The sequence below is a fragment of the Aliikangiella maris genome (genome assembly GCF_040719265.1).
GTDB classification, from domain to species: Bacteria; Pseudomonadota; Gammaproteobacteria; order Enterobacterales; family Kangiellaceae; genus Aliikangiella; species Aliikangiella maris.
Map to the genome: position 1 here is coordinate 150,704 of NZ_JBFDAH010000003.1, position 57,671 is coordinate 208,374.

Sequence of the window (57,671 nt, forward strand, 5' to 3'; positions counted from 1 at the left end):
CCCGATGTACTCACCGTTGCCTGAATCTTGCTATGGCCAATTTGGTTAATGCGTGCAGCTCTTTCTTCGCGCATTTTTTTCAACGCACGAACTCGTCCTTCATTACGGGTACGCCGAGCCTTAATACCTTGTCGAATCCAGACCTCTTCCGCGGCCAGCTTTTTATCGAATTCTGAATTAACTTTATCTTCGTCTTTTAACTGTTGTTCTTTTAACTGGGTGTATTGCAGATAATCTCCCGGATAAAAACGCAGTATCCCTCTATCAAGCTCCATAATGGTATTGGCAACTTTATTAACAAATTGACGATCATGGGAAACGAATAGCAAAGCCCCTTTGAAAAGATTTAGCTGCTCCTCAAGCCATTCGATACTCGTTAAATCTAAATGGTTAGTAGGCTCATCCAAAATCAGCAAGTCAGGTTCTTGTACTAGCGCTTTTGCCAAAGCTGCACGGCGACGCCAACCACCGGATAACTGATTCATGGTGACTTCGCCATCCAAGCCTAGTCGAGAAAGTGTTTGAGTCACTTTAGTGGGAATGCTCCAACCATCATGAGCATTAATCTTTTCTTCTAATTCATGGAGTTTTGGCGAATTAATATCTTCCGTAATCAATTGTTGATAATCGTCAACCCATTGTTTTACCTGACTTAATCCAGACTCAACAAAATCCTTAACTGACATATCTGACTTTTCTGGGAGCGCCTGCGGTAAAAAGCCAATCTTGTGTGTTGTTGAGCGAATAAGATGCCCATCGTCGGCACTGATATCACCTATAATCAGTTTTAACAATGTCGACTTACCTGTACCATTTCGTCCAACCAAACAAATCTTTTGTTTTTCTTCAATGGCAAATTGAGCGTTATTAAGAATTATTTGTGGTCCAAAAGCCAGTGATAACTTATCACCCCGGATTAATGACATGAAATTTCCAAATGCTGAATGAATTATTGGCAGGCATTCTATCAAATATTATTGAAAATTAAATCCAATTAAAGCGTGCACCATTGACTGGTCACAATTAAGCGACAAGCCAATGGTGAATGGTAATATTTTAAAATAGTGTTATTTACTGTTAGCTCCGAAACACCAGTTCACCCTGGTAAGCGTCGATAACCACCGGATTACCATGTTCAACCTTACCTGCCAAAATCTGCTCAGCTAAAGGGTTTTCGACCCATTGCTGAATCGCCCGCTTCAGTGGTCTAGCACCATACACTGGATCGAAGCCTTTATCTGATATATTCGATAAAGCCGCTTCGGAGTACTCCAATTGTATACCACTTTCAAGCAGTCGCTGCGCCAAACGTTTGAGTTGAATTGCAGCAATTTGTTTGACATGCTCTTTTTCCAGTGAGTGAAATATGACCGTCTCATCAATTCGATTAATAAATTCTGGCCTGAAATAGTTACCAATGACGTTGGTAATTTTTTGCTTTAACTCACTGTAATGTTCTTTTCCAGCAGACTCCATAATTAGGTCAGATCCTAGGTTAGAAGTCATAATAATAACTGTATTACGGAAATCAACAGTTCGCCCTTGCCCGTCAGTTAATCGACCATCCTCTAATACCTGTAATAATATATTAAAAACATCAGGATGTGCTTTTTCAACTTCGTCAAGCAAAATAACGGAATAAGGTTTTCGTCTCACCAGCTCAGTTAGATAGCCCCCTTCATCATAGCCAACATAACCCGGCGGTGCGCCAATCAATCTGGCAACCGAGTGTTTCTCCATAAACTCGGACATATCCACTCGAACCATGGCATCTTCCGAGTCAAATAAAAAGTTAGCTAGAGCTTTACTCAACTCTGTTTTACCAACCCCTGTTGGTCCTAAAAATAAGAAAGAACCGTTTGGTCTATTCGGATCGGATAAACCTGCTCGTGAACGTCTCACAGCATTAGAAACCGCAGCAACGGCTTCTTCTTGTCCTATCACGCGCGTATGTAAATGACTTTCAATTTGGAGTAATTTCTCTCTTTCTCCTTGTAACATTTTTTCAACCGGGATGCCTGTCCATTTTGAAACAATGTGCGCAATTTCATTTTCACTAACTTTATTTCGCAACAAAGTCATATCTTGCATTTCAACCTGGCTTGCCATATCTAACTGCTGTTCCAGTTCAGGAATCCGTCCATATTGCAGTTCCGACATTCGAGCAAGATCGCCAGCTCGCTTAGCTGCATCTAAATCAATTCGAGCCCGCTCTAAATCGCTTTTGATTGCTTGTGTACCATGTAGTGCAGCTTTTTCTGCAGTCCAGATTTCATTAAGTTCAGCAAACTCACGCTCCATTTCAACAATGCTCTCCTCCAGATCAGCCAGTCGTTTTTTAGAGCTTTCATCACTTTCTTTTTTCAAGGCTTCACGCTGGATTTTTTGCTGGATTAATTTTCTTTCCAGTCGATCCATTTGTTCGGGTTTTGAATCTATTTCCATTCGAATTAAACTAGCCGCCTCATCAACCAAATCAATTGCCTTATCTGGCAATTTGCGGTCTGAAATATATCGATGTGATAAAGTCGCCGCAGAAACTATTGCCGGATCGGTAATTTCTACTCCGTGGTGAACTTCATAGCGCTCTTTTAATCCACGTAAAATAGCAATAGTATCTTCAACCGTTGGTTCATCTACCTGAACTTTTTGAAAGCGTCTTTCAAGTGCTGCATCTTTTTCAACATACTTACGATATTCATCTAATGTAGTCGCACCGACACAGTGCAGTTCACCTCTGGCCAGCGCTGGTTTCAACATATTTCCAGCATCCATTGAGCCTTCAGATTTTCCTGCACCAACCATTGTGTGTAATTCATCGATAAATAAAATAACCTGACCTTCATGTTTTGCTAAGTCATTTAATACCGCTTTTAGCCGCTCTTCAAATTCTCCACGAAACTTGGCACCGGCAATCAAAGCGCCCATGTCTAGCGACAATACTCTTTTATTTTTTAAACCTTCAGGAACTTCACCATTAATAATTCGTTGCGCCAATCCTTCAACGATTGCAGTTTTTCCTACACCCGGTTCACCAATCAACACCGGATTATTTTTAGAACGACGTTGTAAAACTTGTATAGTCCGACGAATTTCATCATCCCGCCCAATTACTGGATCTAATTTTCCTTGTTCGGCCCGCTCAGTTAAATCAATGGTGAATTTCTCTAATGCCTGGCGTTGCTCTTCGGCATTTGGATCATTGACAGCTTGGCCACCACGAGCATTTTCAATCGCTTTTTCCATACTCTTTTTATCGGCACCAAGGGATTTTAAAATCCGGCCTAGCTCACCTTTATCTTCTAATGCTGCCAAAATAAAAAGTTCACTTGAAATATACTGATCTTTGTGTTGTTGGGCCAACTTGTCACAATGATTTAGCAATCGGGCTAAATCATTTGAAATGTGAACTTCACCCGGAACACCTTGAACTTGTGGTAAATGATCCAGCGCTTCGCCTAATTGACTGCGTAAACTATGTAAGTTAATACCGGTTTGTGAGAACAAGTGTCTCACACTGCCACCTTCTTGATTTAATAAAGCCGTCATTAAGTGGACAGGCTCAATAAACTGATGATCGCGGCCTAATGCTAGCGATTGAGCATCTGCAATTGCCAGTTGAAACTTACTGGTAAATTTATCCATTCGCATAAGTGCCCCTTATAAAATATTTTAAAATCTAAAATTAACGATACCTACAAAATGGGGGTGTTTGCTAATAAATCAAGTAATGCAAGCAGCGCAAATGCTGATTTGGATCAAGCTTTGTTAAGACAAGAAATTTATACCAATAAAACTCAATTTGCAATTAATCAAGACGAATTTGATGAGTTGAAAAGATTAACCATTGTGACATTTCACCAGCAAAGTCTGGATGAGCCACTTGGTCAGCCGAAATAGCGCAATGAGTTTCAAATTCTACCTGACTTCGCTGAATTGCAGCTTGCGTAATTGTGCCAGGCGCTACAATCCCCCATATTCTGATAGGAATGATTGGTGTTAAGGTCAATAAACTCAACTTTATTATACCGGGTTTAATTTTTTCTCGAGGTGTCGTAGTATGGTGGATTCCACCTTGCGGAAAAATTGCAACAACTTCGCCAGCTTGAATGGCTCGAATAACACTGCGAAACGCCTTTTCAACCCGTCCCGCACGATCAACCGGAATACATCCGGCGGCTCGAAACATCCAGTTTAAAATTGGTTTTTGATATTCTTCTTGCGCAATCATAAATCGAATGGGTCGATTGGTTGCGGTAATAATAATAAATGGATCGATACCTGAAATGTGGTTGCTAGCCAGTATGACCGGCCCGGATTGAGGAATCTTGATTTTTTGATCATTTTGACGATGATATCGGCGACAATAAACTCGTATTAATCCATCTAAAATATTGGTCAGCCAATGTCCCCAATCAGCTTGATTGTTCTTTTTTCCAATATAAAGCACTGCACCGATTCCACCGAGTAAAACGGCAAGTACTGCAAAACTAATCATGCTAACTATTCCCAGGTTTTCATATTATTGATATTTTTACTCAACAAAGAAACACCACCAATAAAAAATAGAATTTAATCATAAACTTGTCTTAACTCTGTCTTGTCTTAACTCTGTCTTGACTCAATTCAGCAATAACCCGATGTAATTGTCAATTAAATGAGCTTCGACTCACCCCAGAAAATCATTCGATTAAAATAATCATTCAATCCAGATTAAACTCGCCATGCGCCCGGTTTGTCCATCTCGCCGATATGAGTAAAAGCGTTGCTCATCATTGAAACTACACCATTCGCCGCCAAAAACTTCAATCCCCATTTGCTGCATGATAAATCGTGCTAGCCCTACAAAATCAAAGTCATATTTTTGCGCAGAAAATTGATTGTGAGCTGGACGAAAAAACGACGTATATTGCTTATTTTTGCTCACAAATTGCGTAAAAACTTCACTGCCAACTTCAAAATGCCGTTGGGAAATCGCGGGACCAATAAAAGCGATTAAATCATTAGTTGATGACTGTAATTGGGGCTTATTATTACTTGCTATATTACTTGCTATATTAATTGTACTTGATTGGTCTTTAACAAATTGAGTGTTTATTGAGTCTTTTTGTTTAATATGTTGTTCAACATTTATGTACTGGTTAACTGTATTCTCAATGACACCAGCCAGTAAACCGCGCCAACCAGCATGGCAAGCTGCCACCCAGCTACCCTGACGGTTGGCAAATAATACAGGCAAACAATCAGCCGTCATTACATTGCAAATGATATTTTTTTTAGTGGTAAATGCGGCATCGGCAGTTTGGTTTTGTGGTGTACTTTGCGAAACTTCAATACACTGATTTCCATGAACTTGATTTAGCCAGGCAATAGTATATTTTAAGCCAGATTGAGTTGGCAAATTATCCAGTAATTGCTGCCGATTTTGTGCCACAGATTGAGGATTGTCATCAACATGTGTGGCCACATTCAATGAAGCATAACGACCAATACTTACACCACCCATTCGCGTAGTAACCACTGCTCTCACATTGGCGGGTGCAGGCCACTGTGGGAAAATCAATGATTGACCATTATTTTTCATCATACGCTTTTATTAATTGGGATCATAAATTTGCATACATCGAATAGAGAGCATCAGTAAGTATGCGACTCATCTATACTTGCTCATCATGTTGACGAACAGCTTCAATGAGCTGTTGCATATCATCAGGTAATGACGACGACCAATTCATCCATTCTTTACTCTCTGGATGGGTTAATGCTAACTGTTTTGCATGAAGTGCCTGTCGATTAAAATTATCAAATAACTCAGTAAATGAATCATCCATACCTTTAGGTCGTAAGTTACGAATACAATAAACCGGATCTCCAACCAAAGGATGTTTTAAATGAGACAAATGAACACGGATTTGATGTGTTCTTCCCGTTTCAAGTTTGACATTAAGTAAGGTAAAAGCCTTAAATTTTTCTGCAATTCTAAAGTGTGTTATTGCTTCTTTACCATGAGCATTAACAGCCATCTTTTTGCGACTGACTGGGTGTCTTCCAATCGGTAAATCAATCGTATCACCAGCAACAATTTCACCATGAACTAATGCCATGTATTCACGTTCGAAAGCACGATTTTGCAATTCCTCAACCAAATGATTATGTGCCTGCGCAGTTTTTGCAACGACTAATAAACCTGTTGTATCTCGGTCTAACCGGTGCACAATGCCAGCACGAGGTAATTTACGCAGTTCGGGAAATTCAAATAACAATCCGTTAACCAATGTATCGGTATAATGCCCAGGAGCTGGATGGACGACCAATCCAGCCGGTTTATTGATGATAATCAGACTATCATCCTGATAATGAATATTTAACGGTATTTGTGTTGCAACCCACTCGCCTTGATCGGCCAAAGTAGTAATAACTTCTAATGTTTCACCACCTAATAATTTATGCTTGGGTTTAATGACTACTTTTTCATCAATACAGACTTGTTCATTTTTAATCCAGGCTTGAATACGCGAGCGAGACAGTTCTGGAAAAAAATCAGCCAGTACTAAATCGAGCCTTTGCCCGGCGTATTGTGAGTCGACTTCAATAATCTGCTGTTCATCGGCGGAACTTTTTAACACGAATCTAGCCTTATAAGAGTTGTAAATGTAGCGAATGATAACCCCGTGGGGTAAAATGTCGCGTTAACACTGCCAATTATGTTAAGTTAGATAATAGTTAGCAGCACCAATTTAGTTGCACCAATAAACCTACCAAGCTTATTTTTGCTACTAAATAAAATTAGTTGAATGCTGGTGTGAGTTCAATATCAGCTTCAGTAATTGGTAAACTGTCCATTTTAACGGCTTTGAGAATCAATGAGAATAGTAAGAATTATATCTGTATTAGTATTAATCGCCATCGTCGCCGGTTGTCAGAGCAATAGAGCGACTACCACCGAAGCACAACGTATCAATAATGCATTCAAGTTATTCGAGCGGGCCCAGCAATCAATGCTTTCGGGAAATTATCGCAGTGCCGTTCAGTATTTAGAGCGACTTGATAGTCTTTATCCTTTTGGTGCCTATTCTCACCGTGCACAGCTAAACCTGATTTTTTCCTATTATAAACTTAATGATTATGCATCGGGGATTGCTGCCGCTGATCGCTTTATTCGCCAAAATCCACGCCACAAAGACTTGGAATACGCCTATTATATGAAGGGTTTGATTAACTATTCATCAGAAAAAGGCTTCGGTAAAGAGTTATTTTCTGCACCGCTTTCCGAACGCGATGCTAGTACCGCTCGTCAGGCATTTGACGATTTCGCTGAGCTGGTTCGTCTTTTCCCGAATAGCCACTATGCAAAAGATGCAAGGCAACGCATGATTTATTTGCGCAACCGGTTAGCGGAATATGAACTTCATGTAGCTAATTACTATATGCGTCGAGAAGCCTATCAAGCTGCGGTATCACGAGCCAAGTATGTGGTCGATCATTATCCCAAAACACCTTCAGTCCCTTATGCGCTTAAAATGATGGAAATAGCCTATAATTTGCTGGAACTACCTGATCTGGCCGAAAACGCACGGCAAGTATTGTTATTAAACTATCCAGGCTTTAAAGAATAATAAAAAGATAAGAGCACTAGATTTGGCCAGTTAAACTGGCCAATTCCAATTAGTTAGTAAATATCAATAAGTGATTTAGATAAGATATTTTCAAGATTAGACATTACGCTTTAAATTGCGCTTTCATTCTCTTCTCCAGTTCGAATACGAATCACCTTTTCTACTGAAGTCACAAAAATTTTGCCATCACCAATTTTGCCGGTACGCGCGGTATCCATAATAGTTTCGACACATAAATCAAGCAGGTCGTCAGGAATAATGACTTCGATTTTAGTTTTAGGTAAAAAATCAACCATATATTCGGCACCACGATATAGTTCGGTATGCCCTTTTTGACGGCCAAACCCTTTGACTTCAGTGACAGTCATACCCTCGATTCCTGCATCACTCAGGGCTTCGCGGACATCATCCAATTTAAATGGCTTTATTATGGCTTCTATCTTTTTCATGGTGAACAACCGGTTTTTATTCTCTAAAGATGATTTAAACCGTCAGGTTAATGTCTCGCCAATTACAGATATTCGATTAATCTAGGCAAAATAACAACCAAACTCAGGTTTATTTCAAATCACAACCTGTTAATTTTTTCAATAATAGACCAAATCAACAGGAACTTATAACTATTCAAAGAGTTATCTATTATCAACGATATCGTGCCTTTTTTTCAATTGCGATTTCGGTATTGATACACGAAAAATAATTTTTCTAGTAAAACAGTAATCTTTAATCGCGATTTTTGAGCCAAGCTTCATTAAATTTAACCTATGTTTAAGGGAATTAAAATTTACGATTATTCATTGAGTGGTGATGAATCATATCTAAATTCATGACTGAGTATGCTAATATTGCAAGTTAACTAACTAACCCAATTAATTAACTCAATTAATTCTTTTAACTGACGAGTAGACAACCTTGACTAGTGCCCAACAAATCATTGAAGCGATGAAAGTCCAACCAACCATAAATATTGAGTTTGAAATCAGACGTCGAATTGATTTTATTAAAAACACCTTGGTTAATTCTGGTCTAAAAAATCTGGTTTTAGGCATTAGCGGTGGGATCGATTCTTCCACGCTAGGAAAACTGGCACAACTAGCAATTAATGAATTGAATGAATTTTCTGATCCTGATATTTCTGACATAGAGCATTGTCCCTATCAGTTTTTTGCGGTTAGGCTTCCTTATGCAACACAAGCAGATGAAAGAGATGCTCAAAATTCAATCACTTTTATCAATCCATCTGTCACCCTTGAAATCAATGTCAAAGATAGCACCGATAGTCTATTCAATCAGGTAGAATCGCAGCTTGCCGAATATTCGCAATTGACTGATTCACATTTTCTCAAAGATTTTACCAAAGGAAATACCAAAGCCCGAATGCGAATGGCCGCACAATATCATATTGCCGGGCTAGTAGGCGGGCTGGTTTTAGGTACCGATCATTCAGCCGAAAACATTACCGGCTTTTTTACCAAATGGGGTGACGGAGCCTGCGATTTGATTCCTTTATTTGGCCTCAATAAACGCCAAATCAAACAAATAGCCGCTCATTTAGGCGCACCTATTGCTATGGTTAATAAAACACCAACCGCTGATCTGGAGTGTCTTGATCCGGGCAAAACAGATGAAACTGCGCTGGGTTTAACTTATGAGCAGATTGATGACTTTCTTGAAGGCAAACCTGTTGATGATTTTGTTACAGACAAGCTGGTCAACACTTATCTTAAAACCCAGCATAAGCGACGACCAATTCCAACCATATATGATTAATTCGTTAAGGGCATATTATCAAGGATTGAATACATGACGCTGGCAGTGGAAAGCGCTCTTCCCTTTTCCTCTTCTTGGCGCGCCTTACAAATATTTTCTACCTATCGAGTTATCCTTGCGGTATTGCTTTACTCGATAGGTATGGTTGATCTGAATTTTAGTCTGCTAGGCTCGCGAAATCCTGAGTTGTACTACGTCTGTTCGCTCAGTTTCATGTTTTACTCAATAATTACCTTTATTTTGAGCCTGTTTTACCAACGCTTTTTCTACCTTCAATTAGAAATTCAGGTACTCATCGATATAGGACTCATTGTTTTACTGATGCATGCCAGCGGCGGTACAGCCAGCGGTCTTGGTGTATTAATTGCGGTAAGCACTTCAGCCGCAAGTATTTTAACCGGACATCCTGGTGCATTGGGTTTTTCAATTCTTGCGTCATGTGCAATCTTTGGCGAAGAACTGTATTCTGGGCTAATCGACACTGGAGATAAAAATGGTATGGCTCATGTTGGTATTTTATCACTGACTCTCATGGCAACCAGTCTACTTTCATTTTATTTATCACGCAAAGTGACCCAATATGAATCGGTTGCCAAAGAGTCAATTAAGGGCTTAGAAAATATGGAAAGACTGAATGAAGAAATCATTCAGTTTATGTCAACAGGCGTTATTGTCGTCGATGGACAAAATGCTATTTTATTAATTAATCGCGCAGCCTGGATCCATCTTGGAATGCCTGAATCGACTAAATCCAGAACCCTTGAGCAGGTATCTTCCCCCTTAGCCAGACAACTCAATCTTTGGCGCAGAAATCACAGCTATCGTTCAAAATCTTTTCGCAATACAGCAACAGGTCCCACTTTACTACCAAATTTTTCGCCAATTGCGGAGAGTAAAGAAAATGCCATTATTTTCATTGAAGACAATAGTCGCCTTAACCAACAGGCACAAAGCCTAAAACTTGCATCACTTGGGCGCTTAACTGCATCGATTGCTCATGAGATCAGAAACCCTTTAGGAGCGCTTAGTCATGCGGCGCAATTAATGAGTGAATCGAATGAAATCAGTCCAGAAAATTCTGACTTATTGGAAATAATTGAAAAAAATACACGGCGGGTAAACGATATTATTGAAAATATTATGTGCCTGTCACAGCGAAAAGTTTTACAGATTAAAGAGATAAATCTATCAAAATATATTCCTATCATGTTACAGGAATATATTAATGGCAAAGAAGAAAAGCCAGAAATTTCAACTCAGTATCATTCAAATAATTTGGTAATTCATTTTGATGTGTCGCAGTTAACACAAATATTGACCAACCTTATCGACAATGCAGCCCGGTATAGCAAAGAAAATACGGGCATCCCATATGTCCAAATCATGATTGGCATCGAGCCACATAGCCACACTATCTTTTTAGATGTCATTGATCGCGGTATGGGTATTTCACCAGAAATAGCAGAAAAAATATTTGAACCTTTTTTCACCACTTCGCGTACCGGTTCTGGATTAGGTCTATATCTTTCTAAAGAACTTTGCGAAGCTAATCATGCTCGACTTGACCATATTCCGCTCACCAAAGGCGGATCGTGTTTTCGAATCAGCTTTTCAGCCGTCAATTTAACTCAGCGATAAATCAGCACATGCTCAATTAAACAGTTAAATGATGTAATGACTGGTAGTAGCGGATAATTTATTAGATAATTAATTCGATACCATATGAAAAAGCGATTAAAATCAATCAGCTAACGATTAAAATGATTGGAAATTATTCATGAGTAAAACACCCGTTGCATTAATTGTCGATGACGAACCAGATATTTTGCAGTTGCTAAGCATTACACTGGTACGGATGGGTATTGACACGTTTAAGGCTGAAAATCTGGCTCAGGCATATCAACACCTTGAAAATCAGGAATTTGATGTTTGTCTCACAGATATGCGACTACCTGATGGCGATGGGATTGAATTAATTCAGTTTATACAAACCAATTACCCTAATCTCCCTGTGGCCTTAATTACAGCTCACGGTAATATGGAAATTGCCATTGAGGCAATGAAAGCGGGTGCCTTTGACTTTTTATCTAAGCCAGTTGACTTACACGCATTGAAAAACCTGATTGGTTCAGCAATCAAGCTTAATTTACCAAATAAATCGGCCAAAGAAATTCCTGCGCGCCCTAAAAAGCAGCTTATTGGCGATACTTCTGTCATGAAGCAGCTCAAACAAACAATTCTTAAACTTTCCCGCAGTCAGGCTCCCGTATTTATTAACGGCGAATCTGGTACAGGCAAAGAGCTAGTTGCCAGGCTTATTCACTTTAAGGGACCGCGTAGCGACGCGCCTTTTGTGCCAGTCAATTGTGGCGCTATACCTTCTGAATTGATGGAAAGTGAGTTTTTTGGACATAAAAAAGGCAGCTTTACCGGTGCAATCAATGATAAAAAAGGACTGTTTCAATCGGCTAACGGTGGTACTTTGTTTCTCGATGAAATAGCTGAACTTCCGCTGCCCATGCAGGTAAAGTTATTACGAGCAATTCAGGAGAAAACGGTTAGACCAATAGGCAGCGAAACAGAAGTCCCCACCAATGTCCGCATTTTAAGTGCCAGCCATAAAAATTTGTTAAAGTTAGTTGAAACCGATGAGTTTCGACAAGATCTGTTTTATCGTATCAATGTAATAGAATTAACCGTTCCCGCCTTGCGCGACAGAGTCGAAGATATTCCTAAAATTGCGGAATATTTACTCAACCAATTAGCGCAAGTTCATGGTGTTGGACACCTCAGACTATCGCAAGACGCACTTAACCGACTGTGTCATTATGAGTTTCCGGGTAACATTAGAGAACTAGAGAACCTGCTAGAACGCGCAATTACACTATGTAATGACGAAGAAATTTGTGCAGAGGATTTAAATTTACCCCAATCATCAAGCAGTATGCTACCACTTAAATCCAATATACCCATTGGCGAACGAGGTCATCTAAGTCTCGATGAATATTTAGAAAAAATAGAGACCTTTGAGATCAATCAGGCACTGCAAGCTGCCGACGGCAACAAAACTCAAGCAGCAAAATTGTTAGGAATCAGTTTTAGAGCCATGCGTTACAAACTCAAAAAACTTGCAATTGACTGACATAAGTAGATTTCTTACGCACCAAAACGTCAGAATCTGATAACTGATTAAGAATTACTCTGATTGAAGTGTTATCGAGTTAACTTATAATTTATTGCCAATTTATCAATAATAATAAGTTAAGGATAACAACATGTTAATCAAGCTTCTCAATTCATTACCAAGTAACAATATTAATACCATTACGCGAACAAACGCTAATCGCTTAGTAAAACGAACAAAATGCGCTGTTATCGTCGTGCCTCAATGTTTACCATTAAAACCTAATAAATTAGAGGGGTCGTTGTTGATAAATAAACCAATATCGCAACAACAAAGGACATTTATTTCGCAGCATAATGGATTTACCTTTATCGATTTAATATTTACCCTTGCCATACTCACTTTACTCTTTGGTTTTGCTCTTCCATCATTTAATCAATTTATTGATCGACAAAAAATAGCAACACAAGTCAGTCAATTTAAATATCTGTTACAAAACGCGCGCAAACAAGCAATTCTAGAAAAATCAAAAATTACGGTGTGTCCAACGGACGACCAACTTAAGTGCAATAATAATTGGTCTGATGGTTTTATGGCATTTATTGATTTGAATGAAAACCGACAAAAAGACAAAAGTGAATCAATGATTTATGTACAAAACTTAAATCATCCTCAACTTTCTTTAAAGTTTAAAGCCTTTGGATATCGAAACTCTTTTCAATGGCATCAAACAGGCATCACAAACCATCAAAATGGTACTTTTTTATTCTGTTGGAAAAATAAACCTGAATTAGCTCGAGCATTAATTATTAGTAAAGCGGGCAGAATGCGTCATTCACAAGATAGCAATCAAGATGGGATTCAAGAAGATGCCAATGATAAAAATTTGCATTGTAAATAATTCAAATAATCAGATACTCAGTGACAATTTGATATTGAATAATAATCACGTTTAAAAGTTACGGTTGTCGATAACCAATACTGATGGTGAGCTTGGTGAGTGAAAAATTTACTCGGTATCAAACTGCGTTATATGCCAAAGTTCACCTGATGGCCCCCACAAATAAATAACACTCCCCCACGCCTTAACCTTTGGCGGTTTAAAGCGAATATTAAATCCGCAAAGTGACTGGAGTTTTTGGTAAACCTCATCAATATTCAAAACAGAGAGTTGAATATTTAAATTTTTTGCTAAACCTTCATGGTAATGGTTGTGCAGCAAGAACGAACATTCGTTTCTTACAAACTCACAAATTTCGGTTGATTCAAATGTTAAATTGAACCCAAGAGCCTGATAAAAAGCTTTTGATAGCTCATAATTTTTACACGGAATAAAAACTCGGATACCATCAACTTTCATTCGATAATCTCTCCCTTTTTATTCATTAAAAAACTATTTGGCATGTAATTAATTCATGCTATGGTTGGTATACTTTAACTTGATAACCACGCTGTTGAAGTTCTTCAGCTTGAAGCTGACTCATAATCCCCTTATCACAATATAGTAAATATTGTGCGTCTTGATTAAGATTTTCTGCTGATTGCAGTTTAAAGAAGGGAATTTCAATCACTTGATTATTGGTTAATATCATCGGTTTAGCAACTACTTCCTGTGGGTGACGAATGTCAATAATCACATCATCTTTTGCCGGCATTGATACTACTTCAATATCATCAATATTAGATTTTGACTGATAAAGTTCGTCAATATTTTCTACTCGGCGAGCAGCAAATGCTTGCTCCAATACTGCAAAATCAAATCGCGATTCTTCATGCTCAACTCTTTCAAGTTTTGCGCAAGTTGTCGGCTTATCAGAAATTACTCCACAATACTCAGGCATAGATGCAGCAAATTCTTCAGTGCCAGTTTCGCGAGAAATACTGATAATTTCTTGTTTATCCATCGCAATAAGTGGTCGTAATGTAATCGCTTGTGTTGCCTTGTCAATGACCGATAAATTAGTCAATGTTTGGCTAGAAACCTGACCAATACATTCTCCGGTTACAATAGCTGGCGCATTAAATTCCAATGCGACCTTTTCTGCAACTCGCATCATCATTCGCTTAAGAATAACGCCCATTTGAGAATGATGAACATTTTGCAATATTTCACTTACCACCTGTTCAAATGGTATCGTGATGAATAACACTCGGTGAGAGGAAGAATATTTCTGCCAGATATAATGAGCAACTTGTTTTACGCCGACTTCATGGGCCATCCCTCCCAGATTGAAAAAACAAAAATGCGTACGAACTCCGCGTTTGATCATTAAATAACTGGCCACTGATGAGTCAAATCCGCCCGAGATTAAACTGATACATGATTCCTGTTGGCCAAGAGGAAAGCCCCCCAAACCAGGAGTTCTCGACTCAATTGTATAAAGTTTATTTTGACGAATTTCCAGCTGCACCTTTACTTCAGGTGATTTCAACTCCACGCCTTTTGCTTCACTGTTATGCAAAAGTGCGCCACCAGCTTTTTGCTCTATCTGGGTAGAGTTAAAAGGATGTTGTCCGCTACGTTTAACACGAACACAAAATGTTTTTCCTTTCACTTCTTCAGCATAAGTTTGAACGGTTATATCCGCTATTTCATCTAAAGATTCAAAGGGATGGGTATTTACTTTAAGAATGAAATCGATACCAGGCGTTTGTTTTAAACGAGTTAAAATATCTTCTGCCAACTGTGCCACTGCAGACTTTTCAACTGAGTCACTTTCAGTGATTAAGTTAGTATCAGATGAAATCATTCTAACTTCGAGATAATCCCAAGAACCAACCACTTCGATATTTTCATTAAGTGGCGTAAGAATTTTCCGCAAATTCTTCTTCAACTGCGAGATTAAACGTTTTCTAACAGGCTTACTCTTAACAATTATTTCGGGGAATAACTTGATAATAAATTTCATTCAGATTGAGTCTTTAAAGCTGATTGACAAAAGGAATCTATTTTAGCGGAAAATCCCCGAAAATACACGTACTTATATAGACCTGAAAGTGTTAGACCAAATGCCTACATCACTTGCAATACCTAGGATTATAAAGTTTTTAATCATAGAATTATGGCTAATCACATCCTGAATGATAATGCCCTGATTTGAGATGATAACAAACATTAACTCATTGCTTTACATAACTATTATGTATTACCTAGTACATTTAATACCTGAATTTTTCAACAATAAACGATAAAATATTTTTAAACACAGAAAGTTATATATAGAGTAGTTTTTTATTAGGTATCTAAATATAATTTTTATTCAAAACACTAATACCCAATAATAACCACTTATTAAATTTGTCTAAAATAGTCGTGATTAACCTGATTTTGACATTATAAAATTATAAAAATAACGAATTGCCAGCGAATATTTTTCAATCTAATACGCTTGGATTTTCTATATCGAGAGATAAAACAACGGTCTATTGACCATTAATTCAAACCGCATGCTATTGCTGAACAAACACTCTTGTTAAATAACCACTTTTTCTAGTAAAAGACTAACTCTGCCAAATAGGCTGTTTCTGGTATGTAGAGTGTTTATCTGATATAGGCTGTTTTTGCAATATGCGATGGCAAGACGGACTGTCTTTTAATATTGACTGTATTCTAATATAGACTGTCTTCTAAAATGAACTGTCTTTGTAAAGCGAGAGCTTAGCTATTGATACTGGTTTAGAATTGCCTGTTAATAACAATTAAAGCATGTAAACTGCGTTTAATAAGTCTATATCGCGACAGGCAGATGCAGTTTACGGCAAAAGTCTAATAATATATTCAAGCGCGAATTAAACCGACAAATTTGCCTTCTATGGCAAGATCTTCAGCGGGTAAGATTATCGGTTGATAGTGCTCATTAGCTGGTTGCAATACCGCGTTGGCGCCTTGTCGCTCTAATCGCTTTACGGTGACTTCATCATCAATTCGTGCAACAACAATTTGTCCAACTTCAGCGGTATTAGTTTTACGAACGGCAATCAAATCACCATCCAAAATACCGGCATCTATCATGCTATCACCTCTAACACGCAGTAAAAATGTGGGCTTATTGCGTTTTAAAACCTCAGGGATAGTAATATAAGCTTCAACGTTTTCAATTGCTTCAATGGGTAAGCCTGCAGCGACAGAGCCGATTAGTGGTAACTCATTTTCGTCAATTGGCGTTAGTATCTGAATACCACGAGGCTTATCAGGATATATTTTGATAACGTTTTTCTTTTCCAACGCCTTTAAATGGTCTGCCGCAGCTTTAGAAGAACTCACACCAATTAATTTGGCTAATTCTACATGGGTCGGCGCAATACCATAGTCTTCGACATATTCTTTGAGTATTTCAAAGACTTCATTTTGTCTGGCAGTTAAATCTTTCACTCAGTTATCTCCCAATTTGGCTAGAAGCCCGTTCCATTGTTATAGCATTCAGGCAATCACCATTCAAACAAGTAGTACTTTAGTCCTATTTAATTGAAATGTAAAGTATTTGCTGAGTAATTATTAATAACTGCCAAACACCTCCGACCTATTCTGTTAAAGGGTATCTAGGGCCGCTTCGAGATTTTCAAACTGCACTTGTAACTTTTTGGCTGAAATTCCGCCGACAACTTTAACGCCTGGTGAGAAAAGACTGATTCGAAACTCTTGTAACATCCAGAAAATCTCATCAAAGGTTACCTGTAAGGTTTCACGATTTTTATGCTGTATTAAATCGCGCCACCATGAAGACCACTCTTGCCATATTTCCATCGACTGACTTTCTTTTGGGTAATTAGTGGTTATGCGTTTTAATCTGACTTCAATCGCAGTCATATAACGTGAATAATTCTCTGCCATTTTTGTATCGGCAATCATCAAACTCTCTATTTGCCATAATGCTTTTAGTTGATTGCGAATATCATCAATCGAATCCTGGTATGCTAGAGTATTCATTGATGCCAGTGTGGTATAAATTTTTTCTCGTTGCTTTAGTAAAGGCATAATTTCAGTTAATTTCGCAGCAAGATTTTTACGAAAAGCATTGGCAAATTGTTGGCTAACTTTATCGAAAACTGATTTTTGGGTAATTGGGTGAATATCGAATATCAATTGCTTTGCAGTAATCAGTGCAAGCATTTCAAACAATTCTTTAAAGCCACCAAATCTTAAGTTTAAACGCTCAAGCTGTTGATAATCGGGCCAGCTTTTATAAAATTGATTGAGTGGCGTTTTATGTGTCAATAATAAAAGCCTGGCAACACCAAATAAGTGTGCTCTGCGCGCAATGACCAAAGAGGGGTAGTCGCAAATTTCAACAAACTGCTGACAGTCTTTCATCCCTTGAAAAATTCGAATAGTTTGTTGTTGTTCAATGGTTTTCTCTAAAAGAAAATCACCATCTGGCCAATTAAACAGTTGTTTTTGTTTCTGACTAATCGATGTAACTTGTTTTTTTTGTGATATCTGTTGTTTTAATTCATTAAGAGAACTTTGCAATACTGAAGTTTGTTTTAGCGGCACTTTATACTTCATCGATAAATGAGGTTCGACAGCACTCATGTCAAAATCAGTAACTTGAATCTGGATACCGGTAATTCTTTGTAAAACGCTTGCGAGTTCATCTAAAAATCGTTTGCCGGTTTGATCAATCTTAATAAGTTGTGCGTAACAGTGTTCAGCAGTTTCAGATAAAGGTATTAAAGTTCTGCGAATCGATTTTGGTAACGTCTTAATCGTCGCTAATATTTTTTCAGGCAAGTAACCCGGCACTAACCAATCAAAATCGCGCTCACTAAACTGATTTAACATGTTGGCGGGGATTTCTACACTAACCCCATCTTCAGGCGTTCCAGGCGCAAAGCAATAACTTAAATTCAACATGACACCTTTAACTTTTAATTGGCTTGGGTAAGATTCTGGGTCTTGAGTTGCATTATCAGTCAATTGTTCTAGAGTAAACGATAACAAGCGATTCCGTGCCTTGAAATCTTTTTTTAACCAACGCTTTAAACTAATCACACTCAAGATATGTGTAGGTAATACTTGAGCATAACGCTCTGCCAGTTTGTCGGCGTCTATACGAATATTATTTAGCCGTTGCTTTTGCTCTTGTGCTTCAAGGTAAGCCAGCTTCTCCCGATTAGCTTTAATAAACGGAAACGCTTCTGCTAATTGATCTTCAGCCAATCCCTCTTTTAAAAATATTTCTCGACTGATTTTTTCATCAACACTGGCATAGTTAACCAAGCGATTAGAAACTATCGGCAATCCGAGCAACGTTTGATTAACATAAGCAACAACCTGACCACGCTTTTTACGCCAGTGAGCCTGATGATATTGACTCTTCAGTAAATGAGGTGCTGCCTCTTCAACCCACTCAGGTTTGATTTCGGCGTTCATACGCGCATAAAATTTGTCAGTTTCAATCATTTCCGCTGAAACCATCCAGGCTTTCTTTTGCTTAAAACTAAGAGAAGAAGGATGCAGCCAGACTTTTAAACCTCTCACACCTTGATAGTAGATATCTTGACTACGATAAAAAATATGGGTGATAAATCCTGGCAACAAAGCGCGATGAACTTCCTCAAGTGTTGCCGCTTTTTGATTAATCATTTGTCCCAACTGGGTAACGGACTCCTTTAATTGAAAATAAACACGGCGCCACTCTAATAATCCTAAAAAATTTATTAAGTTATCAGTACACCACTTTTTAAATTGGCTCGAACTCAATGCCACTCTTTGCTCTTCTAATTGTGACCAAAGTGAAATAGCTGTCATCACATCAGAGTCTTGTTGGTGGTATTTTTGGTGTAACTGATCTGCTTTTTGTTGTTTGTCGTGTGGTCTTTCACGTACTTCTCTCACGCTCATTAATGCACAAAATATCAGCATTTCATTTACGGCGGTTAATTTGTTATCCACCAAAATTCTAGCCAGCTGCGGATCAACTGGAATCGTGGCCATAGACTTTCCAATTTGAGTAATGACATCCTGGTTATCAAGCGCACCTAATTCGTACAAACTACTATGCGCTATTTTCCAGGCTCGCTCATCAGGCACTTCAATGAAAGGAAAATTTTCAATATTGGCAACACTCATTGCTTTTAGTCGCAATAAAACAGCAGATAAATTGGTTCGCTTTATTTCTGGTAAAGTGAACTCATCACGTTGCAAGTAATCTTCTTCGCTGTATAAGCGGATGCAAATACCAGGCGCAATACGTCCACAACGCCCTTTTCTTTGATCAGCGCTAGCTCTGGCAATTTTTTCTACAGGTAGCTGCTGAATTTTATTACGCTGGCTAAATCGACTGATTCTTGCATTTCCAATATCAATAACAAAAATAATTCCTGGCACAGTTAAAGATGTTTCGGCAACATTAGTTGAAACAATAATTTTTCGCTTATTTGAGGGAGCAAATATCTTTTGCTGTTCATTGACACTCAAGCGAGCATATAACGGCATAATATCCCATTGATGGCTTAGCGATTGATTATTGGCCGCATGTTTGAGCTTTTTGATGATAGATTTGATCTGCCCTTCTCCATCAGCAAAGATCAAAATGTCACCTGTTGATTCTGCGCAACACTCATCTACCGCATCAACAATACTATTGATTAATGGATCATCTTGTCCTTCATCATTGTCAGCCAGTGGTCGATATCTTACTTCAACCGGATAGCTACGCCCTTCAACAGTAACAACTGGTGCATCGTTAAAATGTTTAGAGAATCTTTGATGATCAATTGTTGCAGAAGTGATAATGACTTTGAGTTCTTTACGTTTGGGTAATATTCGTTTAATAAATCCCATTAAGAAGTCGATATTTAAACTTCTTTCATGCGCCTCATCGATAATAATGACTTCATACTGAGATAACAACGGATCGTGTTCAACCTCAGTTAGCATAACACCATCTGTCATAATCTTTACGCGAGTATTTTCCGAATATTTATTCGCAAAACGAATAGCATAACCGACTTTTTCTCCCAACGGAGTTTCAATTTCTTCCGCAATTCGCTTTGCAACACTAGTTGCCGCAACACGGCGCGGTTGTGTGTGGCCAATGACTCCTCGGCTCCCTAATCCTGCCAATAAACAAATTTTAGGTAACTGAGTTGTTTTACCACAGCCCGTTTCACCAGCCACGATGATAACTTGATGATGCTGTAATAATTCAATAATTTCAGACGAGTGTTCTGCGATTGGTAAGTCAGGGGCAATGATTATATCCCCTAAGGTTTGCTGATAACTTTGTGTTTTAGCCACAGACGTTTCTATTAGCTGTGCTAATTTCTGTTCCATTTTTTCGGTCGGCTGGTTACGATTTTTGCGTTTTTGTATATCTCTTTGTAAAGATAAGATTCGACCAATATCTCGAGTTTGCACTTGTTGAGAGAGCATAATTACCAATTGTTTTTATTTTATGCACGTCACTCATTCGTCGATTAGCAAACACAAAAAAGCCCGCAACAAGCAGGCTTTTATCAGCAGGATGAAATCCTTGAATAACCTTGCTAGAACTAACTTTGCCAGAATGAATGCGGTGCTCTTAATTCACCAATAAAGTCAGCAACTGGGCGATAGAAATCTTTATCTTCCCAATATCCGGTATGGCAAGCCGGATTCCAAGAAGTTGCTGCACTTCCTACATTTATTTCAAAATCACCATTAACATGTTTATCAAATTCTTCGGACAAACCTTTCAATGGATATGCAATAATATCGTCTTTGTCATAAAAATTATACCAACGAGCACGCTTTTTCATATCATCATCCAACGCATCACCGACAATTGAGCATGGTTTGCCCAAAATTGAATTGGCACCACTTAACGCATAAACTCCCATAGGATTACCAAAAGTAACGTAACCTACTAATGTTTTCATCGATTCAAAATTGTTAATGCTCGAAGTCGATGCATGCATTTCGCGGATATAGTGTGACATCATAACGCCACCATAAGAATGTGCCAAAATAACTAACGGCGTACTCTCTACATCAATTCGACGGTGCGATGCAAACTTCCTGAAACCATCTTTAATTCGATTATTAATCGACTCATAAATTTCAGTTCCCGGATTATAAAGTAATGCTAATGCTTGCGTATCAGTCATTATCTGACGCAAATTCTGATAAGCTAAATCGCCTTTGTAGTTTGCCCGTTGTTGAAAGTTATTCAGCTCTTCTTTGACAATATCGCCCCAATATATTTCATGAAAAAGCAGGTCATCTTCAAGCCGGCCTTGAGCTCCTTTAACATATTCTTCAGTAATTCGATGCTTTAATTCAACAGAATAAAATTCCTCTTCACTGCCTAGGCCATGAATAACTGCAATTGCGAGTCTTTTCATCTTTACCCCTCTTCTGTGGACGCTCTAATTGTTATATGACTTTGATAATCATAAATTATAACAACCAATTTAGCTAGTCAGAGTATGTAATTCCACGCTGGCGATATGGTTTAATAAGGTTAATTTTGTTCCATATCACTAAAAATATGAAATTCTCAATAACTGGCTACCATTAGTGATCCCTTGGGTTATGCTTTGAATCAACACCCAAAATTCTTAGTAATGATGAAAAACGCTTACTTAGTCGAGTTTCAAGCAGGGAAATACAGAAAAGCGTAGAAAGGAAATATTAAATGTATAGACAGTGATTATTAAAAAACTCAGATAAAAAAAAGGCTACATAAAGTAGCCTTTTTTTTATATAAATATGGCGGAGTGGACGGGACTCGAACCCGCGACCCCCGGCGTGACAGGCCGGTATTCTAACCAGCTGAACTACCACTCCGCACCGGTCTAGCATGACATCGAAATACTTTAAATCTAAAATTAATAGTTCAACAATTAATTGACTTACTAATTCTGCTTAAAGACGCTTTATGTCTAAGAAACCCGTTCAGTAAGTTTCTGTTTGCTAGTGCGTTTCAGCGGGCGCCATAATACGGTTACACTCGGTATCTGTCAACGAAATATTTAAATTTTTTTTAATTTTTTTTAATCTTGAATAAATAACACTCGACATGATCATAATTCAAACAGATTTTAATAACTTACTGTATAAACTTCATTCTTTCTTATTATCGCCACTTTCCTCAAAAGCTTCATCCCAGCTTGGCTCATCATTCGATAATTGGCTCGCACCACCGGCATCTCCCAACTCTAATTCATCCAGCGCGCTATCAATATCATCAAGTTCATCATCAATAGAGAAATCCAGCTCTTCTTTTTCGGGGGCTGGCTCTGCTAATTCGTCCGCCGATAATTCAGCCTCATCGTGATCTGCCAATTCGACATCTTCAGAAGATACCTCTTCGATTTCCTCGGCAAAAGCATCGAGCTCATCATCTTCATCAGACATACCCATCATCAGATCATCAGATTCATCCGCAGGCTCATCATCATCTCGCCCAGCAACTGATTTATCTGAAAATGACTCCATTGCAGTAATAATCTGATCTACAGACATTTCAGTATCGGGAACTTCTTCTCCAAACATCGAACTAAATTCTGCAAATATATTATTCAAAGTGGTTAATGTTACATGGACTTCATGCTTGAGGGTTTTCACTTCCTTTTGTAACTCTTGGATTTTCTCCAGGTTTTCTGGATTATCCTCAACTATCGTTTCACTTGCCTGAGGTTGAATATCGAGAGAATGATAGCGTGCAACAATTCTTGACATATCAGCCTCAAGAGAAGCTATCGCATCTGTATTTTTATCAAGAAAACCACTGATTAAATTTCGAAACAAGAACTTGCGTTCATTAATAATCTTTTTAGCTAACTTTTTAGCTTCCGATTCTTCAATCGACAGTTTTTGGGTTAAAAAGTTATAGGTCGCCTCTTTTTCGCCTTCTTCGTTATTTTTAATTTTTAAGATTAAATTACGAGCAGCTTCTTTGGCACTTTTACGTCCGCGAATGATTATGAAAATTAATACAATACTTAACACGGCAAAAGGCAGAGCTATTTCTGCAACCAGCAGCCAAGATATGACTGAATCACTCATGAAAACTTTTCCTGTTGGTCGTCGTTGACTTTTCTCAATATGATAATCATTAAAATATTTATTTTAAATAAGAATAATCGACATTTATCCAATACGAATAATAGATTAGTTTAAAATCTGTTTATTTTTTGTCTTCGCGGCTTTCTTCTCTATCATCGTCTTGGTCATCGTCATCATCTTCTTCGTCATCCAACCCTAACTCACTCGTCATTGAATACGTATTACTTTGATTTTTCTTTTTAATTAATTTCCAACCAAGAAAACCAAGCAACCCGATAAACAAATTCGCACCAAGTCCTATATAAACCCACATGCGTATGTTGCTCTCTTCTTGCTCAGGGGGAGCGACATCTTCATTATCTTGAGTTGGTAGCGTTTCGGGCTTAGAATTCTCTTCAATTTTTTCATGCTCTTGAGGCTCTGTAGCAGCTTCTTCCTGAGCACTATCCGTTATTTGTGCTGCAAGCTGTTCGGTCAGATTGGGTACTTCTGTTGCTTCTTGTGTATCGTCTTGTGGCGTTTCACCCACTAGCTGCTCACTTTGAATCGCTTTTGCGGTAAATACAACCGGTGCAGGAGAGACTGTAAAGTTACGCGACAAGCTGGTTTTGCCGCTGATATCCAACGCAACAGAGTATTCACCACCCGCTGGAAATACCTTTAATTCTAGCGGCCTTGAAAAGTCATCAATCACTCGATATTGTTTTTCTTGATCGGGGTAGCGGATAGTCGCATTAACCTGCAGTGTTGAGGCATCAACGATATCCTCTCTGACTTGAAAGCGAATTAAATGCGGTTGCTCAAGACTATCTGACTGTTGAATTTCTGTAATTAGTGGCGAACCATAGATATTAACAGCATGGTTTCTCATGCGCTCAAATGTTGGGCTTTTGACTTCAAGAGTCAGCTGTAATACCCCCTCAAATTCATCAGTAAAAAAGCTCTGCTTAAAAACATGACTACCTGAGTCATAAAACATCGCCATTTTACTTGCTTGACCATTCTTATCTTGTAGAAGCCTGGCGTTGATGAGTTTGAGAAAATCTTCTTTGGTGATTTTAGTACCATCTTCAAGCAGTTCCATTTGGTAATCAATCGACTCACCCGATAGTAGATTATTCGGTACCGGGTTAATGTTAAGTCCTAGTTTACTAACCACCATAACCCGATTGTCAGGGTCAACATTGGCTTCTATTTTCCAGTTACCCGGTTGAGGCGTTTTGACCGTAATCAGTGCATACCCGTCAGCAGAAAACCAGCGAACATTACCGTTATCGCTCCCGTGACTAATCTTCTGTCCTTGAGGGTCAATTAATGCGACCTGCTCAGCAGCACTTTTCTTAAACACCAATAAAGTCATTTCCTCGATACTGTTATCAACCGTAAATTGATTATCCGTTAAAGGTAAATTGTCTCGCTGTGTTGACTGCTCAAAAATCTTTAAAAACACCTTTTGTAGTTTTTCAGCATTATCAACCGCTTGATACCAACCATCAGTTTGACTGGACAATAATTTTAGCAGTTCATGATCGGCATTTTGTGATAAAGCGACGGTATGAATGGCAACATTCGCTTTTTTGAGTTTGGGTAAGACTTTTTGAATAATACGCTCACGTTCTTTAGCATTCACCTGTGGATCTTTTGAAATATCAACCATACCATCAGTTAACAAAATCAAACTTCGTTTTTCGTCAGGATCGGGGCTATTCCAACCAAAGCTGGCTTTTTCCATGACACTACCAATATTGGTATACAACCCAGCTGAATTTATCTTTTTTGCAGTTTGAGTGGCTTTATTCTGCCAATTTTCATCAACTTCTGATAAAGGCACCATCATGTTGACGTATCGACCAAAGGTCCATACACCGGCTTTAGACTTTTTAGGCAGTAAATTGGTAATTAATTGCAGCGCTGGTACTCGCAGATTTTCCGGATCATTTTTTTTCATACTACCCGAAATATCAATCAGTACCCTGACATCAGGTGTAACTCGCGCATTTTTCGCGTTAACATGAACAGCCAACAATGCGCCGTACACCAGAAAAGAAGTCAACCACAGATTTCTTAGTTTTTTCATTAATGTCGCCATCGTTATCATCATATCAATTCAGACATCCATTAGTGTAGCTGAATTTTAAAGAATTTTCATATTATTCAGTTAGATAGAGCTGAAACTTATTGTAAAAAGTGAAGTTATTCCGTTTATTGATCATTTGTTAGTTGATCCGCATCAAAAACCGACTTCTTTGTCTATTTTAGAATAAAATGTACTAAAATAGATCTTTATTTAAACCTTATTGATAATAGCTACAATTGCTAAGAGGTGAAGAATATGCTGGCTGTAGAAGATGTCATGACACCCAATCCCATTACTCTGACTCGATATGACAGTCTTGCTGACGCGCGACGTCTGATGCGCAAACATGGTTTCAGACACCTACCAATAGTCGAAGGAGATCGGCAACTAATTGGTTTAGTTAGCGAACGCAATGTCTTGGCCAATTCGATTTCATCACAAAACTTTGTCAATCAGGAAGAACTGGCCAAAATTGAATCGGGTACGCTAATTGCTGATATTATGACAAATGATATTGTTACGGTTACAAGTAATACAACAATTACCCATGCCGCTTTATTGATCCATAAGAAAAAATTTGGCTGCTTACCCGTGGTGAATAATGCAAACCAAATTGTTGGGATTATTACGGATCATGATTTTGTCGCGATAACCGTACAACTGCTGGAAATGATGGAACAAGGTGAACCGCCGGAGCTGGATTAAACTGACTGGTTAATCAGTTTTATGAACCTGCTCAAAGTAATCATCACTAACGACGTAATCTTCGATATCATCTAAATCGATGGTATCTTCACTAATGACCTTACCTACAGCAGAATTACCTGACAACATGGTCGATCGCGGATCACCAGTTTCTAAGGGATGCCAAAGCGGCAAAGGCTCACCATTTGCCACCAGCTTATAGGCACAAGTATTTGGCATCCATTCTAGCTCAGTGGCATTTTGCGGAGTCACCTTTATGCAATCTGGCACATATTTTTGGCGTTCATCATAAACGGTACACCGTCCCGCTTCTAAATCGAGGTATTTACAAACTACGTTGGTAAATACCATCTCTTCAGTATCCTCATCTTGCAGCTTGTAAGCACAACATTTACAGCAACCATCACATAGGGATTCCCATTGTTTTTCCGACAGTTCCTGCATTGGAATACGCTCCCAAAACCGATCTTTTTCTTTCCCTTTCATTTCCTAACCTGAATTGAATTACTAAAATATATAAGTAACAACTAAAATCTTTAAATAACTGCTGTTGACCATTGCAAGTCGTTTAACGAAACAACCAACTGATCGCCAGAATGGAGTTCTCCTACTCCTGCCGGAGTCCCAGTTAATACAATATCACCAGGATAAAGGGTAAAATGTTGAGAAATGGTGGCAACTAAATCAGTTACTTTAAATAGCATATCATTTGTATTACCCGTTTGTGTTACTTGGCCATTTTTAATCAACTGAAAAGTGATTTTATCTAAATTAATCTGTTTTTTGTTATATGCAATAAATGGTGAAACAGGACATGCCCCATCAAATGATTTTGCTTTTTCCCAAGGCTGACCTTTTGCTTTAAGTTCACTTTGAATTTCTCGCAATGTCAAATCAAGACCAAGTCCAATACCCGCGATATTATCTGCTACCTGCTCAGGTAAAGTATTGGACATTTGTTGGCCAACTAAAATAGCAACTTCAAGCTCATGGTGGCAACTTGACGAAGTGATTGGCAATTTCACACCATCAGGTAAATTTACAAGACAAGAATTAGGTTTAATAAATAAAATTGGCGAATCGGGAATAGGATTATTCAACTCTTTCGCATGTGCGATGTAATTCCTTCCGACACAAACGATTTTACTAGTAGGTTGAGTAAACGGAACTAACTCACCGGTACTGTCTTGCAAACTAACTGTAAACCATTGATTCATTAACAATACTCCGTAAAGCACTGGCTATATGATACTAAAACAATCTGTTTTTTAGTCGACCCAAATTTAACTCACGCAATCTAAATCTTATTGCACTCAACCGGGCACAACTACACTTAATCTATTTTGGGATAACCCACGCGATCAGCCAAATAGCCGACTCCTGTAGCAAAATAGTGTGAACGATTCCAGCGCATCAGCACATCAAAGTTATCATATACTAAATAAATACGCCCATTTTCACCACCTGGCGAAATAAGATACGCTTGCATATCAGTTTGCGGCAAGTCACTTAAATCTGCGCGGCGAACGCCCTGTTGCTGCCAGGCATTCAAAGACTGACGATGAGCCTTGCCAAATTGGTAAGCAGTGAACGGCTGGGTTAATTTAACTTGTCGGCCCCAAGTTTCATCTGACTGCCAACCTGATTCACGTAAATAATTGGCCATCGAAGCAAATATATCCTCTTTGTCGCCCCAAATATCCTTTTTACCATCATTATTGGCATCAACCGCATAGCGCAAAAAGCTACTCGGCATAAATTGGCAATTTCCCATTGCCCCAGCCCAGCTGCCTTTCATTTGTTCGAGTTCAATGTGGCCTTCCCCAATAATTTTTGCAGCAGCCAATAACTCTTTTTTGAAAAAACTCGCTCGACGGCCATCAAAAGCAAGTGTCGCTAAAGCACTCGGCACATGATAATTGCCAGTAACCTTACCAAAATGAGTTTCCTTACCCCACAGGGCAACAATAAACTTAGCAGCTACGCCAGACTCACTTTCAGCGGCTTTTAATAGCTTTTTATTTGCTTTATATGCCGCTCGTGCTGCTTTTACCTTACTTTCAGGAATAACTTTTTTAAGATATTCTTCATGAGTCATAGTGCCTTCAGGCTGGCGTCTATCAAGTTCAATCACTCTCTTAATGTAATGCAGTGATTCAATAAAATGCTGTGCCGCCTGCTCAGAGAGACCTTGCGCTTGAATTTCTTGTTTTAAAGTGTTCTTCCATTGATTAAACGTCTCAGGTGTTTGCTCTGCCGCTAATGCAATTGGATCAGTTCCAAAAATACTAATGCCGAGAAAAATAATGGTTAAAATTATTTTCATGTCTTACCTTAAGTTACTTTTTCTTTAATATACCAGCTAAATTATCATGTATGCTCGGAGGCATTTGTAAAAAATATCCGTCTTCTTGCAATTTTGTTTTTACCTCTTCAATATCAACTCTTGATAACTTATCACGTTTACCAAGGTTAATTTGCAATGCAAATTCGGGTTTACCAAAAATTTTCATAAGCGATTCTGGTACTTGAGAAAAATCATCTTTCACAGAAATGTACAAATACATTTCATCTTTTTTGTTACTGCGATACACACTGGCTAGCATTGGTAATTCCGATTGTTTAGCTTGATTAACAGTTGATTATATCACTGGTTACCGAGTAAAGAGAATTGAAAGACTAAATTACAAAAATGAATTAAGCCAGTTGAAATTCTGCTAAAACAGGCTGAAAAAGTGGCATTAATACGCTTGCACGCCACCCAGTCCAACCAGACGGTAATTTTTCCTTAGCTAAAAAAGCAAATGTTAATTTTCGTATCATGCGCTTACTAGCTAAAACAGGTGTTGCAATCTGATGACGTTTAGCAAACTGTTCAACAACATTCGCTAGCGCCGATGACAACTGGTTAAAATGTTCGATATTTCGGGGGTTAGGTACAATGGATTGTGTTTGCCCATCTTTCTGTAAAAACGAATTAACAATTTGTAAAATCGCTTCACCATACAATCGTACCGATTTTGGGTGTAATCCTTGTATTTTATAAAAATCATTTTTATTCTTTGGCATAACGATAGCCAGTTGAACCAATTGCGGATCTTTTGCGATGTGATTTTTAGTCCGATTTTCTTTTATTGCGGTTGTTTCACGCCAGTTATATAACAGTTTAAACAATGCCAGTTGAGTTCCATTTAGTCGCCACACTTCTTTAGCCTGTCGATAATCTTCGTCATCAAGTAATTGTTGCTCAATCAATTCACAAAGCTCCTGACATTCTGCAACAAACCAGTCACTAAATGGTTGCTCAGTTATTTGCTTTGACAATATTTGATAGAGTTTTGGTAAAAAGATGACATCATTAGCTGCATAAGCTTGTTGATCTTGGGTTAAAGGTCGCTTCAGCCAATCTGACTGCGTTTCTTCTTTAGATACTTCTTGCTGACAAAGCTCATTAACTATTGCCGCATAACCAATCGATATTGTTCCTTGAGTAAACGCATAAGCCACTTGTGTATCAAATAAGTTTTTAATGGGGCAATGCCATGAATGAAAAAGGACTTCGATATCTTCTTTGGCCGAATGTAAAATTTTTACCTTACTTTCATCAGCGCAAAGTTGGCGAAAACTATCAGTACATTCTACTGCGAGCGGATCAATTAAATAGACGGCATCTCCATCATATATCTGTAATAGTGCGAGAATTGGAAAATAAGTCGTACGTCGTTCAAATTCTGTATCGATTGCCAAGAATGGTGAACTATGCCATCGGTCAATGGCTTCAATAAACTGTTGTTGTGAATCTATCCAATAGACCGGTGGCGATAATGAGGACATTGTTTTAATAATAACTCTCTTTTAAACTGATTTTTTTGTTTCGTCTCTTAATTCGCGACGTAAAATTTTTCCAACATTTGACTTTGGCAGTTCATCTCTAAATTCAACCACTTTGGGTACTTTATATCCTGTCAGATTTTGGCGACAATGAGCAATCAGCTCCTCTTCGGTGAGAGACTGATCTTTTTTAACGACAAATATTTTTACTACTTCACCACTAGATTCTGATGGAATGCCAACCGCAGCAACTTCGAGCACCTTTTTATTATCAGCAACAACATCTTCTATCTCGTTAGGATAAACATTAAAGCCAGATACCAAAATCATATCTTTTTTGCGATCAACAATTTTACAAAATCCTTTTTCGTTCATGATGGCAATATCCCCCGTTGCAAACCAGCCTTCATCATTAAGGACTTTTGCGGTTTCTTCCGGTCGATCAAGATATCCCCGCATAACTTGTGGTCCACGTACCCATAGTTCTCCAGACTCACCTGTCGGCAGTTCTTTGCCATCAGCATCGCGAATTGTCACTTCAGTACTGCCAATAGGTACACCAATGGTTCCATTATATTCACTAATTGTGATTGGATTGAGGCAAACCGCAGGCGATGTTTCGGTTAAACCATATGCTTCGGATAATGGCCGATGCGTTACCCGCTGCCAGCGTCTTGCAACGGCTTCCTGTACAGCCATACCACCGCCAAGTGTTAAACTTAAGCGGCTAAAGTCGAGCTTTTCAAAGCCAGGTGTATTAAGCAATCCATTAAACAAAGTGTTTACGCCAGTAATGACGGTAAATTTAAATTTGCTTAATTCTTTAACAAAACCAGGCATGTCTCGTGGGTTGGTTATCAAGACATTTAAACCACCAATTTTGCAAAATAACATGCAATTAGCCGTTAATGAAAAAATATGATACATCGGCAACGCGGTAATGACGATTTCGGCACCCTCTTCAAAAATTTGTTTAAACCAGTTATGTGCCTGCATCAAATTCGCCACCATATTTCGATGGGTCAAAACAGCACCTTTTGCAACCCCAGTCGTTCCGCCGGTATATTGTAAAAAAGCAATATCAGTGTTGTTGAGTTGTACTCTTTCTAAAGTTAATTGCTGACCAATTTTCAAAACCTGTTTAAATGGCACCGCGCCAGGGAGAGTAAATTTAGGGATCAGTTTTTTGACATGTTTAACCGCAAAGTTAACAATTCCACCTTTTAATAACCCGAGCATATCACCCATTTTTGTTAAAATGACATGCTTGAGCGGCACTTCTTTTATCACTTGTTCTAGTGTGTGCGCAAAATTTTCAACAATAATAATGGCATCAGCATTAGAGTCGACCAGCTGATGTTTTAATTCGCGAGCTGTATATAACGGATTAACATTGATAACAGTCAACCCTGCTTTAAAGGCACCAAATATGGCAATTGGATATTGCAGTAAATTGGGCATCATAATGGCAATTCGATCGCCGTACTGCAATCCAAGTTCTTGCTGCAAGTAGGCCGCAAACTGACAGGCCAGTTGATCCATTTGCTGGTAAGTCAGTGTCACCCCCATATTATAAAACGCAGGATGGTCAGCATATTTATTAACACTTTCTTCAAATATATCAACCACAGATGAATAAGCATCTGCATCTATAAATTCAGTTACGCCTTCAGGGTATGCATCTAACCAGATTTTATCCATCAATTAACTCCCACACTTTTGTCTTGTTGTTACTGTGTTGTTACCAAAATTTGGTGTAATATTATTTGGCCAGTTACCAGCATTCAATTTAGATAGATGATGGTATTATTATGTTCGCCTAAGGTATAACAGTCAGCCAATAATGGCAAAATGGTTTTCCTCGATATTGGCCATTATCCTAAAAAATGCATAATAATCATACAGCTAAGCAAAAAACTTTCGTATTTGTTGCGCACATTGTTCTGGTTGCTCTAAATGTACATGATGACCGCCAGTAAAAATAACTCGTTCAATCGTTTTAAACAGACTAAACCTTGCATCAAATTGCGCTTTGTTACGAAGATAACCACTTTCACCTTCAATTAATAGTACGGGGGTATGAATTTGCTGAATTAAAGACAAAACATGTGACTCTGATAGTCGAATTGGTGATGCGTTTCTAAGCCTTGAGTCCGCACTCCAAGTATATCCCCCTTCAATTTTGGTTAAACCACGTTCAACAATCGGTTCAATCAAAAAAGCTTCAATTTGTGAGGCTTGCGCGCGAATCCCCAATGCCAATTCATAGCGAGGATACACCGGTTTATTTTTATCCAACTGACTTCGTCTTTGACTCAATGTATTGTGCAAAAGCATTTGCACTTCACCCGGCTCACTGGTTAATGGACCCAATGACTCAATAATCACCATTTTATTAACACGCCCTGGTTCAGCTGCTGCATATAAAATAGATAACGCTCCGCCCATCGAATGACCAAGTAAATTAATTTTTTGTTGCCCAAAATGATTGGCTAAATCATCAATCACATAAATGCCATCAATAAAATGATAAGGCCTGCCCGGTAACAAATGATCTGAATGCCCATGTCCTGGAAAATCAACTGCCACCAGACGAATATCTGGCAAAAAAGGCACTAAACTTTCAAAGCTCGCCAGATTATCTAACCAACCATGAAACGCAAATACTAAAATGGAACCGCCAGGGTTCCATTCAACAACCGAGCACGGAGTACCGGCCAATTCAATCTTATACTCAATCATAAAACTATTAATACAACCTTGTTAATCGTGGGGCGTTTCCCGCACTTTTTTAATGGCTTTTAATACCTGACGCTTGGCGTATTTCCTTAAGTCCTTCACTTCTTCCTTTAATTGGTCGCCAGGATCGGTTTTTTCTAAAATATTACATATATACTTTGCCGGCATATTATTTAATGCAATCGCCGCTATATCTTGGATTGAAACCTGTGATGTTGGCACATCGGAATCATCATCTTCAATCAGCAAATGAATTTGCTCAAAAACTATCTCTTCTGCCAAGTTTTCCAGATCATCGTGATAATACAACTCTTTATACATGAAATACTCCATTTAAAGTCGTAGATTAGTGATTGCTTCTTGGCCCGAATTTTAGTCATTCCTATTTAAGCATCTGCTGTTAACGGGCAGATGACAAACAGAACTACACAATACTCGTCGGGACAAAGTGCGCCTAATACTAGTCTAGAACAAAATTCACGAATTGCTGACAGAATCGGCTACAATAGCCAGTTGGTAAAATTGTAAATAAATCAAAGTTTAATCGTCAAATAGAGCAACCTTATGCCTGAACATTTTGAAGTCATTATTATTGGCGCTGGCGCAGCCGGATTAATGTGCGCAGCCACCGCCGCCAAACGCGGTAAAAAGGTTATTGTACTTGATCATGCCAATAAAATGGCTAAAAAGGTCCTTATGTCAGGCGGTGGGCGTTGCAATTTTACAAATTTATCTATTGAAGCAGATAATTTTATTTCTAACAATCCACACTTTTGCAAGTCAGCATTGAAACGATATACTCAATGGGACTTTATTGCGCTCGTTGAAAAATATCACATTGACTATTACGAAAAAACTCAAGGCCAGTTGTTTTGCCGAGAAAGCTCAAAGTTAATACGCGATTTATTGAGTCAGGAATGTCAATCAAATGGTGCGCAGATCCGTCTAAAATGCGAAATTCTCTCAGTTGAAACAGTCTTATCTTCCTCTCAAACCGATACTTTCAAAGCCATCGAAACTATTAAAAGCGAATCTGCTAAAGACCTAAACCTAACTGCAAAAAATCAAATAGGCTCTAGCAATCAAAACACGACTTTTAAATTAACGACATCACTTGGTGCTTTTACCTGCGAATCACTGGTCATTGCGACAGGAGGATTATCTATTCCAACGATGGGCGCAACTGACTTTGGTTATCAAATAGCGCAGCAATTTGGCCATCAGGTCTTGCCCACTCGTGCTGGATTAACGCCTTTAACCTTTAAAGGCAGATTACTCAATGCGTTTAAAGAAATGGCCGGAAATGCGCTGCAAGTGCAAGTCAGCTGTGGACAACAAACGTTTAATGAAGCAATTTTATTTACCCATAAAGGTCTAAGTGGTCCCGCTATATTACAAATCTCAAATTATTGGCAGCCTGGCCAAGCTATATCTATCAATTTACTACCTCATGTGGATATCGCAACTTGGATAACCCAACTAAAAGAATCTCGCCCAGATATTCAATTAAAAACCGCTTTAGCGAGCCATTTTAGTCAGGCAGTTGCCAGTTTTTTCGCAAGTGAAGTTGGATTCCAGGGTAAGCTCAAACAACTTACACCACAGCATATTGAGAATATTGTACAAACTTTGAGTGACTGGACAATTTATCCGGAAGGTGTAGAAGGCTACCGTGTTGCTGAAGTCACCCTTGGTGGTGTAGATACGCAGCAAATCTCATCAAAAACCTTTGAGTCAGCGCTGCAGTCTGGATTATATTTTATTGGTGAAGTGTTAGATGTAACAGGTCATTTAGGCGGTTATAATTTTCAGTGGGCATGGGCTTCAGGACACGCAGCGGGCAATTATGTTTAATTTAGGTAATTAGAAAATTGCTAACTATACTTATTAAACCAACTTGCAATTTTCAGTTCGAATGCTCAAATCAACTTACCTATTTGCTAGTATTGTGTTGCTTCTGGTAATTACTGGACTGTATGCTGATCAACTGAATAATCAAAATCACCTTATCAATCAACAGCAGGCTGTCACCTCGCAACTCAATGTTATTCGTGCAAAATTAGAAGGTAGAATTCATTCAAATCTCCAATTAATCAATGGCTTAGTTGGATTAATAGTCAATGAACCGGATCTTACTCAGGAGAGATTCGGGCAATATGTTACGCCACTATTTAAATCAGAAAATCAACTCAGAAACATTGGAGTTGCCCCAGATATGGTGATTTCAATGGTATACCCGCTCGAAGGAAATCGCGGTGCGATAGGTCTGAATCTAGCGAAGAATGAAGCACAGCGAGAAGAGGCGTTACGCGCAGCCAGAGAAAATCAAATTGTTATTGCAGGCCCTATCAATCTGGTTCAAGGTGGACAAGGCTTGATTGGCAGAATTCCGGTAAATATCGATATCGAAGGTAAACCAGTATTCTGGGGACTGATATCTGCGGTAATTAATATTGATGCGCTTTATGAAAAAAGCGGACTGCACGATACTGAACTTGGTTTAAAGCTAAGCTTGGCAAAGCGCAATAATGAGTCGACTAGTTTTTTCTTTGGGAGCGACGCTATTGTTAACTATAAACCCACAGAAGTGCGAGTCTTGCTCCCTAATGCGGAATGGGTATTAATGGGATCACCAATTCAAGGGTGGGAAACACTTGCGCCAGATGCCTGGTTACTGCGCAGTTTTTTTGCTTTCATTATTTTAGTTGTCACTATTCAAATCATTTTTCTTGAAAAGCGTAAGCGTTTGCTAGAAGTTGAGCAAGCACGACTAAAAGCATTATTCGAACTCTCTCCGGTGGGTATTGCACTGAATAAGTTTTCTGACGGGAGTTTCATTTCGGTTAACCAATCTCTGTTATCGTCAATGGGATATTCTCTATCGGAGTTTCTCACCAAAAGCTACTGGGATATCACCCCAAAAGAATATAAGGCACAAGAAGCCGAACAAATAAAATGCTTAACTGAAACCGGTAAATATGGCCCATACCAAAAAGAGTACATTCACAAAAATGGTCATCGTTTTCCTGTTTTACTGAAAGGGATATTACTCAAAGATTCTCAAGGCGAGCAATTTATCTGGTCAATCATCGAAGATATCAGCGAACGTTTAGCTTATGAAACTGAATTGATTCAAGCAAAAGAGCAAGCAGAAAGTGCCGCTAAAGCTAAAAGTGAGTTTTTAGCAACTATGAGTCATGAAATTCGCACACCATTAAACGGTGTCATCGGCATGCTCGACTTATTATCTCGCAGCCCATTAAATGATAAGCAAATTAACAAATTGAAGATCGCTAATAGTAGCGCGCAATTTTTGTTGGTTGTTATCAATGATATTCTTGATTTTTCTCGAATTGATGCGGGCAAACTTGAACTGGAAAACATTACTTTTCATGTCGACGAGTTATTAGACGAAATTAGCAATACCTTCAAACCAGAAGCACAAGCCAAAAAACTGTCACTAATTTTAGATAAACAACCCGTCGAACATGCAATACTCAGCGGAGATCCCAATCGCATTAAACAAATATTAAATAATCTAATTGGTAATGCAATAAAGTTTACTGCTGAAGGAAGTGTGACCATCAGTTATAAAGTGACTCAAGTAAAATCGCGCTGGTGTTTGCAAATAACCATGCAAGATACTGGCATTGGTATTCCCAAAAAAGATATACCCTTATTATTTAAAGCCTTTACTCAGGTTGACGCCAGTACAACTCGAAAATATGGCGGTTCAGGATTAGGACTTGCCATTTGTCGTAAACTGGTTGAAATGATGGATGGACAAATTAACTTAACCAGCGAAGAAAATAAAGGTAGTCGCTTTTCATTCTATTTAATACTGGACAGCGGTGATGAAAAAGAACTAAAACCTGGTCACACTCTGTCAAAAGAAGATTTATGTACGCAAGTTGTCAACTCTCAAGGTAACAAAATTCTCTTAGTGGAAGATAACGAATTCAACCAGGAAGTCGTGGTGATGTTAATGGCAGAAATCGGTCTTGAAGTAGCGGTTACTAATTCAGGTAAAGCGGCAATCGATTGTTTGAAAGCACAACCGGATGTTTACCAACTGATATTAATGGACTGTCAAATGCCTGAATTAGACGAATATGAAGCCAGTGAGCAAATACGCGATGGCAAAGCTGGCGAAAATTACCAAAATATTCCAATTATCGCGTTAACGGCCAATGCAATGGCTGGCGATAGAGAAAAGTGTCTAGCGGCAAGGAATGAGCGATTATTTAACAAAGCCTGTATGGTGAAATACTGATTAAAAAGATTCAGCTTTGGCATGGTAAATCACATTATATGGACGCTTTTCATTGGTACTAAAAATTTCATTAAAATAAAAAACCAGTAATTTCAACAATTACTGGTTCTTCAATCGACTATTTTCTTAGGCTAGCCAATCGATTAACTGGCTTCAGCAACCTCTTCTTCTTCAGCCAGCTCTGGCTGATTTGTCATCTTCGCAAGCAATGCCGCAATTTTATTGCGCATCTGCCGACGATCAACAATCATATCGATAGCCCCATGGTCAAGTAAGAATTCGCTACGCTGAAATCCTTCGGGTAAAGTTTCACGAACCGTTTGCTCAATAACACGAGGGCCTGCAAATCCGATTAGCGCATTTGGCTCGCCAATATTCACATCACCTAGCATGGCTAGACTGGCAGATACACCGCCCATAGTTGGATCAGTTAAAATTGAAATAAATGGTAAACCTTTTTCTGACATTCTGGCCAAAGCTGCACTGGTTTTTGCCATTTGAAACAATGAGATTAGCGCTTCTTGCATTCTTGCGCCACCGCTGGTTGCAAAGCAAATTAACGGAATACCTTCTTTAATACAGATACTGGCTGCGCGTGCAAATTTTTCACCGACCACTGAAGCCATCGAACCCGCCATAAAATTGAATTCAAAGGAACAAGCAACTACTTTCATTCCTTTCAATTCGCCTTTAAAAGCAACCATTGCATCATTCTCACCAGAAACTTTTTGCGCGCTGCTAATGCGGTCTTTATAGCGTTTGGAATCCTTAAACTTCAATTGATCAACAGGCATCAGAGTTTTGCCTATTTCCTGCATTTCAGTATTGTCTAAAAAGCTCAACAACCTTGCTCGAGCACCTATACGCATGTGAAATGAACACTTTGGGCAAACTTTAAGGCTTCGCTCTAATTCAGCTTTATAGATAACCGCATCACAGTTTTGGCATTTAGCCCAAACGCCTTCTGGAACTGACTTTCTGCGGTCTGCTACTGAAGTGGTCCGTTTAGGTAATATACGCTCAAACCAACTCATATATGTCTCTTTGATAATTTGATTTTGGCGATATTCTAACATCCTCTGTTCAAAGGTTAAGGATAAATTAACACCTTCTGGTCTGACCTGATATTTTTTATCAGTTGCACGTTTCGAGCACGAAGTGAATGATGTTGACACTTCATTAAAATATATCAAATTTTGCAGTATATTAGTGAAGAATAAATTAAATTTGGCTTATAAAAAACACCATTAACCACATGTATTTACCTGTGTGAATAAACTTTTAATTTTTCAATTCTGATATATTTGCACTGAACTTATCCAATAACCTGCTGAGCCAAAAAGAAATCATAAAAAACTTTGAGGCAGGGTTAATGGGCCCAATGGTAATTGTGGTATTTGATATTTTTCAGGGTATGCCACTTGCACTAAATATAATCCATCCGGCTTGGCTGTCATCGGGGCTGCAGTGCGATCTTGGACTGCTAATACCTGCTGTACAAATTCAACTGGCTGACGCTGAAAACCAACTTCAACCAGACAGCCCACAATATTTCTGACCATGTGATGTAAAAATGCATTTGCTCTAACATCTATGATTACAAATTCATTATAACGATTTACGCTGATCTCATCGATACGACGAAACGGTGTTGGCGATTGGCAGGATGAGGCCTGAAAGGATGAGAAATTATTTTCTCCAATTAAGGCTTGCGCACCTTGATGCATAAGCTCATGATTAAGAGGTGTACGATACCAGGTTACTTTACCCGATAAAATTGCACTGCAATAACGCGTATTTTGAATTACATAGCGATATCGCCTCGCAAATGCAGAGTGCCTGGCATGAAATTCATCAGGTACTGGCTTGGCCCATCGGACACAAATATCATCCGGCAATTGACTGTTTGCGCCCAGTTCCCAAGCCCTTAATGGCCTTTCATTATTTAGTTGAAAGCTCACAACCTGAGCTGTAGCATGAACCCCTGTATCGGTTCGACCAGCGCAAAATACAGAAACAGAATGATTGGCAATTTTAGATAGTACGACCTCTAAAGATTGTTGCACCGACGGCGAATGAGATTGCCTTTGCCAGCCACAATAGTTTGAGCCCGAGTATTCAATTCCTAATGCAATATTCATCTTTACTTCGATTAAAAAAGGCGGTTTAACCGCCTTTTCTCTAAAAATTATTTATAGAATTCACTCAGAATTAATCAGCTCGATCAATTAGTGCTTGTGCTTCTTCCTTTTGTGCATCAGTCCCTTCTGCAATAACCTCTGATAATATTTCTTTAGCACCCTCAGAATCCCCCATATCAATATACGCACGAGCTAAGTCTAACTTGGTTGCGATTTCATCACCAGCATCACCTTCGCCGATGTCATCATCATCAAAATCGTTATCATCTTCTAGCGCAAATTCGCTATCGTCTTCAATATCTAGCGAAAGATCATCTTCGTTACTAAATCCAATTTCCTCGTCATCTTCATCCAGAACAAAGTCATCAAGCTCAGACTTTTCTTCTAAAGAAAAATCATCATCATCTAACGAATCAAAAGTTTCAGTTACAGCTTCAGAAGGAGGCACTTCCTGAGCATCATCATCTAAATTCATATCCATATCGATATCAAATTCATCATCAGCCAGTTCATCATTATCTATATCAAAACTGTCATCTTCTTCATTCAGATCAAGCGCACTTTCAGCATCATCGATATTGTTATCCGACATATCGACATTGGGAGAGGTATCATCATCCAAATCGATATCATCTTCGTTGAATATATCTTCAGTAGAAGGCAAATCAAATCCATCATCTAGGCCATCTCCAATTTCACCAGACCAAGCGTTTTCTCTCAACTTATTGATTTGTTCATGCCATTCTTCTGCATCTACCGCATGGGAAACTTCTTGAGCCAGTGATTCAAACTTATCTCGATCGTCATTTTCTGCATAGCACTCCATTAGCTTAACTTTAAGATCAGAGCGAATCGGGTTGTCATCAATTGCTTCCAAGAGCAGGTTTTCTGCTTGCTCATACTTTCCGTAAGCAATATAAATATCAGCTTCACCTAATGGATCAAAGTTTTCTTCTTCATTTGTTCCTGAATCCTGCATGCTCTGATCATCCATGTCTAATTCTTCAAGCATATTATCACCGACTTCAGGCAACTCAAAAGTATCGGTTGCATCACCAAGACCAGCACCGGTACTGGTGACCAGATCATCCTGGAACTCTTCGTCTTCCATGCGTTTTCTCATTCGCCAGAATACGGCAACAATCACCAGAATAATGCCACCAATTGCACTCCATAATATAACTGAAGATTCGAGTATTTCATCTAAAAATGATTTTTGAGGCTTGGCAGGGATACTTGGTGTTCTTGTTACTGCCGGCTGATTCGCTTTTGTTTGACTGGCCGTTTCTGTTGGCGATTGGTTGGTTTCATTTGCCAACTCAGCATCATTATTAATTACATCTCTATCTACTATATTGCCACTTTCAGAATTGTCGGTTTGCGAAGATACGGCATCGGTAATTTGGCCATTGACACTGGTAGGCTCCACGGATTCGCTGATTAAGGTCTCATCACTGTCCATATCAGCAGAAAGATTCTGCTTTTCAGAGTCTCGTTGAATCTGACTCAACGCTGCCAGCTCAGCATCTGAAACATCGACAGCCGATCCAGACTGAACTGATTCTAACTTTTTCAATGCATCAGCTAATCTGGCGCGTAACTCATTATTTTCGTTTTGTAGTGTCGCACTTTCTTCTTGCGACTGTGCAAGTTGATTTTGAATATTATTCAATCGCTCAGCCATATTACCCGAAGCTGATTGGCTCGAATTACTTTCACTACTATTTTCTGGCGTGGAAAGCGTTAATCTTGCTTCGTTCGACAAACGACTAGTTGCTCGACTCGATGTTGTATCGGCAATATTTCGTGCCCCGCCACTACGCCACTGGTTATTTTGCATAACAACATCTTGCAAAGCAGCACGATGCGGAACTTGGGAAATAACAGTATCCTCAGGAATAGTCAGCACTTTCCCTTTAAGCAGGTTGTTAATATTTCCATTACCAAAGGCTTCTGGATTAGCACGATAAATTGCAACCAATGTTTGATGTATACTGGCCGATTGGGGTCTAACCTGATTTGCTATTCCCCATAAAGTATCATTTTCAGATACGGGACCATAACTAGTACCACCGGAGTAGTTATTTTCAGGATAGTTATTTGAAGATTGATTTGAATTTGAAGTTGTCGCCGGTTGAGAAGTTACTGGCTTTTTTTTTGCTGCTACGGTTTGAGACTTTTGGATAGTTGATGCCGCAGAGTCATCAAACACAGGCGGATCCAATAAAAAAGTATATTCACGAATGATTCGTCCGTTTGGCCAATTCAATTCTACCAGAAAGTTCATAAAGGGCTCTTTAACTGGCTCGCGCGTCGAGAGAAATACCGACATGCTGCCGTCTGAATTTTTCTTGGTTTCGAATTTGATATTGGTGAGATAAAAAAGCCGTTCTACGCCAACTTTCTCGAATTCAACCATACTGGCCAATGAGGCATGAATCTCATGATCCCCCAAATCACCAGCAGATAACAAACGAATTTCGGCTTTTAAAGGCTGATTTAACCCCGAACTTAGCTGGTATTCGCCAAGGCCTACAGCAAAAACAGCACCAGAAAAAAAACCAACAGCAGAAGTCAGAAAAAGGACAATTTTGCGAAACATACGCGTATTTCCTTGTATTTGAACCATTAAATCTATCTCTCAACAAGCTAAGTGCCGTGTCATCCAATCAAGTGGAGTCAAGCTACAATGTATAATTATCTTGCGGTGTTTTATAACTATTCCATGAAGTTACGGCAAGAAGTTAAGAACTTTCTTTATAATATTGCGATAACTATAGCTTATAATTAGCTTTTTACCAATAGCTAACCGCTCACAAATTGAAATTTTAGTGTGGATTTCAAAGTTGAGCGGTCAGACATTTTACATTCTAGTCAAATCTGCATTTTGGTTTTGCGATAAATTCTACAAACTAGACATTAACCAAACAAAATCAAAAAATTATTCTGTAATTTAACGCGAATGAGTAGTAATTAGATTAATGATTGTTCAGCATCCATATATGGTTGGTAGCCAGTTCCAACCTTTTGACATAATTGGTTGATATTGGGTAATAAATGTTCACAGAAATATTGTCCAGCTAACTGTTTGCGTGCACAAAAGGTTTCGCCTAGCTCATCATTTAACTGATTCAACATTTTTAACCAAAGCCATCCGTATACTAAATAACCAGAGGCATGCAAATAGTCGACAGCACCACCTTGAATTTCGAAGAAACGCTGTTCAATATTTTGCACAATCCATTGACTAGTCTGGCGATGACATTGCAGCGCAGAAGATAGCTGTTGCTGTAACTGATAAGCTGCTGGTAAGCTGGTTTTTATGGCCAACTCAGCATCTATCTCATCATACAACAGCTGCATAAGTTGCATTTTATCGAGACCTACCTTACGAACCAGTAAATCCTGTGATTGGATTCCATTTGTACCTTCATAGATTTGAGCAATTTTTGCATCCCGCACTAGTTGCTCCAATCCCCACTCACGGATATAACCGTGACCACCTAGTACCTGTAAGCCTAAGTTACAGGCTTCATAACCTTTATCGGTGAAAAAAGCCTTGGCAATTGGTGTGAGCAAACTCATTAAACTGGCAGCATTTTCTCGAATAGCTGCGTCTTGATGGTGATATTGCAGATCAATTTGAGTACCCATAAATACCATCAGAGCTCTAGCTGCCTCGGTATGCACTCGCTGTTCCAACAACATGCGGCGAATATCTGCATGCTCAATGATACTGGCAAGTTTTGCAGACTGACTTTTTCCCTGCTTTCTTTCAATCGCATAGTTGCGAGACAGTTGGTAGGCTGTTTCTGCAAGTCCAATACCTTGCACCCCAATAGAAAGACGCTCCAGATTCATCATTGTAAACATACACGCTAATCCCTTATGCTTTTCGCCAATTAAATACCCCTGTGCTTCATCAAAATTCATGACGCAAGTAGCTGACGCTTTTATCCCCATTTTATGTTCAATACTACCGCAGCTAACCTGGTTAGTTTCGGTTAATTCACCATGTTCATTAATTTTAATTTTTGGCACTAAAAATAGACTGATTCCTTTCGGACCAGGCGGTGCATCAGGTAATTTGGCGAGCACCAAGTGAATAATATTTTCTGACAAATCATGTTCGCCACCAGTAATGAATATTTTTGTACCACTGACCAAATAAGAACCATCTGTCTGTTCCGTTGCTTTAGTTTTGATATTCCCTAAGTCGGAGCCAGCATGAGGTTCGGTGAGCGCCATTGTCCCGGCCCAACGCCCTTCAAGCATTGGAGGTAGATATAGCTGTTTTATGGTGTCACTGGCATGTGCACGAATAGCGTGATATGCGCCATTAGTCAGGCTTGGATACAAGCAAAATGAGGTATTGGTTGAAAAAATCATTTCTTCAATCAATAAATGAATTGTTTTGGGTAATCCTTGACCACCATATTCAGGATCTCCCGATGTCCCCTGCCAGCCACTCTGACAAAACTCAGCATAGGCTTCTTTAAATCCGGGCGGTGTCGTTACCTGACCATTTTCAAATTGACACCCTATTTCATCGCCTTCGTGATTGATAGGCAACAATACATTTTCACTGAATTTTGCAGCTTCTTCGAGGACAGTAGTATAAAGCTCAATATCAAATTCGGAAAAACTATCAATAGCACTTAACGTGTTTTCAACATTAAACACTTGTTTCACTAAATAGTTCATTTCCTCTAATGGGGCTTGATAACTCATTACTTATTGGTTCCTTATTATCGTTTATTCAGATCTCAGTATAAGTAAGATCTGAGTGGTTTAACCAAAAAGCAAACCCCACATAACCCGATAAGGTCTAATAAGTGGGGCTTGTTTTACGCTTTATTTCAAGCGTGAGTTATCATTCTAACACATATTTAAAACAACTGTTTTAATCTGCTTGGTTCTTGTTAAAGTGCTCCCAATATTTCGCGACAGTTTGCTTCATGTCTTTATGCAGTAACAATATACCAATGAGATTGGGTATCGTCATTAAGGCCACCGTGACATAGGCGAGATTCCAAATTACCGTAGCGTCTGTAAATGAAGCAACAAAAAAAGCTGCAACATAAACAATACGATAAGGTAAAACTGCTTTAGGGCCAAATAGATAAGTCATTGCTCGATCACCGTAATAAGACCAAGCAATCGCTGTGGTAAATGCAAATAAAAGCAATCCTATCGTAACGACATATTCACCATATTCACCGAAAAATCCATGACGAAATGCTTCAGTAGTTAACCTGACAGAGTGAATCAGAGACTTACCACTAACAACGACTTTTGCATCACCTTCTGCATCTACAATTTTGCCATCATTTATAGCAATAGTGCCGGTATATGGTTCATCATTAATGGTGTATTTAACATCTTCTGCGATTGAGCGGGCGTTAATCAGTGTAATATCAGAATAGTCGGCAATCCCATTAACAATTTCGATTGTTCCCGAATAGTGTTCTACGCCACCCGTTGCATCAGATTTTTTATCGAGATAAGTAAACAAACGTTCAACATCATCTTTATTACTGTCTTTATATTCACCAATCACATATTCCATATCGGCACGGTCAAATGTGTTTTCGTGTTTTTTAGTCCAGACACCAGAACTAAGAATCACTAAACCGGTTAACGTACAAATTACGATTGTGTCGATAAATGGTTCAAGCAAAGAAACCATTCCTTCTGAAGCAGGCTCTCTTCCTCGGGCGCTGGCATGAGCAATGGGTGCCGAACCTTGTCCTGCCTCATTTGAAAACAATCCACGATTAACACCCCGATCAAGTGCGTAAGCAAAACTGGCTCCCAGGAATCCTCCAACAGCAGCGCTCCCGGAAAACAAATCGGAAAAGATTGAAATAAAAGAAGGGACTATATTTTCGATATTATATAAAATGACAGCAAGCGCCCCAACAAAATAGATAAGAGCCATTGTTGGAACAATTTTCTCAGCAACATGCGCTATACGCTTAATACCACCAATAATGACTAATGCCAGCATTACCGATAAAACTGCGCCAACAATCCATTTTTCAAAGCCAAAAGATTCGTTAAGACCAACGGCAATATTGTTAATTTGTGGCATATTACCACTACCAATCGAGCTTACCACTGTAGCGGTAGCAACAATCACTGCTAACCACTTCATGTTGAGTTTTTTCTCCATATAGTACATGGGTCCACCAGCCATAGTACCATCAGCGGTTTTTTCACGATATTTGTGTGAAAGCGTTACTTCAACAAATTTGGTTGTCATACCAAAAAAAGCGGTTGCCCACATCCAAAATATTGCTGCTGGACCACCTAAATAAATAGCCAGTGCCACACCACCGATATTTCCAGTACCCACTGTACCGGATAATGCTGTCGTCAATGCCTGAAAATGGCTGGTATCGCCTGGTGCATCGTCTTTTGAATATTTACCACGCAATATTCTAGTTGCATGTGCAAAATATCGAATTTGGGGAAACCCCAAGTAAAGAGTGAAAATTATCCCGGTGCCTAAAAGAAGTAGTGGAAAATAGTCGGCTGACCCAAGATAAGAGTCAATTGAAAGCAAAAAGCTGTTAATCGCGTCCAAAGTGCTGCCCCTTAATTTAAATGTTATTTGATATTATTCGGGGCATTATAAACTAATCGATAGGGAATTACTCATTCATGGGTCAATTTCACCCAGAGTTCACTGACATCGCATTCTGGTACCTTTTTCTACTGATAACATTATTTCACTTGCAGAGATATCAGTAGGAAATAAACACCCTGATATTTGTGCGGAGGCAATGCTTGCACCGGTTAAGTTTGATTGAGAAAAGTCTATTCCTCTAAGGTCTGCGGCGCGAAAATAGCAACCACTAAAATTTACACCGGCTGCATCCAGCCCACGCAAATCAAGCCCTCTGAAATCACAATCATGAAAATCAATTATCGACTGCCCTGCTTTTTGCTGGTTAAACAGCTTCACTTTTTCATCACGTAATAATTGATAAAGTGGATCCTCAGGAAACCGTAACGGCATGACTTTGTCCTATACACATTTTAGCAATCTTTACTTGAGTATAGTCGGAGTTATTAATTTGTCTAAATTACTAATAATAAAAAATTATATTGAAGTATAGATATTAAACAAAGTAGATGACTCAAATCACTTAAAAAACTTGAAGTAAGTCATCTGCTAGAAATATCTTTTACCTATTTAACAGGAAAAACTACTAACCAACTAATGCTAATAAAACACCAGCCGCAACTGCCGAGCCAATAACACCCGCTACATTGGGCCCCATCGCATGCATCAGTAGAAAATTGTGCGGGTTAGCCTCAAGTCCAACTTTGTTAACAACTCTGGCAGCCATTGGAACCGCAGATACACCGGCAGCACCGATGAGAGGATTGATTTTGCTATTGCTGACTTTCGATATAAACTTCGCCATTAAAACACCACTTGCCGTTCCAATTGAAAATGCGACAGCGCCCAACAGTAAAATACCAATAGTTTCCCAATTTAAAAACTTATCCGCAGAAAGCTTTGACCCGACTCCCAATCCTAAAAAAATGGTCGTAATGTTAATCAGTGCATTTTGTGTCGTATCTGATAGGCGATTAACCACGCCACTTTCTTTCATCAGATTACCAAAGCAAAACATACCAATTAATGGCGCGGCCGAAGGTAGCAATAAGATGCAAAGAGCTAATACGACTAAAGGAAAAAGAATTTTCTCTCGCTGAGAAACTGGGCGTAGCTGCGTCATTTCAATCGCCCGCTCTTCTTTAGTTGTCAGCAAACGCATAATTGGCGGTTGAATAATCGGTACTAATGCCATATAAGAATACGCCGCAACAGCAATTGCCCCCAGCAAATCTGGCGCAAGTTTACCGGCTAAAAAAATGGCAGTTGGTCCATCAGCTCCACCGATAATGGCAATCGCAGAAGCATCCTGAATGGTCCAATTGATTCCTGGGACAGCATTCAATGCGAGTGCACCAATAAGTGTTGCAAATATACCGAACTGTGCCGCCGCACCTAGAAACAATGTTTTTGGATTAGCAATTAAAGCACCAAAGTCAGTCATTGCGCCCACCCCCATAAAAATGATTAAGGGGAAAACGCCAGTATCTATACCAATGTTGTAAATATAGTAAAGTAACCCACCGTCATCTGCGATACCTGCAACAGGAATATTGCTTAAAATCGCGCCAAAGCCAATTGGCAACAACAGTAACGGCTCAAATGCTTTGGCAATCGCTAAATAAAGTAATAATACGCCGACCAAAATCATGATTAGGCCGGGAATCGTAAAATTTGCTATACCGGTGCTGTGCCAAAGTTCAACTAACCCTTCAATCATTTTTCTTTCAACCCGTCACTTAAGCCAAAGTAATCAGTTCATCACCTAAACTGACAGCATCACCCTGTTTCACCAGAACGTTTGATACTTGGCCAGATTGAGCAGCACGCACTTCAGTTTCCATTTTCATCGCTTCCAGAATAATAACAACATCACCCTCGTTCACCCTATCTCCTTGTGCTACCTGAACTTTAAATATGTTTCCTGCTAATGGCGCTTTAATCACAGTGCCGGTTGCACCTTCACTTTTTGCATTAGGCTGTACTAATTGATCAGAGCTTTGTTTGATTTCAGCAATCACACCACTCGGTGCAACAGTGACTTGGTAATTTTTACCGTTAACTGACACGTTATAAGATTCTGGTTCAGCTTTATTCGACGATGAGGCCAAAAGTTGATTGTCATTTGGCACAACTGGCTTTTGTTCCTCACCAGTTGGTACGGGTTCAAAAGCAGCAGGATTATTGCGATTTTTAAGAAATTTAATGCCTATTTGCGGAAATAATGCATAGGTTAAAACATCATCTATTTCAGCATCAGCAAGTGAAATATTTTCTTGTTGTGCAATAGACTTTAATTCTTGTTGAAGCTTTTCCAGCTCGGGTTCAAGCAAGTCAGCGGGGCGGCACGTAATGGGCTTTGCACCATTTAAAACACGGGCTTGTAATTGTGTATCAACTGGCGCAGCAGTTGCACCATACTCACCTTTTAAAACACCAGCCGTTTCTTTACTGATAGTTTTATAGCGCTCTCCAGTGAGCACATTTAATACCGCTTGAGTACCAACAATTTGTGAAGTGGGTGTGACTAGCGGAATATAACCTAAATCTTTTCTAACGCGCGGGATTTCTTGTAAAACTTCGTCCAGTTTATCACCAGCGCCTTGTTCTTTGAGCTGGTTTTCCATGTTGGTTAACATGCCACCAGGCACCTGAGCAACTAAAATACGTGAATCAACGCCTTTAAGACTCCCCTCCCATTTTGCATATTTTTTGCGAACTTCTCTAAAATATGCCGAGATTTCTTCGAGCGCGGTTAAGTTTAAACCGGTATCTCGTGGTTGATCTTGAAAAATAGACACGACCGACTCTGTCGCAGAGTGACCATAAGTCATACTCATAGAGGAAATACTGGTATCAACGGTATCAACACCAGACTCTACCGCTTTGGTAATTGTTGCTGTACTTAAGCCAGTGGTCGCGTGAGCGTGCAGCGCAATTGGAAGATTCACCGTTTCTTTTAAGCGTGATATCAATTCTTCAGCGACATAGGGTTTGAGCAGTCCAGCCATGTCTTTAATGCAAATGGAATGTGATCCCATGTCTTCAAGTTGTTTTGCCATATCCAACCACATCTGTATGGTATGCACCGGACTGACGGTATAAGAAATTGTTCCCTGCGCGTGTTTTTCATTTTTTACTACGGCTTTAATAGCCGTTTTTAAATTACGCATATCATTCATCGCATCAAATACGCGAAAAACATCCATACCATTTGCCGCAGCTCTATCGACAAATGCCGTTACGACATCATCAGCATAATGTCGATAACCTAAAATATTTTGCGCTCGAAAAAGCATCTGCTGTTTCGTTTTTGGCATCGCTGCTTTTAAACGGCGTAACCTTTCCCAAGGATCTTCCCCCAGAAAACGGATACATGAATCAAAAGTTGCCCCGCCCCAGGATTCAATCGACCAATATCCTATTTCATCTAGCTTTGCTGCAATTGGTAGCATATCGTCAATACGCATACGCGTAGCAAAAAGCGATTGATGACCATCACGTAATACCAATTCGGTAATTCCGAGTTTGCTCGTCATGCTGTTTCCTCAGTTTTTAGTATTGTTTTGCCGATAAGCATAAACAGCCGCAGACACAGCCGCAACTTCATCGTCGTTAATTTGTGCTGTTTTCTTCGTAATCGGTGTAGGCTCCGGTTTTGCAAAACGTTGCAAAAAACCGGTAAAAAAGACAAGGATAGTTAAGAATATGAAGACTGTACCCATGCCTGTTAGCATGAGTATTACCCCATCAAATATTAAGTTAGACTCGTTCATGCGCGCAAGTTTAATTTGTAAGTGATTAAAAACAAAATAACTCTAACTAATATCGCATAATAATAGGCTAAAAAGAGAATAATGTTAGGAATATTTTACTCAATCCCACCGTCCAATATTACCAGGGCAACATTTAAATCTTTTTCACAAATAGAATTTTAACGCTACGCAACAAAAATAATCAGGCTTCAATGGAAAAACCTGTTCAATATTATTTTGGTTTTAAAGTTTTAACGCTGTGTGCGAATCAAATGTAACAGTCCCCAAAAAATTAATATGAAATTTAAATAAAATACAGAGCCCGCCGCTGAGTATTCGGCTTCAGTTTGGTTAGTTGAGGGCGGTTCTTCACCAGGCTCTTCATTTTCTTCTTCAACAACTTCAGTACCATCATCATCATTAATGACAACAGTCACCTGGCTTGGATTACCAACTACTGCACCGTTGGTTGGATTGGTTAAGGTTAAATTGAACGTTTCTCTCGACTCTTCAGCTGTATCATTAATCAGGGATAAATTTACCGTTTGTGATTTTACCCCCTCATCAAATGACAAGGTTTGCATTAGAGCAACATAGTCAGAATTAGCATTAGCTGAAATATCACTTGAATTAATATCAACAGTAACAATGCCTGCGGCTCCGAAAGTTCTTAACACCGTCACCTGCAGTACATCATCAGATTCAGAAACAGAATAACTGACCGCACTAAAAAGAAAAGTACCAGGCTCATTTAAAACTTCATCATCTTCAATGGTGACTTTAGTTTGTGTTTGGCTACCTAATACAGCGCCGCCATTAGCTTGATTTAAAGTGACCGTAAAAACTTCGGCGCCTTCGAACTGATCATCATCAATTAAAGTAACTGAAATTGTCTGACTTGTTTGCCCTTCGGCAAAAGAAATACTGTCACTTTGCAGAACAAAATCTTCTCCCCCAGTGGCATTATCCATATCTATTGCAGCAACCGAATAATCGACCGTCACTTGACCAGTTGACCCCAGATTACGAGTAACTGTGATTGAAAGCGTCGTTTCCATTTCAGAAACACTTATAGTTGGGGCTTGCATCTCAATTAAACCAAAATCGCCAGCGGGTCCGATTGCAACAATCCAATCATACAAAATTGCAAGATCAGCCTGACTAATCATCTCCGCATTAAGCGGCATAGCAGCACCACAACCAGGATTTTGCATCGACACTTTTCGATATAACACTGAGTTAGCTGGATCACCCGCAACAACCCTTTTTAAGGCAGGATTACATACAGCATTAATATCGATCAGCTGTTGTTCAGCAGTGAGTGCATCAGATAATGATAAAGAGCCGCTCGGAGAATTCCCCGAATGACAACCAGTACACCCATTATTTTCGAAAATGGTCTGCACATTAGCGGGAACTTCGGCAGCTAAATTTAAGCTAGCAATCAATCCAAATACTAAAATTAACCTCGCAAAGATACGATTAACCAAGCTTTTTTCAAAATATAAGTTGAGCATTTATTGCCGCCTCTTTCACAATTCTATAATTATCTGGCCGACCAAAAGACATTCATAGCAAGGTTAAACTTCACTATTTCAACCATACTTTGCAAGCGCAGCACCACTGTAATGTCACTGATTTTGTCTTTTTAGAATGATATCGCCGATAATATTCGCTAATCAGATATAAAAGCTACCATATTCTGATGACGACTGTGGTAAATACCCTGTTTTTTGTGAACTATATGGCAAAGGTGAACGACTAGTTCCAATTTGGGATAAGACTTTGAGAGGAGACAAGACTAAAAAGCCGGGAAATTCCCGGCTTTTGTTGAATCGACTGAACAACCGTTTATTACAGGCTATCAGCTTCTTCAGATAGATATTTTGCAACACCTTCAGGTGAAGCTTGCATACCTTTATCACCTTCTTTCCAACCAGCAGGACACACTTCACCGTGCTGTTGATGGAATGCTAAGGCATCAATCATTCGTAACATTTCATCAATGTTACGACCTAAAGGCAGATCGTTAACAACTTGATGACGAACCAGTCCGTCTTCATCAATTAAGAATGATCCACGGAAAGCAACACCAGCTTCAGGATGCTCAACATCATAAGCTTTACAAATTTCATGTTTAACATCAGCTACCAACGGATAACCAACTGCGCCAATTCCGCCGTCTTTAATTGCGGTATTTCTCCAAGCATTATGAGAAAAGTGAGAGTCAATTGATACACCAATGACGACAACCCCTTTTTCTTCAAACTCTTTCAGACGATGATCAAAAGCGATTAACTCTGAAGGACAAACGAAGGTAAAGTCTAAAGGATAAAAGAAAACAACTGCTTTTTTTCCTTGAGTGGCTTGTTTGAAATTAAAATCGTTAACGATTTCACCATTACCTAATACAGCAGCAGCAGTAAAATCAGGTGCCTGACGACCGACTAAAACTCCCATTATAATCTCCCGTTTATTTTCAAGATTAAAGTTATCAGTTTATACCTGCTCATCAATCATAGCAGGTATTCAAAAGTTTGAAGCTCAACAATACGCTTTATTAGTCAAAAGTCCAAATTGAGCGTATCAATAAGCAATATTGTATTATGCTATTGAGTACTTATTGGTCATAGAAAAATCTAATCTTTCGATACAAACTCAATTGGGATTCAATTTTTCTAACCAAGTATCAATATGAGCAATTCGAGTCAAAATTAAAGGTGATTTAAAAAGCTCGCTTCTGATTCGTCGTTAACAATCTCTTCAACCATTTTTATATTAAGTTTTTCTAATTCTTGCAATACAGGTTCATAAATATCTTGGGTAACAGGAATGCAAACACCTTTTCTGGTTATCTGTCCTTTTAATATCAGGTCAGCGGCAATCGCAGCAGGATATCCAACAGTTTTTGCCATAGCAGAAAAGCCTCCCACATCACCTTTTTCTACCAGCGTTGAGCGATGAAAAATTTTGTTATTATTTTCATCTGTCAAAACAAATCGATGCTGCATGGCAATCATATCTTGTTCATTTTCCTCATACTGTAATTTATCTTGCAACAAGGCACAAAAAGCTTCAATAGGTGATCGCCCAGCAACCGCTCTATCACTAAAACAGTCCATCCAGGCAAAATTTTCCACTAACTCAGGATCGCTATCAAAGCTGCTTTCAAGTTGATCCAGACTCAGATCGGATAACTGGGCTATTAACTCTCGCCAGTTTGATGGTTTAGCATCATTAAATAAAGTATTTGATAGCAAGCCAATCGCTTTGGCTTTATGGATAATGGCTGCAAATCCGGGGTAACGTAATGTGCCACGTAATAACGTCTGAACTTCGGGAATCTCATAAGCCTCGCGATAACCTAACGAGTCTCGATTAGCATAACCGGTTAATTGTAGTTCTTCATTAAAAGGTACATCGCGCATAGACGACAGCAAATCTTTAGCCGCAATAGTCTCCACTTTGCCACGACTGTAATACTTAGCTTCATTTAATACTGCGGTTAAAACAGCCATAGGAGACCAGGAAAACTTATAGCCAAGCGGATTATTATTTGCCTCAGGCGCAGGAATACCACCACACCACGACACTAGTGCCTCAACCTTTTGCTTTTTATCATGCGCTTCATGAATGACTTTCATCGCTGTCATGTGGTCAATGCCTGGGTCTACACCAATTTCATTTAATAAAATAATGTCAGCTTCCTTGGCAGCTTCGTTGAGAGCCCACATGTCTTGATGAGCATAACTGGCAGTCACTAACGGAACCTTTTGTGCAATACAAATACGTGCAACTGCAACATGAAATTGAAATGGAACAAACGAAATGACTAAATCCGCTTTAGCTGCAAGATTGGCTAATTCATCATCATTTGTCACATCAACCTGAATAGGAAATAAATGACTTCTGCCAGCCGCTAATTTTTCAGCTTCACTCAGAAACTGAGACCCAATAGTGATTGTATGTTCTTTTTTATGTAAATAGTCAACTAAAGGCCCCGTCACAAAACCGGCACCTAGTAATAAAATATTAGCCATTGTATTTTTCTCTGTTTTGAGTATGTCTGTATTATGAGTAAAGAATTTGCGGTCGTTAATATTGATAAATATTAATCAAATTGATACTGCTGATGGCAGCAAAGAATAGCGAGTATTGGATAAACTGTAAACCGAAAATTCAATAATTAAAAAAATACGTTTATCCAATAAAACACAAATGAAATGATAGTTTTGAATATAAAATTTATAATTTAAAAAAGGTAATTTTCAATCAAAATTTTATATTCATAAAAAGAATTAAAGATTAATGTATTGACGGAGTAACTCAATTGCATAGTCTCCATCATTATTTCCTAATATACCTGACTTAAACTTTGAAGTGGGTGGTCTTTCACCGACCCAGATTTTCACTAATAAATTATATAAGTCATGAGAATTCTCGACTTGCCCAATAATTCTACCATTGAGTATTACTCGTGTACCAAAAGTATGATGATAATCAAAGCTCAGTTCATCACCCTTTTTGTAACTACCGCTAAAAAACTTAAGAAATTGCGCCAGTTCAGCTTTTTGTGCATTGATATCTTTGCGAGAATTATTGATGCGCAAACTTTCAACTAGTTTTCTTTTAAAGCTACGTGCAGATATTGAGATTTTAGAAGCAAATTTAAACTGCATTCTACGAGCAACCTTAACGCTAAAGAAATCGGCCGTTTTGTCATACTCAACTTTTTCATCCAGATACATCGCACCAATATAATAATCATCATTCAACAGACGGGTTAATCCCATTCCGACCATGACAACTGGACGATCAATAATAGAAACCTTTTGTATAGCAAGCATCTTTTCATTTTCAGACATTTCCTGTGCAAAACAAAAAGAACTGAGAGTCCCCATGAACAATATAATAATTTTAAGATACTTCACAATCACACCCCGACTCTTAAGTCTGCTTGGTTTTATTATTGTTTACCCTGAGATAATTTGAAAAATCAGTGAGTTAAAATTTCCGACCACCTGCCACTGAGCAAATAAATTAAATAATCTGCCAACTCTTGTTTTTATGACAACAAGCTTCAAAGCGACTTGCTTGACATTCCAAATTCTTTTTACACCACTACTTAAATCTAGATGATTTTCAATGGATTAACAAGTAGTTATGGAATTTTACCAAAGATTTCACAATATTATTAAAATTCCCAGTACATTTAGTATTAAAATATTGGTATGCTAACATAGCGGTTGGTTATTTAAGTGTTTTTATAAAATAAAATACAAATGCTTCACAATTTTTAAAAATTTTTAGCTATTATTTTAATAACGCTTAATTACAAAAATTACACGATATTATAGCTGTTTTGATTTACGAGGTTATGCAAATCGAAATTATTCTTATTTTAAATAATAAGTTTCGAGCACATCTGCCGTAGTCAGTCTGATAGTATCTATTCTGATACATCTAGCAGCTATACAAAAAGTTAACGGTGTTACTGGAGTTCGATTAATGTCCTTTCGATTATTTTCTCTAAAAAAGGTTAAACATCAGTTTGCTTATATTAGTTATACGGCATGTTTATTTTTTATTTTTGCAGGTCCCTTAAAAGCCAATATTTCAGCCACTCTTTCTAATAATGAAACAGTCAACCTGATTGGTATTGGTATGTATCAGGAATTACGCAACGATATTTATGTGGGAGCGCTGTTTGGCCCCTCCTCTATTACTGAAGTTGAGCAACTGCTCGATGAATCCGTCGCCAAGCGTATGTCAATTCGATTTTTAACTAGCTATTCTAATCGAAAACTTGCCCGACATTGGAAAGAAAGAATGGCAATGAATAATCCAAGAAGCAGCTGGCAACCCTTAACTCAGCAAATTGTGGGTTTTTCTAAAATATTTAAGCGTCCTGTTGAGCTAAATGATGAACTCAATATTGACTACATTCCAGGTGTTGGGACACAGGTTTATTTAAATTCAACTTTATTTATGACCATCGATAATCACGATTTTGCAGAACTGTTATTAAACGTCTGGCTTGGCAATATTCCGCCAACCAAAGCTTTTAAAAACAGTATTCGAGGATTAGACGACGCCTCAATTAAAGGCAGTTATATTGCACGTTATGAGGGGTTATCTCCAGCTAAAGGCCGTTTTGATAGTGATTTGAACGATTCGACTCAAGTCGCTATTGCAGAAGATAATCCAGCCGAAAATACAACCAATCCTGCCACTAAAGTTGCTCAAAATACGGCAACAAAACCACAAGAAGATAAGCAATCAGCTAACAAACCTGAAACAAAACCTAATGCCAAGAAAGTGGCTAAAGTGGATGAAAAGAAAACGGGTAATAATCAATCACAAAATTCTACTTCCAAAGCTGCTACTGATAATAAAAAAGTAGCTGCGAATAAACCGGACTCAACAACTTTAACAAAACCTGATACCACGCCTGAAATCAAAACTGAAATTAAGCCAGATATCCCCGCCGATATTAAACTTGATCCTAATTTAGTAAAAGTGGCAGATAAAGCAGAAACAAAACCAGCAGAAAAAAAACCAGAAACCAAAAAAATTGCTAAAAAAATTGAACCGGTAATTGATGAGAACTTTTTTGATGCGGATTTGGTAACGGGTTCTTACACTCGGGATTTAATTAATGAAATCAAAAAGCATCAAGAGTATCCTCGTAAGGCGTTGATTGATAGAAAACAAGGCGACGTAACAGCACAGGTTACAATTGATAAAGATGGTGAAATTCTTGATATTGAGCTGATTGAACGTTCGGGTTCGAGAGTTTTAGATCGCGCAGTAAGCCGAATTATTCGTAAAGCAGGGCCTTTTCAAAAAGTTCCTGTTGAATTAAAACTAGAACAGTTTGTATTTGATGTCCCTATTTCATTTAAGCTATAAAATTTAATTGAACTATCAATTTATCTAATAATAAAGACTTTTCAATAAAAAAGGCGCACTTAGGGCGCCTTTTTTATTCGAGAACCACAAGCTCACTAAAAGCTCGTTAATTCTTTGTTCAAACGTTTAAAGTGGTTTCTCATTTAATCTTTTTACTATCTCCAAAAAAACAGAGAACGGTTTAATAACACTATTCGATTCTGACCCATTCGAATCCATATTGCTGATCGGCTAAAATCACACGTGTGGTCTTTTCCAATTCAGCCTGCTGAATAATATTTTTTACCAGCTCGGGACAATTATTTTCTTCACTTAAATGCATGGCTGCCAATAATTTCAAACGACTTTTATTAATGGCATGCAAAAAATTTAATGCTTGCTGATTATTTAAATGCCCTAAATTTCCACCTACTCTGGCTTTTAATGATGCCGGATAATTACCTTGCATTAACATCGTAATATCATGATTAAATTCCAGTAATAAAGCATCACATTCTGCAAAACAACTGATCACATGTTGAGTGACATGCCCAAGGTCAGTCAAAATACCTATTCGATAGTTATCATTATGAAACACAAACTGACAAGCTTCCCTTGAATCATGCGGAACAGCCACTGGTAAAATTTGAATCCCGGCCAACTCAAAGGAATCATGAATATTAATTAAGTTAAGTGACCGAATTTTATCGGCACGCGGATGCAGACTGGTCCCTGGGCTCATCCATACCGGAATATTAAACTTATTTGAAAAAACAGGTACGCCATTAAAATGATCACTGTGTTCATGAGTGACTAAAATAGCATTAATATCGGCAGGCCTTAATTCAAGGGTAGTTAACCTCGACTCCAGCTCTTTAGATGAAAATCCGCTATCGACCAAAATAATACTTTGATCAAATTGAATGAGTGTTGCGTTACCTTTGCTCCCTGATCCCAGAGAGCAAACTTTTACATTGGACAAGGGACAGTGTCACTTATTTTTTATCACTAAATAACTTGTTTAGTTGGGGGTAAAGCTTAACCATGGTCTCGGCATTGAGTGGTGTCCCCTGACCATCGCGAAATACAATTGCGGTAAGCTCTCCAACGGTTGTTACCGTTACC

The 57,671-nt window shown here is 38.7% G+C and carries 45 protein-coding genes and 1 tRNA gene (2 of these 46 running past the window's edge); 9 read left to right on the top strand and 37 right to left on the bottom strand.

The window, feature by feature from the left end:
• The 5 genes from ABVT42_RS03900 to rluD form a co-directional block, all read right to left on the bottom strand.
• Window positions 1–926, bottom strand: partial view of an ATP-binding cassette domain-containing protein gene (locus tag ABVT42_RS03900; RefSeq protein ID WP_353873829.1) — the beginning only. It extends 985 nt beyond the left edge of the window; 926 of the gene's 1,911 nt are visible here — the first part of the coding sequence; it begins with the start codon at window positions 924–926; the stop codon falls past the left edge of the window.
• A gap of 151 nt (window positions 927–1,077) precedes the next feature.
• Window positions 1,078–3,651 carry an ATP-dependent chaperone ClpB gene (gene clpB / locus ABVT42_RS03905; RefSeq protein WP_353873830.1) on the bottom strand — a complete coding sequence of 858 codons (2,574 nt, stop codon included), beginning with the start codon at window positions 3,649–3,651 and terminating at the stop codon, window positions 1,078–1,080.
• 157 nt (window positions 3,652–3,808) lie between these two features.
• Window positions 3,809–4,498, bottom strand: a complete 690-nt coding sequence (locus tag ABVT42_RS03910) for a lysophospholipid acyltransferase family protein (RefSeq protein ID WP_353873831.1) — start codon at window positions 4,496–4,498, stop codon at window positions 3,809–3,811.
• Window positions 4,499–4,699: 201 nt separating this feature from the next.
• On the bottom strand, window positions 4,700–5,587 hold the full coding sequence (locus ABVT42_RS03915; RefSeq protein WP_353873832.1) for a purine nucleoside phosphorylase YfiH/LACC1 family protein: 888 nt from the start codon (window positions 5,585–5,587) through the stop codon (window positions 4,700–4,702).
• Window positions 5,588–5,657: 70 nt separating this feature from the next.
• The gene (rluD, locus tag ABVT42_RS03920) at window positions 5,658–6,626 is read right to left on the bottom strand and encodes a 23S rRNA pseudouridine(1911/1915/1917) synthase RluD (RefSeq protein ID WP_353873833.1); all 969 of its coding nucleotides are present in this window, start codon (window positions 6,624–6,626) and stop codon (window positions 5,658–5,660) included.
• A 237-nt stretch (window positions 6,627–6,863) separates the two neighbouring features.
• Here rluD and ABVT42_RS03925 point away from each other — a divergent pair, with 237 nt between their 5' ends.
• Window positions 6,864–7,616, top strand: coding sequence for an outer membrane protein assembly factor BamD (locus ABVT42_RS03925; RefSeq protein WP_353873834.1), 753 nt, complete (start codon window positions 6,864–6,866; stop codon window positions 7,614–7,616).
• A gap of 110 nt (window positions 7,617–7,726) precedes the next feature.
• On the opposite strand, the gene glnB is transcribed toward ABVT42_RS03925, so the two are convergent.
• On the bottom strand, window positions 7,727–8,065 hold the full coding sequence (glnB, locus tag ABVT42_RS03930) for a nitrogen regulatory protein P-II (RefSeq protein ID WP_353873836.1): 339 nt from the start codon (window positions 8,063–8,065) through the stop codon (window positions 7,727–7,729).
• 463 nt (window positions 8,066–8,528) lie between these two features.
• Between glnB and nadE the strand changes: the two genes are divergently transcribed.
• From nadE to ABVT42_RS03950, 4 genes are all read left to right on the top strand, one after another.
• Window positions 8,529–9,386, top strand: a complete 858-nt coding sequence (nadE, locus tag ABVT42_RS03935; RefSeq protein WP_353873837.1) for an ammonia-dependent NAD(+) synthetase — start codon at window positions 8,529–8,531, stop codon at window positions 9,384–9,386.
• 33 nt (window positions 9,387–9,419) lie between these two features.
• Complete coding sequence (locus ABVT42_RS03940; RefSeq protein ID WP_353873838.1) at window positions 9,420–11,024, top strand: sensor histidine kinase; 1,605 nt, start codon at window positions 9,420–9,422, stop codon at window positions 11,022–11,024.
• 139 nt (window positions 11,025–11,163) lie between these two features.
• The gene (locus ABVT42_RS03945; RefSeq protein ID WP_353873839.1) at window positions 11,164–12,528 is read left to right on the top strand and encodes a sigma-54-dependent transcriptional regulator; all 1,365 of its coding nucleotides are present in this window, start codon (window positions 11,164–11,166) and stop codon (window positions 12,526–12,528) included.
• A gap of 133 nt (window positions 12,529–12,661) precedes the next feature.
• On the top strand, window positions 12,662–13,411 hold the full coding sequence (locus ABVT42_RS03950; protein ID WP_367023478.1) for a GspH/FimT family pseudopilin: 750 nt from the start codon (window positions 12,662–12,664) through the stop codon (window positions 13,409–13,411).
• 108 nt (window positions 13,412–13,519) lie between these two features.
• Here ABVT42_RS03950 and ABVT42_RS03955 read toward each other — a convergent pair whose 3' ends face one another.
• From ABVT42_RS03955 to ABVT42_RS03990, 8 genes are all read right to left on the bottom strand, one after another.
• A complete protein-coding gene (locus ABVT42_RS03955) occupies window positions 13,520–13,870 on the bottom strand; it encodes a VOC family protein (protein WP_353873841.1) in 351 nt (116 codons plus the stop codon).
• A 58-nt stretch (window positions 13,871–13,928) separates the two neighbouring features.
• Window positions 13,929–15,419: a tRNA uracil 4-sulfurtransferase ThiI gene (gene thiI, locus ABVT42_RS03960; protein WP_353873842.1), complete on the bottom strand. Its 1,491-nt coding sequence runs from the start codon at window positions 15,417–15,419 to the stop codon at window positions 13,929–13,931.
• Between the two features lie 869 nt (window positions 15,420–16,288).
• Window positions 16,289–16,882, bottom strand: coding sequence for a transcriptional repressor LexA (gene lexA / locus ABVT42_RS03965; protein WP_353873843.1), 594 nt, complete (start codon window positions 16,880–16,882; stop codon window positions 16,289–16,291).
• A gap of 156 nt (window positions 16,883–17,038) precedes the next feature.
• Complete coding sequence (gene hrpA, locus ABVT42_RS03970) at window positions 17,039–20,887, bottom strand: ATP-dependent RNA helicase HrpA (protein WP_353873844.1); 3,849 nt, start codon at window positions 20,885–20,887, stop codon at window positions 17,039–17,041.
• Window positions 20,888–21,006: 119 nt separating this feature from the next.
• Entirely contained in the window at window positions 21,007–21,837 is an 831-nt protein-coding gene (locus tag ABVT42_RS03975) for a hypothetical protein (protein WP_353873845.1), read from the bottom strand.
• Window positions 21,838–22,205: 368 nt separating this feature from the next.
• Window positions 22,206–22,282, bottom strand: a tRNA-Asp gene (locus ABVT42_RS03980).
• Window positions 22,283–22,558: 276 nt separating this feature from the next.
• The gene (locus tag ABVT42_RS03985; RefSeq protein ID WP_353873846.1) at window positions 22,559–23,503 is read right to left on the bottom strand and encodes a hypothetical protein; all 945 of its coding nucleotides are present in this window, start codon (window positions 23,501–23,503) and stop codon (window positions 22,559–22,561) included.
• A gap of 121 nt (window positions 23,504–23,624) precedes the next feature.
• Entirely contained in the window at window positions 23,625–25,580 is a 1,956-nt protein-coding gene (locus tag ABVT42_RS03990) for a VWA domain-containing protein (RefSeq protein ID WP_353873847.1), read from the bottom strand.
• Window positions 25,581–25,835: 255 nt separating this feature from the next.
• On the opposite strand from ABVT42_RS03990, the gene ABVT42_RS03995 reads away from it, so the two are divergent.
• Window positions 25,836–26,285: a CBS domain-containing protein gene (locus tag ABVT42_RS03995; protein WP_353873848.1), complete on the top strand. Its 450-nt coding sequence runs from the start codon at window positions 25,836–25,838 to the stop codon at window positions 26,283–26,285.
• A 9-nt stretch (window positions 26,286–26,294) separates the two neighbouring features.
• Here the strand turns inward: ABVT42_RS03995 and ABVT42_RS04000 are convergent, their stop codons facing one another.
• The 8 genes from ABVT42_RS04000 to ABVT42_RS04035 all read right to left on the bottom strand — a co-directional run bounded on the left by ABVT42_RS04000 (window position 26,295) and on the right by ABVT42_RS04035 (window position 33,176).
• Window positions 26,295–26,771, bottom strand: a complete 477-nt coding sequence (locus tag ABVT42_RS04000; protein ID WP_353873849.1) for a YcgN family cysteine cluster protein — start codon at window positions 26,769–26,771, stop codon at window positions 26,295–26,297.
• Between the two features lie 50 nt (window positions 26,772–26,821).
• Window positions 26,822–27,502, bottom strand: coding sequence for a fumarylacetoacetate hydrolase family protein (locus ABVT42_RS04005; protein WP_353873850.1), 681 nt, complete (start codon window positions 27,500–27,502; stop codon window positions 26,822–26,824).
• 116 nt (window positions 27,503–27,618) lie between these two features.
• On the bottom strand, window positions 27,619–28,611 hold the full coding sequence (locus ABVT42_RS04010) for a lytic murein transglycosylase (RefSeq protein WP_353873851.1): 993 nt from the start codon (window positions 28,609–28,611) through the stop codon (window positions 27,619–27,621).
• Between the two features lie 13 nt (window positions 28,612–28,624).
• Window positions 28,625–28,891 (bottom strand): YcgL domain-containing protein, encoded by a 267-nt coding sequence (locus ABVT42_RS04015; RefSeq protein ID WP_353873852.1) that lies wholly within the window; start codon window positions 28,889–28,891, stop codon window positions 28,625–28,627.
• Window positions 28,892–28,982: 91 nt separating this feature from the next.
• On the bottom strand, window positions 28,983–30,119 hold the full coding sequence (locus ABVT42_RS04020) for a ribonuclease D (RefSeq protein ID WP_353873853.1): 1,137 nt from the start codon (window positions 30,117–30,119) through the stop codon (window positions 28,983–28,985).
• A gap of 21 nt (window positions 30,120–30,140) precedes the next feature.
• On the bottom strand, window positions 30,141–31,817 hold the full coding sequence (gene fadD / locus ABVT42_RS04025) for a long-chain-fatty-acid--CoA ligase FadD (protein WP_353873854.1): 1,677 nt from the start codon (window positions 31,815–31,817) through the stop codon (window positions 30,141–30,143).
• 204 nt (window positions 31,818–32,021) lie between these two features.
• Entirely contained in the window at window positions 32,022–32,858 is an 837-nt protein-coding gene (locus ABVT42_RS04030; RefSeq protein ID WP_353873855.1) for an alpha/beta fold hydrolase, read from the bottom strand.
• A 21-nt stretch (window positions 32,859–32,879) separates the two neighbouring features.
• Window positions 32,880–33,176 (bottom strand): late competence development ComFB family protein, encoded by a 297-nt coding sequence (locus ABVT42_RS04035; RefSeq protein ID WP_353873856.1) that lies wholly within the window; start codon window positions 33,174–33,176, stop codon window positions 32,880–32,882.
• Window positions 33,177–33,419: 243 nt separating this feature from the next.
• On the opposite strand from ABVT42_RS04035, the gene ABVT42_RS04040 reads away from it, so the two are divergent.
• Both ABVT42_RS04040 and ABVT42_RS04045 read left to right on the top strand, forming a co-directional pair.
• Window positions 33,420–34,709, top strand: coding sequence for a BaiN/RdsA family NAD(P)/FAD-dependent oxidoreductase (locus tag ABVT42_RS04040; RefSeq protein ID WP_353873857.1), 1,290 nt, complete (start codon window positions 33,420–33,422; stop codon window positions 34,707–34,709).
• Between the two features lie 61 nt (window positions 34,710–34,770).
• Window positions 34,771–37,128 (top strand): ATP-binding protein, encoded by a 2,358-nt coding sequence (locus tag ABVT42_RS04045; protein WP_353873858.1) that lies wholly within the window; start codon window positions 34,771–34,773, stop codon window positions 37,126–37,128.
• A gap of 143 nt (window positions 37,129–37,271) precedes the next feature.
• Here the strand turns inward: ABVT42_RS04045 and accD are convergent, their stop codons facing one another.
• The 13 genes from accD to ABVT42_RS04110 form a co-directional block, all read right to left on the bottom strand.
• Complete coding sequence (gene accD, locus ABVT42_RS04050; protein ID WP_353873859.1) at window positions 37,272–38,162, bottom strand: acetyl-CoA carboxylase, carboxyltransferase subunit beta; 891 nt, start codon at window positions 38,160–38,162, stop codon at window positions 37,272–37,274.
• 312 nt (window positions 38,163–38,474) lie between these two features.
• A complete protein-coding gene (truA, locus tag ABVT42_RS04055; protein WP_353873860.1) occupies window positions 38,475–39,269 on the bottom strand; it encodes a tRNA pseudouridine(38-40) synthase TruA in 795 nt (264 codons plus the stop codon).
• A 70-nt stretch (window positions 39,270–39,339) separates the two neighbouring features.
• Window positions 39,340–41,898 (bottom strand): motility hub landmark protein FimV, encoded by a 2,559-nt coding sequence (locus ABVT42_RS04060; RefSeq protein ID WP_353873861.1) that lies wholly within the window; start codon window positions 41,896–41,898, stop codon window positions 39,340–39,342.
• A gap of 344 nt (window positions 41,899–42,242) precedes the next feature.
• Complete coding sequence (locus ABVT42_RS04065) at window positions 42,243–44,000, bottom strand: acyl-CoA dehydrogenase (protein WP_353873862.1); 1,758 nt, start codon at window positions 43,998–44,000, stop codon at window positions 42,243–42,245.
• A 172-nt stretch (window positions 44,001–44,172) separates the two neighbouring features.
• Window positions 44,173–45,858, bottom strand: coding sequence for an alanine/glycine:cation symporter family protein (locus ABVT42_RS04070; protein WP_353873863.1), 1,686 nt, complete (start codon window positions 45,856–45,858; stop codon window positions 44,173–44,175).
• Window positions 45,859–45,957: 99 nt separating this feature from the next.
• Window positions 45,958–46,293, bottom strand: coding sequence for a pentapeptide repeat-containing protein (locus ABVT42_RS04075; RefSeq protein ID WP_353873865.1), 336 nt, complete (start codon window positions 46,291–46,293; stop codon window positions 45,958–45,960).
• Window positions 46,294–46,486: 193 nt separating this feature from the next.
• Complete coding sequence (locus ABVT42_RS04080) at window positions 46,487–47,617, bottom strand: sodium ion-translocating decarboxylase subunit beta (protein WP_353873943.1); 1,131 nt, start codon at window positions 47,615–47,617, stop codon at window positions 46,487–46,489.
• A 22-nt stretch (window positions 47,618–47,639) separates the two neighbouring features.
• On the bottom strand, window positions 47,640–49,439 hold the full coding sequence (gene oadA, locus ABVT42_RS04085) for a sodium-extruding oxaloacetate decarboxylase subunit alpha (protein WP_353873866.1): 1,800 nt from the start codon (window positions 49,437–49,439) through the stop codon (window positions 47,640–47,642).
• 9 nt (window positions 49,440–49,448) lie between these two features.
• A complete protein-coding gene (locus ABVT42_RS04090) occupies window positions 49,449–49,676 on the bottom strand; it encodes an OadG family protein (RefSeq protein WP_353873867.1) in 228 nt (75 codons plus the stop codon).
• Between the two features lie 230 nt (window positions 49,677–49,906).
• Window positions 49,907–51,172 (bottom strand): Calx-beta domain-containing protein, encoded by a 1,266-nt coding sequence (locus tag ABVT42_RS04095; RefSeq protein WP_353873868.1) that lies wholly within the window; start codon window positions 51,170–51,172, stop codon window positions 49,907–49,909.
• A gap of 337 nt (window positions 51,173–51,509) precedes the next feature.
• Entirely contained in the window at window positions 51,510–52,115 is a 606-nt protein-coding gene (locus tag ABVT42_RS04100; RefSeq protein WP_353873869.1) for a peroxiredoxin, read from the bottom strand.
• 254 nt (window positions 52,116–52,369) lie between these two features.
• Window positions 52,370–53,695 carry a saccharopine dehydrogenase C-terminal domain-containing protein gene (locus tag ABVT42_RS04105; protein ID WP_353873870.1) on the bottom strand — a complete coding sequence of 442 codons (1,326 nt, stop codon included), beginning with the start codon at window positions 53,693–53,695 and terminating at the stop codon, window positions 52,370–52,372.
• A 258-nt stretch (window positions 53,696–53,953) separates the two neighbouring features.
• Window positions 53,954–54,586, bottom strand: a complete 633-nt coding sequence (locus tag ABVT42_RS04110; protein ID WP_353873871.1) for a chalcone isomerase family protein — start codon at window positions 54,584–54,586, stop codon at window positions 53,954–53,956.
• 577 nt (window positions 54,587–55,163) lie between these two features.
• On the opposite strand from ABVT42_RS04110, the gene ABVT42_RS04115 reads away from it, so the two are divergent.
• Complete coding sequence (locus ABVT42_RS04115) at window positions 55,164–56,567, top strand: TonB family protein (RefSeq protein WP_353873872.1); 1,404 nt, start codon at window positions 55,164–55,166, stop codon at window positions 56,565–56,567.
• Between the two features lie 190 nt (window positions 56,568–56,757).
• On the opposite strand, the gene ABVT42_RS04120 is transcribed toward ABVT42_RS04115, so the two are convergent.
• Both ABVT42_RS04120 and bamC read right to left on the bottom strand, forming a co-directional pair.
• Window positions 56,758–57,528, bottom strand: coding sequence for an MBL fold metallo-hydrolase (locus ABVT42_RS04120; protein ID WP_353873873.1), 771 nt, complete (start codon window positions 57,526–57,528; stop codon window positions 56,758–56,760).
• A gap of 13 nt (window positions 57,529–57,541) precedes the next feature.
• Window positions 57,542–57,671, bottom strand: the end of a protein-coding gene (gene bamC, locus ABVT42_RS04125) for an outer membrane protein assembly factor BamC (protein WP_353873874.1). Its footprint extends 953 nt past the window's final position; the window shows 130 of its 1,083 coding nt (coding positions 954–1,083); the start codon falls outside the window, past its right edge; its stop codon occupies window positions 57,542–57,544.

What these genes read in the sequence shown, in the direction of transcription:
- clpB (WP_353873830.1), bottom strand. Translation starts at nt 3,651, where the DNA reads ATGCGAATGGATAAATTTACCAGTAAGTTTCAACTGGCAATTGCAGAT.
- ABVT42_RS03910 (WP_353873831.1), bottom strand. Translation starts at nt 4,498, where the DNA reads ATGATTAGTTTTGCAGTACTTGCCGTTTTACTCGGTGGAATCGGTGCA.
- ABVT42_RS03915 (WP_353873832.1), bottom strand. Translation starts at nt 5,587, where the DNA reads ATGATGAAAAATAATGGTCAATCATTGATTTTCCCACAGTGGCCTGCA.
- ABVT42_RS03925 (WP_353873834.1), top strand. Translation starts at nt 6,864, where the DNA reads ATGAGAATAGTAAGAATTATATCTGTATTAGTATTAATCGCCATCGTC.
- glnB (WP_353873836.1), bottom strand. Translation starts at nt 8,065, where the DNA reads ATGAAAAAGATAGAAGCCATAATAAAGCCATTTAAATTGGATGATGTC.
- ABVT42_RS03940 (WP_353873838.1), top strand. Translation starts at nt 9,420, where the DNA reads ATGACGCTGGCAGTGGAAAGCGCTCTTCCCTTTTCCTCTTCTTGGCGC.
- ABVT42_RS03945 (WP_353873839.1), top strand. Translation starts at nt 11,164, where the DNA reads ATGAGTAAAACACCCGTTGCATTAATTGTCGATGACGAACCAGATATT.
- ABVT42_RS03950 (WP_367023478.1), top strand. Translation starts at nt 12,662, where the DNA reads ATGTTAATCAAGCTTCTCAATTCATTACCAAGTAACAATATTAATACC.
- ABVT42_RS03955 (WP_353873841.1), bottom strand. Translation starts at nt 13,870, where the DNA reads ATGAAAGTTGATGGTATCCGAGTTTTTATTCCGTGTAAAAATTATGAG.
- thiI (WP_353873842.1), bottom strand. Translation starts at nt 15,419, where the DNA reads ATGAAATTTATTATCAAGTTATTCCCCGAAATAATTGTTAAGAGTAAG.
- hrpA (WP_353873844.1), bottom strand. Translation starts at nt 20,887, where the DNA reads ATGCTCTCTCAACAAGTGCAAACTCGAGATATTGGTCGAATCTTATCT.
- ABVT42_RS03975 (WP_353873845.1), bottom strand. Translation starts at nt 21,837, where the DNA reads ATGAAAAGACTCGCAATTGCAGTTATTCATGGCCTAGGCAGTGAAGAG.
- ABVT42_RS03985 (WP_353873846.1), bottom strand. Translation starts at nt 23,503, where the DNA reads ATGAGTGATTCAGTCATATCTTGGCTGCTGGTTGCAGAAATAGCTCTG.
- ABVT42_RS03990 (WP_353873847.1), bottom strand. Translation starts at nt 25,580, where the DNA reads ATGAAAAAACTAAGAAATCTGTGGTTGACTTCTTTTCTGGTGTACGGC.
- ABVT42_RS03995 (WP_353873848.1), top strand. Translation starts at nt 25,836, where the DNA reads ATGCTGGCTGTAGAAGATGTCATGACACCCAATCCCATTACTCTGACT.
- ABVT42_RS04000 (WP_353873849.1), bottom strand. Translation starts at nt 26,771, where the DNA reads ATGAAAGGGAAAGAAAAAGATCGGTTTTGGGAGCGTATTCCAATGCAG.
- ABVT42_RS04005 (WP_353873850.1), bottom strand. Translation starts at nt 27,502, where the DNA reads ATGAATCAATGGTTTACAGTTAGTTTGCAAGACAGTACCGGTGAGTTA.
- ABVT42_RS04010 (WP_353873851.1), bottom strand. Translation starts at nt 28,611, where the DNA reads ATGAAAATAATTTTAACCATTATTTTTCTCGGCATTAGTATTTTTGGA.
- ABVT42_RS04015 (WP_353873852.1), bottom strand. Translation starts at nt 28,891, where the DNA reads ATGCTAGCCAGTGTGTATCGCAGTAACAAAAAAGATGAAATGTATTTG.
- ABVT42_RS04020 (WP_353873853.1), bottom strand. Translation starts at nt 30,119, where the DNA reads ATGTCCTCATTATCGCCACCGGTCTATTGGATAGATTCACAACAACAG.
- fadD (WP_353873854.1), bottom strand. Translation starts at nt 31,817, where the DNA reads ATGGATAAAATCTGGTTAGATGCATACCCTGAAGGCGTAACTGAATTT.
- ABVT42_RS04030 (WP_353873855.1), bottom strand. Translation starts at nt 32,858, where the DNA reads ATGATTGAGTATAAGATTGAATTGGCCGGTACTCCGTGCTCGGTTGTT.
- ABVT42_RS04035 (WP_353873856.1), bottom strand. Translation starts at nt 33,176, where the DNA reads ATGTATAAAGAGTTGTATTATCACGATGATCTGGAAAACTTGGCAGAA.
- ABVT42_RS04040 (WP_353873857.1), top strand. Translation starts at nt 33,420, where the DNA reads ATGCCTGAACATTTTGAAGTCATTATTATTGGCGCTGGCGCAGCCGGA.
- ABVT42_RS04045 (WP_353873858.1), top strand. Translation starts at nt 34,771, where the DNA reads ATGCTCAAATCAACTTACCTATTTGCTAGTATTGTGTTGCTTCTGGTA.
- accD (WP_353873859.1), bottom strand. Translation starts at nt 38,162, where the DNA reads ATGAGTTGGTTTGAGCGTATATTACCTAAACGGACCACTTCAGTAGCA.
- truA (WP_353873860.1), bottom strand. Translation starts at nt 39,269, where the DNA reads ATGAATATTGCATTAGGAATTGAATACTCGGGCTCAAACTATTGTGGC.
- ABVT42_RS04060 (WP_353873861.1), bottom strand. Translation starts at nt 41,898, where the DNA reads ATGGTTCAAATACAAGGAAATACGCGTATGTTTCGCAAAATTGTCCTT.
- ABVT42_RS04065 (WP_353873862.1), bottom strand. Translation starts at nt 44,000, where the DNA reads ATGAGTTATCAAGCCCCATTAGAGGAAATGAACTATTTAGTGAAACAA.
- ABVT42_RS04075 (WP_353873865.1), bottom strand. Translation starts at nt 46,293, where the DNA reads ATGCCGTTACGGTTTCCTGAGGATCCACTTTATCAATTATTACGTGAT.
- oadA (WP_353873866.1), bottom strand. Translation starts at nt 49,439, where the DNA reads ATGACGAGCAAACTCGGAATTACCGAATTGGTATTACGTGATGGTCAT.
- ABVT42_RS04090 (WP_353873867.1), bottom strand. Translation starts at nt 49,676, where the DNA reads ATGAACGAGTCTAACTTAATATTTGATGGGGTAATACTCATGCTAACA.
- ABVT42_RS04095 (WP_353873868.1), bottom strand. Translation starts at nt 51,172, where the DNA reads ATGCTCAACTTATATTTTGAAAAAAGCTTGGTTAATCGTATCTTTGCG.
- ABVT42_RS04100 (WP_353873869.1), bottom strand. Translation starts at nt 52,115, where the DNA reads ATGGGAGTTTTAGTCGGTCGTCAGGCACCTGATTTTACTGCTGCTGCT.
- ABVT42_RS04105 (WP_353873870.1), bottom strand. Translation starts at nt 53,695, where the DNA reads ATGGCTAATATTTTATTACTAGGTGCCGGTTTTGTGACGGGGCCTTTA.
- ABVT42_RS04115 (WP_353873872.1), top strand. Translation starts at nt 55,164, where the DNA reads ATGTCCTTTCGATTATTTTCTCTAAAAAAGGTTAAACATCAGTTTGCT.